This window comes from Bacteroides sp. CAG:189, assembly GCF_000432295.1.
Classification (GTDB): domain Bacteria; phylum Bacteroidota; class Bacteroidia; order Bacteroidales; family Bacteroidaceae; genus Bacteroides; species Bacteroides salyersiae.
This window is the reverse complement of the sequence record NZ_HF991092.1, coordinates 46,492-89,449: the sequence shown is the minus strand read 5'-3', so window position 1 is coordinate 89,449 and position 42,958 is coordinate 46,492. Positions and strand designations below refer to the sequence as shown.

General features: G+C 38.8%; 30 protein-coding genes and 1 tRNA gene. 23 read left to right on the top strand and 8 right to left on the bottom strand.

Features of this window, described 5'->3' with window-relative positions; all coding sequences use genetic code 11:
• The 9 genes from QVP90_RS13300 to QVP90_RS13260 all read left to right on the top strand — a co-directional run.
• Positions 1–806, top strand: an 806-nt coding sequence (locus QVP90_RS13300) for a glycosyltransferase family 4 protein (RefSeq protein ID WP_288204498.1), incomplete at its 5' end; no start/stop codon positions are given.
• Positions 807–810: 4 nt separating this feature from the next.
• On the top strand, positions 811–2,124 hold the full coding sequence (locus QVP90_RS13295) for an O-antigen ligase family protein (protein ID WP_021936699.1): 1,314 nt from the start codon (positions 811–813) through the stop codon (positions 2,122–2,124).
• On the top strand, positions 2,096–3,007 hold the full coding sequence (locus tag QVP90_RS13290) for a glycosyltransferase family 2 protein (protein WP_021936698.1): 912 nt from the start codon (positions 2,096–2,098) through the stop codon (positions 3,005–3,007). Before QVP90_RS13295 ends, QVP90_RS13290 begins: the two co-directional genes overlap by 29 nt.
• 127 nt (positions 3,008–3,134) lie before the next feature.
• Positions 3,135–4,328, top strand: coding sequence for a glycosyltransferase family 4 protein (locus tag QVP90_RS13285; RefSeq protein ID WP_021936697.1), 1,194 nt, complete (start codon positions 3,135–3,137; stop codon positions 4,326–4,328).
• Positions 4,329–4,383: 55 nt separating this feature from the next.
• Positions 4,384–5,553, top strand: a complete 1,170-nt coding sequence (locus QVP90_RS13280) for a glycosyltransferase family 4 protein (RefSeq protein ID WP_021936696.1) — start codon at positions 4,384–4,386, stop codon at positions 5,551–5,553.
• 535 nt (positions 5,554–6,088) lie between these two features.
• The gene (locus QVP90_RS13275; RefSeq protein WP_021936695.1) at positions 6,089–6,652 is read left to right on the top strand and encodes a YdcF family protein; all 564 of its coding nucleotides are present in this window, start codon (positions 6,089–6,091) and stop codon (positions 6,650–6,652) included.
• 217 nt (positions 6,653–6,869) lie between these two features.
• Positions 6,870–7,439 (top strand): YdcF family protein, encoded by a 570-nt coding sequence (locus QVP90_RS13270; RefSeq protein ID WP_229034300.1) that lies wholly within the window; start codon positions 6,870–6,872, stop codon positions 7,437–7,439.
• Positions 7,440–7,455: 16 nt separating this feature from the next.
• Positions 7,456–8,229 (top strand): WecB/TagA/CpsF family glycosyltransferase, encoded by a 774-nt coding sequence (locus QVP90_RS13265; protein ID WP_005929917.1) that lies wholly within the window; start codon positions 7,456–7,458, stop codon positions 8,227–8,229.
• A 729-nt stretch (positions 8,230–8,958) separates the two neighbouring features.
• A complete protein-coding gene (locus tag QVP90_RS13260) occupies positions 8,959–9,675 on the top strand; it encodes a hypothetical protein (RefSeq protein ID WP_005929922.1) in 717 nt (238 codons plus the stop codon).
• 478 nt (positions 9,676–10,153) lie between these two features.
• Here QVP90_RS13260 and QVP90_RS13255 read toward each other — a convergent pair.
• Positions 10,154–10,227, bottom strand: a tRNA-Ala gene (locus QVP90_RS13255).
• 112 nt (positions 10,228–10,339) lie between these two features.
• Between QVP90_RS13255 and QVP90_RS13250 the strand changes: the two genes are divergently transcribed.
• The 4 genes from QVP90_RS13250 to QVP90_RS13235 are packed head-to-tail and all read left to right on the top strand — an operon-like array spanning position 10,340 to position 14,696.
• The gene (locus tag QVP90_RS13250) at positions 10,340–10,642 is read left to right on the top strand and encodes a DUF4286 family protein (protein WP_044094074.1); all 303 of its coding nucleotides are present in this window, start codon (positions 10,340–10,342) and stop codon (positions 10,640–10,642) included.
• Positions 10,639–11,205: a crossover junction endodeoxyribonuclease RuvC gene (gene ruvC / locus QVP90_RS13245; RefSeq protein WP_005930070.1), complete on the top strand. Its 567-nt coding sequence runs from the start codon at positions 10,639–10,641 to the stop codon at positions 11,203–11,205. The genes QVP90_RS13250 and ruvC overlap by 4 nt, the downstream gene beginning before the upstream one ends.
• Positions 11,206–11,239: 34 nt before the next feature.
• The gene (gene pulA, locus QVP90_RS13240; RefSeq protein ID WP_021936692.1) at positions 11,240–13,240 is read left to right on the top strand and encodes a type I pullulanase; all 2,001 of its coding nucleotides are present in this window, start codon (positions 11,240–11,242) and stop codon (positions 13,238–13,240) included.
• A 1-nt stretch (position 13,241) separates the two neighbouring features.
• On the top strand, positions 13,242–14,696 hold the full coding sequence (locus QVP90_RS13235; protein ID WP_005930076.1) for an ATP-binding cassette domain-containing protein: 1,455 nt from the start codon (positions 13,242–13,244) through the stop codon (positions 14,694–14,696).
• On the opposite strand, the gene QVP90_RS13230 is transcribed toward QVP90_RS13235, so the two are convergent.
• Together QVP90_RS13230 and QVP90_RS13225 are read right to left on the bottom strand one after the other, a co-directional pair.
• Positions 14,664–15,476: an alpha/beta hydrolase gene (locus QVP90_RS13230; RefSeq protein WP_021936691.1), complete on the bottom strand. Its 813-nt coding sequence runs from the start codon at positions 15,474–15,476 to the stop codon at positions 14,664–14,666. The two genes, QVP90_RS13235 and QVP90_RS13230, sit on opposite strands and share 33 nt — an antisense overlap.
• Positions 15,477–15,485: 9 nt before the next feature.
• Positions 15,486–17,306, bottom strand: a complete 1,821-nt coding sequence (locus QVP90_RS13225; protein ID WP_264381116.1) for a PAS domain-containing sensor histidine kinase — start codon at positions 17,304–17,306, stop codon at positions 15,486–15,488.
• A 212-nt stretch (positions 17,307–17,518) separates the two neighbouring features.
• On the opposite strand from QVP90_RS13225, the gene gpmA reads away from it, so the two are divergent.
• The 4 genes from gpmA to QVP90_RS13205 all read left to right on the top strand — a co-directional run bounded on the left by gpmA (position 17,519) and on the right by QVP90_RS13205 (position 25,136).
• Positions 17,519–18,274, top strand: coding sequence for a 2,3-diphosphoglycerate-dependent phosphoglycerate mutase (gpmA, locus tag QVP90_RS13220; RefSeq protein ID WP_005930085.1), 756 nt, complete (start codon positions 17,519–17,521; stop codon positions 18,272–18,274).
• A gap of 143 nt (positions 18,275–18,417) precedes the next feature.
• Positions 18,418–19,470, top strand: coding sequence for a class I fructose-bisphosphate aldolase (locus QVP90_RS13215; RefSeq protein ID WP_021936689.1), 1,053 nt, complete (start codon positions 18,418–18,420; stop codon positions 19,468–19,470).
• A gap of 200 nt (positions 19,471–19,670) precedes the next feature.
• Positions 19,671–21,122: an arylsulfatase gene (locus tag QVP90_RS13210; protein ID WP_005930091.1), complete on the top strand. Its 1,452-nt coding sequence runs from the start codon at positions 19,671–19,673 to the stop codon at positions 21,120–21,122.
• 66 nt (positions 21,123–21,188) lie between these two features.
• The gene (locus QVP90_RS13205; protein ID WP_021936688.1) at positions 21,189–25,136 is read left to right on the top strand and encodes a hybrid sensor histidine kinase/response regulator transcription factor; all 3,948 of its coding nucleotides are present in this window, start codon (positions 21,189–21,191) and stop codon (positions 25,134–25,136) included.
• A gap of 216 nt (positions 25,137–25,352) precedes the next feature.
• On the opposite strand, the gene QVP90_RS13200 is transcribed toward QVP90_RS13205, so the two are convergent.
• Positions 25,353–26,519, bottom strand: coding sequence for a mechanosensitive ion channel family protein (locus QVP90_RS13200; protein WP_005930095.1), 1,167 nt, complete (start codon positions 26,517–26,519; stop codon positions 25,353–25,355).
• A gap of 61 nt (positions 26,520–26,580) precedes the next feature.
• Positions 26,581–27,237, bottom strand: a complete 657-nt coding sequence (fsa, locus tag QVP90_RS13195; protein ID WP_005930098.1) for a fructose-6-phosphate aldolase — start codon at positions 27,235–27,237, stop codon at positions 26,581–26,583.
• A gap of 223 nt (positions 27,238–27,460) precedes the next feature.
• Here fsa and QVP90_RS13190 point away from each other — a divergent pair, with 223 nt between their 5' ends.
• Both QVP90_RS13190 and QVP90_RS13185 read left to right on the top strand, forming a co-directional pair.
• Positions 27,461–29,005, top strand: a complete 1,545-nt coding sequence (locus QVP90_RS13190) for a sulfatase family protein (protein WP_005930100.1) — start codon at positions 27,461–27,463, stop codon at positions 29,003–29,005.
• A 774-nt stretch (positions 29,006–29,779) separates the two neighbouring features.
• Entirely contained in the window at positions 29,780–30,922 is a 1,143-nt protein-coding gene (locus QVP90_RS13185) for an OmpA family protein (RefSeq protein WP_005930102.1), read from the top strand.
• A 99-nt stretch (positions 30,923–31,021) separates the two neighbouring features.
• Here the strand turns inward: QVP90_RS13185 and QVP90_RS13180 are convergent, their stop codons facing one another.
• From QVP90_RS13180 to QVP90_RS13170, 3 genes are all read right to left on the bottom strand, one after another.
• On the bottom strand, positions 31,022–31,954 hold the full coding sequence (locus QVP90_RS13180) for a family 43 glycosylhydrolase (protein WP_007481603.1): 933 nt from the start codon (positions 31,952–31,954) through the stop codon (positions 31,022–31,024).
• A gap of 67 nt (positions 31,955–32,021) precedes the next feature.
• Entirely contained in the window at positions 32,022–33,011 is a 990-nt protein-coding gene (locus QVP90_RS13175) for a family 43 glycosylhydrolase (protein WP_021936687.1), read from the bottom strand.
• Between the two features lie 613 nt (positions 33,012–33,624).
• Positions 33,625–35,145: a M48 family metalloprotease gene (locus QVP90_RS13170; RefSeq protein WP_021936686.1), complete on the bottom strand. Its 1,521-nt coding sequence runs from the start codon at positions 35,143–35,145 to the stop codon at positions 33,625–33,627.
• A gap of 315 nt (positions 35,146–35,460) precedes the next feature.
• Here QVP90_RS13170 and QVP90_RS13165 point away from each other — a divergent pair, with 315 nt between their 5' ends.
• From QVP90_RS13165 to QVP90_RS13150, 4 genes are all read left to right on the top strand, one after another.
• Positions 35,461–36,435: a T9SS type A sorting domain-containing protein gene (locus tag QVP90_RS13165; RefSeq protein WP_005930112.1), complete on the top strand. Its 975-nt coding sequence runs from the start codon at positions 35,461–35,463 to the stop codon at positions 36,433–36,435.
• Positions 36,436–36,517: 82 nt separating this feature from the next.
• The gene (locus QVP90_RS13160; RefSeq protein WP_021936685.1) at positions 36,518–39,070 is read left to right on the top strand and encodes a LamG-like jellyroll fold domain-containing protein; all 2,553 of its coding nucleotides are present in this window, start codon (positions 36,518–36,520) and stop codon (positions 39,068–39,070) included.
• A 24-nt stretch (positions 39,071–39,094) separates the two neighbouring features.
• Positions 39,095–42,292, top strand: coding sequence for a SusC/RagA family TonB-linked outer membrane protein (locus QVP90_RS13155; protein ID WP_005930120.1), 3,198 nt, complete (start codon positions 39,095–39,097; stop codon positions 42,290–42,292).
• Positions 42,293–42,301: 9 nt separating this feature from the next.
• Positions 42,302–42,958: RagB/SusD family nutrient uptake outer membrane protein (locus QVP90_RS13150; protein WP_288204482.1), on the top strand; the 657-nt coding region annotated here is incomplete at its 3' end.

The following is a 42,958-nucleotide window of genomic DNA, read 5'->3' as shown; positions in this document are numbered from 1 at the left end:
TGTTACGCATGATAGGAATAAAAAATATTATCGCTACAGCACACACTGCGGCCGATATTTATCCGAACTTGAAGTTGGTACATTTCATCCAAAAACATTGTATACGTGTATTCACCAACATCACTCTAATTGCTGAAAAATCTTTTTTCGGCAATTCATGTATGTACACACAACAGACAAAATTACAAAAAAGAAACCACTTTACGATCTATAATGCATTGCCTCCGTACATACAGATACGCAAAGATACGCGCAACTTTTCCACATCTGTTACTTTGGGGGTAGTAAGCCGATTGGAAAAGATAAAGGGAATGGACCTCATTATTCCAGCTTTTGAACAAATAAAAAAAGGATATCCGAAAATACACCTTTTAATTGTTGGAGACGGTTCTCTGAAAGAACAAATGCAGCAGCAAGCAAAAGATTCAACTACAAATAAAGATATCACATGGGCTGGCAGACAAGAGCAAGAACAACTGCAGACATATTATGATATGATAGACATCTTACTGATACCATCGCGTAGCGAAGGATTCGGCCTGACAGCCATTGAAGGGATGGCAAGAGGATGCGTAGTAGTAGCGTCGAATGCAGGAGGCCTACCGGAAATAGTGAAAGATAAAGAAACAGGATTACTACATGAGAAAGAAAATATCGAAGACATGGTAAAAAAAATACATCATCTTCTGGAAAATCCTCAAATAATGGAAAGATTCTCCATGAAAGCAACAAAATACGCAAAGCAATTTATACATGGACAGTATACTTTGTTATTCAATGATTTATATAGTAAAATAAGACGCTGAAATTATGTATTTTTTCAACTATATATATTTTCTAATTATCACGGTTGCAGGTGTCAAGTTCCTGTTTACAAAACAGGATATCGTGACCCATCCTCTCGATAAAAAGAAAAAAATACTGCTGGATGGACCGGAATTGTTTTGGGTACTGACCTTCTCTACAGGCTTGTTGGCTTTTTCAGCACCCGGAATGTTAGACTTGATGGCTATCCGATTGATGATACTGGAAATATTCCTTTTGGTTGGACTGTTTATAGTAAAACGAAAACCACAATGGAACATAGTAGTAATTCTATATATGATTTATATGATATGGCTAATTATAGGATTGAGTTATACTTTATCTGCAAGCTATGGATTTCGTGTCATATTAAAATACAGTTATCCTCTGCTGATTATGCTTTTTGCCTCAGCAGCAGTAAGGGACAAAGAGATATTTTTAAAAGCCGGGCTGATAGCCAGAATAGTCGCGATCGTATCTATCGGATTTTCGTTTATCCCATTGATCGGCTATTTGGTTCCGGGGGTATTCTGGTATGGAACAGCACGAAGCATACATTACATATCCATATGCATATTTTCTTTAGCGTTATACTATCACGGCGGAAAAGAAAAAAAAGATTTATTATTGTGTATTCTATTTATGATTCCTTGTATTTTATGGGTATTCCGTACCAGTATCATGGGAACGGCATTAGCAGTAATGACTTTTTTCTTCTTTAGGTATAAATTAAAGTCAATGCCTGTTATATTGGGAGTTTTACTATTATTTATCATTGCTATTTTCAATATTCCCAGTGTGAAAGGAAAGATGTTCAAGGATGAGAAAAACGTCAATATAGAACAATTAAAGCATGGGGAAATTTCTAAAGACGATATAAATAGTAATGCGAGATTCGCTATGTGGGAACATCTACAAAAACTTTTTTATAACAATAATAAACTAACGGGATCAGGCACGGGAAGTATACAAAATTATATGTACTCCAACTATGTTTTTGGGGGATTGAAAGTCCCACACAATGACTATGTTCAAATTTCATGTGACAATGGATTGATTGGAATTGTACTATACCTATTGATCATTGTCAGCATTATCACTCATTGCTTTATAGAATATAATAAAAAGAATAGTATAGCTATAAAAATGTGTGCAATTGTAGCTGGAGGCAGTATTGCAGGAGTAGCATTGACTATGTATACAGATAACGTAGTAAATTACTCAATGGCTACACTTTCTTATCCATTCGGATTTTATGGAATGATGTTAGGACTTATAAAAGGAAAAAGATATGATTTCAGTTGTAATACCACTGTATAATAAAGAAAAGCAAATAAAAAGGACATTACAATCAGTCCTTACGCAGACTTTTCAAGACTTCGAAATAGTCATTGTAAATGATGGAAGTACAGACAACAGCGTGATAGAAGTTGAAAAACTGAAAGATCCGCGTATCCGGTTAGTTCATCAGAAAAATGCAGGAGTATCTGCTGCACGGAACAAAGGCATAGAAGAGGCGAAATATGAACTAATAGCTTTTTTAGACGCTGATGACGAATGGCAGTCAGAGTACCTTGCTTCACAATATGAATTATATCAAAAATATCCAGAATGTAGCATCTATGCTTGTAACTACAAATTTAAAGATGATAATGAAAATATATCAGATACGACTATTCGCAAAATACCATTTCGAGAACATGATGGAATCCTAAATAACTATTTTGAAGTAGCCAGTTGTTCACATCCACCTCTATGGACTTCTGCTGTAATGGTAAGAAAAGAAGCGATAAAAATTATCGGTGGGTTTCCACAGGGAATTAAATCAGGCGAAGATTTGCTTACTTGGGCACGGTTATCATTAAAATTTAAGATAGCCTACAATAAAAAAGCATATTGTATTTTCAATAATGATAAAAACAATTACAACACAGATCAGCAAAAACGTCTCCCTGATATACCGGATATTGTAGGCAACCAATTAGAAAATCTGTTAATTAAATATTCCAATATTAAATATTTAAACACATATATTGCTATTTGGTATAAAATGCGGGCAAGGGTTTTTCTACAAAAAGGATTAAATAAAAATGCCCGAAAGGACATCAGATTGTCTATCAACCATAAATTAACTTGGAAAAATTTAATATTCTACATATTGACTTTTTTCCCTAAAAAAATAATTGATCAAATATTTAAATAAAATATCAGACATTATATCGAATTTTGGTATATTGAAAATCAATTATTTTGTTTTCTACTTCCATATCAACACACATATATTATTCAAAAACATAATAAAAATTAGCACTTAATATTAGTTATACCCAATGAAGGTTAGCATTCTACATACAGATTTTCGTATATATTGGCCTGCTCGCATCAAAGTACTACACTCTTACTTAAAATCTAAAGGAATAGAGTTGACAGTCGTAGAAATAGCAGGTAAGGGGAGCCCATATGCTTTTGCAAAACAGCATGAAAATTGTGGATTACATTGGTCCATTCTTTTTCCTTTTGCTAAGATGGAAGCCCTAAAAGGAAGCGATATTGAAAAAGCAATTAACAGCAAACTAAATGAGTTATCTCCCGATATAGTCATAGCTGGTGCTATTGCATTTCCCTCAGGTGCTATAGCTATAGCATGGGCAAAAAATAATAATAAGAAAGTTATCATTTTTGATGATGCAAAAGTAGAAGATGTAAAACGAAATTGTTTTATAAATTTTATAAAGCAAAACATTTATAATGGAGTCGATGCAATGATCTATCCTTCAATAGAATGGGAAGATACTGGTTTGTTTTGGAATTTCAGAAAAGAACAACTATTCTATGGGTTAGATGTGGTTGACAATTCCTTTTGGCAGCAAAATAATAAAAAACAAATAAAAATAGATCATAAATACTTTTTATCAATAGGAAGACAAATCCCTAAAAAAAACTTCATCTTTTTACTCAATTGTTACAAACAATACAAAAATGCATTCAAAGAAAAATCATATAAGTTAGTATTAGTGGGCGAAGGTGATGAACGCAAGAACATCGAAGCATTTATCCATGAAAATCAACTTGAAAAAGACATAATCTTATTTCCCTATTTACAACAAAAAGAATTAATCTCTATATATCAAAATGCCGAAGCATTTATCATAGCAAGCAAACAAGATGAAACTTGGGGATTAGTTATCAATGAAGCCATGGCCTGTGGGCTTCCTATTATTGCAAGTGAAAAGTGTGGAGCCACACACACATTAGTACAAGAAAATATTAATGGATATGTATTCTCCCCTTCCGATAAATCTGATTTGATTAATAAACTATGCTCTTTCCATTTATCTACAGAAGACAATAAAAAAAGAATGAAAGAAGCATCTTTGAAAATAATAAGTAATTGGGATCTGGATAGATTTAGTAAAGCTTGTTATGAAGCAATACAATATACATGTAGAACGAAGAAAAAAAGACAATCTCTTCTTAGTTCCATTTTCATAAAGCTTTGGAAAGGGAGATATAGACCCATATAAACTTGATTATTTAATATAGACAACAATCACACAATGTAAATTATGCAAATAACTGATGAGATTTCTTTTAGTCCACAATAATTACGGAAAATACAGTGGTGAAGAAGCAGTTGTAGACAAAATGGCTGCCATGTTTCAAAGCCACAACCATACTGTTTGTTTTTACCGTTTGACAACTGAAGGGGCGAGAGATACAATATCTGATAAAATAAAGGGATTCACAGCTGGGATATATTCTCACTCAGGGGTCAAAGGGATAAAAAAAATATTGCGTAAAGATAAACCGGATATAATAAATGTGCATAATCTATATCCGTTTATTAGTCCGACTGCTCTTTTCGAATGTAAGAAAGCAGGTATTCCAGTAGTAATGACCGTACATAACTTTCGCCTAATATGCCCTACCGGACTATTTATGCGTAATGGGAAACCTTGTGAACAATGTCTGGATAGAAAAAATGAATGGAGTTGCATCAAATACAATTGTGAACATTCCATTTTCAAATCTATAGGATATACGCTAAGAAATGTGTATGCACGTTGGACTAAAGCATATCTGAAAAATGTGGATATGTTCGCTTGTATCACTGAGTTTCAGAAAAAGAAATTAATAGAAGCCGGATATGATAAAAATAAGATTACAGTAATTCCCAATAGTATTGACGCTCCTTGTTCCTACACTCCTACTACCGGAGGGTATATAGCCTATATTGGAAGGCTAAGCTATGAAAAAGGGTATGATTTGTTAGTAGAAGTCGCCCGAAAACACCCTGAAATAAAATTCTGTTTTGCCGGGGCTCAAAGAGAAAAAAACAATACTGAAATTCCGAAAAATGTAGAATTCAAGGGATATCTTCCAAAAAAAGAATTATCAAAATTCATACAAGAATCCCGATTCATAGTAATACCCAGTAGATGCTATGAAGGATTTCCAATGGCCATATTGGAAGCCGCTTGTCATGGAAAACCGGCAATAGTACCCAATCATGGAGGATTTACTGAGATTATCGGTCAAGGAGAAAATGCAATAGGAAAACTATTCGAACCGGGCAATACAGATGATCTGGATAAGCAAATAGCAGAACTATGGAACAATCAGACACTGATAGAAGAATTGGGAGAAAAGGCTTTCAAGAAATTAAAAGAGCATTATGATTCGGAAGTTGTCTATAAGCAATGGGAAACTCTGTTCAGTAATTTAAAAGCTCCTGACATTGATAGATAACCACTGTGGTATGGTTAAAGGAAAGAATATTAAGAAGGTGAGTAGATTTTGTTGATATTTCAGATATATGTAAATGGAGGAAGGAAGAATAAAAGGATTATTAAATGGTAAAAAAATGCAACATACTGGCTCGCTTTTAAAATGTTGATTATTAGCACTGTATAAACTTCTGTATTTTCTCGTAGAGTTTCGGGGTGTTTCTCGTAGAGGAATCGGGCGAAACTCTACGAGGAACGGGGAGTTGCTCTACGAGAAATTAACTGAATATCCATAAAATGTGACAATAGTGCATAGTAGTAAAGGTAGAAATATTCATTAATTGTAATATTAGTGAATATTCTCATGGGGAGGGGGTATATTAATGATCGTGTTAAAACTACAGTCTAAAATATTTAGACGATGTATTGCCATTTGTCTATTGTTCTCCTATCTCTTAACCAATAACTTATTTTACTCTTACGTCTGCTATTGGAATGACAAGCCTTATATCACCCCTCAATGGGATCCGGACAAAAAATATAAAACAGGAATCATAATGGGAGGATTCGGATACATGGATAAATCAACCGGAAAAATAGGCTATGTGATGTACGACAAAAGTAGAACACAGAATGGAATCAGGCCGGACATGAGAAACAGGCTGTGGCGAGCTGTCAGCTTATGGAAAGAAGGACATCTGGAGAAGATACTGATCACAGGAGACATGGTGGCAAACATACATAAAGATGGAACCTCAGAAAAGAACCTGTTCCTTAGCTATATGAAAAAGTATGCCGGAGTTCCTCCGGAAGCATTCATTTTTGAACAACAATCGGAAAACACATACGAAAATGCACTTTTCACATCAGCAATTCTTAAACAGAAAGGGATAGCAGGGCAGGATTGTCTTTTAATAACCACCGCGTCGCACATCAGACGCAGCCTGAAATGTTTCTCCAAACAAGGGTTCAACATGGACTATTTTTCCGTAGATGCAAGAAGTCCTCTTATGATATCTGCTAATTGGTGGAAGCCGGATATAAAGGTGCTCACGAAATGGAAAGAGCTACTACACGAATGGGGAGGTAGCATCGTTTACAGAACCAAAGGTTATATCTAAAAATGAAATTATGTTTTTTGAACTTAGCAAATTTCTAAACTTCTTTCTTATTTCACCTATCAGTTGGATGTTTTTCTTGTTGATAGGCTTTTGTTTGTTTAAGAGAAGGCGCAGGAAAAAGGCGTGCTTGATCAGTTGTATTGCTTTGTTTCTAATTTTTACTAATAATTTACTGGTAGATTATGTAAAATATCTAACTGTAAAAGAATACAGTGCAATGACAATCTCAGTGGGAAAACAATATAAACTTGCTATCGTGATGGGAGGATTTGCTTCTATGAATAGAAATACCGGGCAAATGCAATATGAACTTGATCGGGCAGACCGAATTTGGGAAGCTGTGAGGCTTTGGAAGAAAGGGGGTGTAGAAAGGATTTTGATTACAGGTGATCCTACTTCCATTATTCAGAAAGATGGGACCTCTACAAAAGAATTGTTTCTTAACTATATGGAAGAGTTGGGAGTACCTCGTTCTGTTTTTCTCCTTGAACAACAGGCTCGAAATACACGTGAAAATGTAATATATGTTCGGAGTATTCTTGAAACAGAGCGAATAACAGAAGAGGAATGTGTACTTATTACTTCCGTTACTCATATGAAACGCAGTTTGAAATGCTTTGCTAAAATTGGGATACACTTGGATATGTATCCGGTAAACACTTACATAAGGCCGGCTAATATAAATCATCGCTCTTTTTATCCGGATTGGGAAGCCGCAATGAAATGGCAGGAACTGTTGAATGAGCAAATAGGGGATATTGTTTATTCATTCGTAGGGTATATTTGACATTTTTATTCATTTTATGGAACGATATTTTAATATCAATTACGAGTTTGATAAAGTTCGTATTTTGGCAGCAGTTGAGGAACAGCTTCAACAAAGCTCTTCTGGTTATGTTTGTGTAGCCGATGGGGTCATATTAAATACAGTTAATAGCGATGCAGAATATATGCATGTGGTTAATAACGGTATGTTTTCTATTTGTGATAGTAGTTATGTACCAATCTATCTTCGTTGGATTTATGGAATAAAGCGTTCTCAATATGCCGGGAGTGATATATTTAGAGATCTTGTTCATCAAAAAAAATATCGGATGTTTTTTATGGGAGCATCACAAACGATATTGAATGGACTACGGTCTAATTTGTCTCAAATAGATAAGCGTATTGATAATATGACATTTTATGAATTGCCATTCTGTGATGTGGAAGATTTTGACTATCAGAATATTGCTCAAATGATAGAGAAAGATAAGGCAGAAATTATTTGGATTGCATTAGGAGCTCCTAAACAAGAAATTTTCATGAATCGACTGCAACCACATTTACGGAAAGGAGTAATGATTGCTGTTGGAGCTGTTTTTAAATTTTATAGTGGGTGTAGCGTACGACGTGCCCCTGGCTGGATCGTCCGATTACACGGAGAGTTTGTCTATCGAATATTTAGTGAACCTAAAAAGCAAATACAGCGATGTGCTTTAATTCTTTATACGCTTCCGTCTTTATTATATAATGAGTGGAAAAGGAAACATAAAAAAGAATCATCAACAAAGATTTCTACTTGGCTTGTTCTTTGATAGGGGAGTAGGATAAAACTCTAATAAAAAAACATAAAAATCAAGGCTTTAATTGGGTTTTGGTGATCTGTCTGGGATTTATAATTTGACTTTGTCTGATTTTTATTGATTTTGTATGGTGTTATGAATCAGTATGTTATAACTTTATTTCTATTTTCTAATAGCACATAAATTTTGTACGATTAAATAAAGAGTGGGGAGTAAATAGACACTTACTCTCCACCTTTTTTCTTTTCATATTTGTTTCAAAATAACAAATAAAGGAATAAAATATATGATGGAAATTAGTTATAATTGTAGAGCATTTTTACATAAGAATGGCTAGGCTATGATTCGCGTCAGATGGAATAAAGAAGCGTGAAGTTGTATTTTCTGTGGGTTACAATGATGATCCTATAAAAATGGTATAATGAGAATCAAAGAACCAGATAAAATACTACTCACAAAAAACTGGAGAGAATACATAAATCACACTCCAAAAGATTACTATGCCATGAGAAAATCATTTATATTTTATGTAAGGATACTTGCTTTAACCAAGTAAATGCATTTGTAGAATGATACGGAGAAAATAGACTTATTTTGAAATTATAATGGAGAATATTAATGAGTAATATCTTAATATTTGTAATGTAAATGCTTAAACAATAGTTAATTTCTTTCATAAATTTGTGAATTTATGAATTGTACAATAATTTTGCAGCCAAATTAATTTTAAGAAGAAATAATATGAGATCGTTTTTATTAGGATTATTAGCTATTGGCCTTGGCTACACGGCAAATGCACAAACCTCTAAGGAGGAGTTACAACAGGCAAAAATAGATTCGCTGACTACTGTTATTCAAGATTTACGAACCAATCAGCAGAACATACAGAAACAGATTGAAACTGTTGACAAAAATGCGACTGTATGGAAGCGTGGAAAGTACCGTAACTTTAGTTTTAGCAAAGAAAAACTTGAAATTGATGGTTTTGATGCTGCTATTAAAAGTGAATGGGGAGCTGCAATTACATTGGGAAAGACATTTTATTTGCATAAGACTCCTATCTTGAATATGATTAAGATTGGTCTTGACTGGACCTATTTCGATATTAGTGCTGCCGGATATGAAATGAATAATGAGGAAGGGGGAAAGGATGACACCTATCATTTTACAGCAGGCATGCATATCGGTCCTTCTGTAACGGTAAATCCGATAGATAATCTGAAAGCCAGTGTTTATTTCCGTTATGCACCGAGTTATGCAGGAATGTATGCAGACGATGAATATTATTCAGGTGGATATGCCAGCTTCTTTGTTTCCGGTCTTTCTGTAGCTTATAAAGTTATTTCAGTTGGAGTGGAGAAGCGTTGGGGGACCGTTAAATATGACCGCTCGGATACAGATGAAAAAACTAAGTTTAAAGTTTCAGGTCCCCGTTTTTATATAGGTTTCCGTTTTTAATCAAATCGTTCGATTATAAGGAATGTTGTTGGATACTATAGTTTTTCATATAATGACAGACATAATATTGTAATACTTATTCCAACAGGAAAAGAAATTAAAGGAAGGTAGCTTTTTACACTATCTTCCTTTTTTATTTATTCCTACTTCAACTTCATCGCTAACGCATCTTTCCTGATATCTAAAACCAAATCTTTTACGGCTAAGTTTGAAGTAGTACTGAGATAAGTTACAGAAAAAAAAGCTGCTAATTTGTTGATTAACAGCTTTTGTGGAGAGTATCGGACTCGAACCGATCACCTCGACACATATCGTGTTTAGAACTACACTGATTATCAGCAGCTTTATGATAGAAAGTGTAACATTTTGGTGTAACAAAATAGTGTAACAAACGCTAAAAAAAGACTTTTGAAGTAGTGTTGAGATAAGTTACAGAAAAAAGAAAAGCTGCTAATTTATTGATTAACAGCTTTTTTTGTGGAGAGTACGAGACTCGAACTCGTCACCTCGACACTGCCAGTGTCGCGCTCTAGCCAGATGAGCTAACCCCCCAAATGTATTATGCCAACGTTTGCAGGCTTTGTTCCATTTTCGTGGTGCAAATATAATGCATTATTCTGAAATAATTGCTATGTTTGCGGTAAATAATAACAAAAAAAGAAATATGCTTATCTATAATACGACATTTCAAGTAGATGACGAGATTCATGATAACTTCCTGATATGGATTAAAGAGTGTTATATTCCTGAAATAAAAAAACATGGAGCGTTAAAATCACCGCGTATATGCCGGGTGTTAAGCCATAGGGAAGATGGTACCTCTTATTCTTTACAGTGGGAGGTGGAGAGTAGCGGGGTATTACATCGGTGGCATTTGGAACAAGGTGCGAAGTTGAATGGAGAATTATCGAAAATATTTAAAGATAAGGTAGTCGGGTTTCCGACATTGATGGAGGTTATGGAGTGATACAGCCGGTAAAAGAGAAGATAATTCTGGGGATCGATCCGGGGACTACCATTATGGGATATGGGGTGCTGCGGGTGACGGGAACAAAGCCTGAAATGATTGCCATGGGAATTATCGATTTGCGTAAATTCGGTGATCATTATTTGAAATTGAGACATATTCATGAACGGGTATTGGGTATAATCGAAAGTTATCTACCGGATGAACTGGCAATTGAGGCACCTTTTTTTGGCAAGAACGTTCAGTCCATGCTGAAATTGGGACGTGCACAGGGGGTAGCAATGGCGGTGGCGTTGAGCAGGGATATTCCGATAACCGAATATGCTCCTTTGAAAATTAAGATGGCGATTACGGGAAATGGGCAAGCATCGAAAGAGCAAGTGGCCGATATGTTGCAACGTATGTTACACTTGGCGAAAGAGGAAATGCCTGTTTTCATGGATGCTACAGATGGATTGGCGGCAGCCTATTGTCATTTTCTTCAAATGGGGCGTCCTACGATAGAGAAAGGATATCATGGTTGGAAAGATTTTATAGCCAAGAATCCGGATAAAGTGAGGTGAATAATAAAGTGAATTTGAAATAAAAAGAAATGCTATGAAGTTAAACTATCTGGCTATAATAGGAGTGACGACAGCAACAGTGATGAGTTGTACACCAGCAAGAAAAGAATATGCATCTTATGAATTATATCCCGTCCGTTCGGGAAGCCTGACAGAGATGGAGTATACGCCTGCGACTACAAAGTTTTCGCTTTGGGCACCTACGGCAGACGAAGTCCGATTAATGTTGTTCGAAACCGGAGAGGGCGGACATGCCTATGAAACGATACCGATGGTGTTGGGAGAGGAAGGTACGTGGGCAATAACGGTTGATAAGGATTTGGTAGGAAAATTCTATACTTTTAATGTAAAAGTAAACGATAAATGGCTTGGTGATACTCCGGGCATCAATGCAAAAGCAGTAGGTGTGAATGGCAAACGGGCAGCCGTTATTGACCTGAAGACTACTGATCCGGAAGGTTGGGAGACAGATGTACGTCCGGAGCTTAAATCTCCTGCTGACATTATTCTTTATGAAATGCATCATCGCGACTTTTCGATAGATTCTGCTTCGGGCATTAAAAACAAAGGAAAATTCTTGGCATTAACGGAGCACGGAACTTTAAATCCGGATAGATTATTGACAGGTATCGATCATTTGGTCGAACTGGGAGTGACACATGTACATTTGCTGCCCTCTTATGACTATGCTTCTGTGGATGAAACTAAGTTGAATGAAAATAAATATAACTGGGGATATGATCCTCAGAATTACAATGTGCCGGACGGATCTTACTCTACCGATCCCTATAATCCTGTGGCGCGTATCAAAGAGTTTAAACAGATGGTGCAAGCGTTACATAAGGCGGGTATACGGGTGGTGCTTGATGTAGTGTATAATCATACATTCAATACCACTGATAGTAATTTTGAGCGTACGGCGCCGGGATATTTCTATCGCCATAAGGAAGACGGAACATTGGCAAACGGCTCTGCTTGTGGTAATGAAACGGCGAGCGATCGTCCGATGATGCGTAAGTATATGATTGAGTCGGTGCTTTATTGGATGAATGAATATCATATTGACGGATTTCGTTTCGACTTGATGGGTATTCATGATATCGAGACAATGAATGAAATCCGTAAGGCGGTGGATAAGGTGGATCCTACTATTTATATCTACGGAGAAGGATGGGCTGCGGAAGCTCCGCAATATCCGGCTGATTCGTTGGCTATGAAAGCCAATACTCATGAGATGCCGGGGATTGCCGCATTTTCTGATGAACTGCGTGATGGTTTAAGAGGGCCTTTCAGCGACAATCATAAAGGAGCGTTTCTGGCAGGATTGCCCGGTAGTGAGGAGAGCCTTAAGTTTGGTATTGTGGGAGCGATTCAGCATCCGCAGGTTAATTACGATTCGGTGAATTATAGTAAAGCTCCTTGGGCATTGCAGCCTACACAGATGATAAGTTATGTGTCTTGTCACGATGATATGTGTCTGGTGGATCGTTTGAAGACAAGTATCCCTACACTTACACCGGAGCAATTGGTGAGATTGGATAAATTGGCTCAAACAGTGGTTTTTACTTCTCAGGGAGTGCCGTTTATTCAGGCAGGTGAAGAGGTGATGCGTGATAAAAAAGGAGTGCACAACAGTTACGAAAGCCCGGATTCTATCAATGCCATCGATTGGAAACGCAAAACCACGAACAATGATGTATTTATTTACTATAAGCGATTAATAGATTTGCGTAAATCGCATCCGGCTTTCCGTATGGGGGACGCGGAGAAAGTGCGTGAACACTTGGAATTCCTACCTGTGGAAGGTAACAACCTAATAGCATTCCGCTTGAAAGATAATGCGAACGGGGACACATGGAAAGATATAATCGTTGTATATAACTCGCGTGATGCTTTAGCTAAACTGGCAGTTCCAGAAGGTAAATACACGGTTGTTTGCAAAGATGGTGTGATCGACAGCCGTGGCTTGGGAACGGTTTATGGGCCGGAAGTTTCTATTCCTGCACAATCGGCATTGATAATGTATAAAAAATAAAATGAGACAAAATATCGTAAGTATAGCGGGGGGCGTAGCACGCAACCCGCTTGTGCGTTTGGCACAGCCTGTAACGGCAACTTTGGAGGCAGGTGAGCATATTGCTATCGTAGGGCCAAACGGTGGTGGAAAGAGTTTGTTTGTGGATACGCTTCTTGGAAAATACCCACTGAAAGAGGGGACGTTGACGTATGACTTTTCACCGTCTTCTACCAATACCGTATATGATAATGTGAAATATATCGCTTTTCGTGATACTTATGGGGCGGCAGATGCGAACTATTATTATCAGCAACGTTGGAATGCACATGATCAGGATGATGCGCCCGAAGTCCGTGAAATGTTGGGTGAGATAAAAGACCCGGCATTAAAAGAGGAACTCTTTGAATTGTTTCGAATAGAACCGATGCTGGATAAAAAGATCATTTTGCTTTCCAGCGGAGAGTTGCGGAAATTTCAATTGACGAAAACATTGCTTACTTCTCCGCGTGTGCTTATAATGGATAATCCTTTTATCGGTTTGGATGCTCCTACGCGTGAATTACTTTTCACATTACTCGAACGTCTTACGAAAATGTCTTCTGTACAAATCGTTTTGATACTTTCGATGATGGACGATGTACCCTCGTTTATAACTCATGTCATTCCAGTCGATCATCTGACGGTTTATGATAAAATACCTCGTGAAGAGTATTTGATAAAATATCGTGAAAATGTTGTAGAAGAATCATTTGCAGAACTGCAGCAGCGTATTGCCGATTTGCCGTATAGTGATACGAATTATAGTTCGGAGGAGGTCGTAAAACTCAATAAAGTCAGTATCCGTTATGGCGATCGTACTATTCTTAAAGAACTTGATTGGACAGTCCGTCGGGGCGAAAAATGGGCATTGAGCGGAGAGAATGGTGCCGGAAAATCCACCCTGCTTAGCTTGGTTTGTGCCGATAATCCTCAATCTTATGCTTGTGATATCAGTTTGTTCGGGCGTAAACGAGGAACGGGTGAAAGTATTTGGGAAATAAAGAAACATATCGGCTATGTCAGTCCGGAAATGCATCGCGCTTATTTGAAGAATCTGCCTGCTATCGAGATTGTTGCCAGTGGTCTGCACGACAGCATTGGACTGTACAAACGTCCGCATCAGGAACAGATGGCGGTATGTGAATGGTGGATGGACGTTTTTGGAATTGCTTCTTTGAAGGATAAACCGTTTCTTCAGTTATCCAGTGGGGAGCAGCGTTTGGCTCTGTTGGCCCGTGCATTTGTGAAAGATCCGGAACTGCTGATTCTTGATGAACCTCTTCATGGATTGGATACATTCAATCGCCGGAGAGTAAAGAAAGTGATTGAAGCCTTTTGCCGGCGGCAAGATAAAACGATGATTATGGTGACACACTACGAGTCGGAATTGCCGGATGTCATTTCAGACCGTCTTTTTTTGCGGAGGAATAGATAAGGAGCAGGCAGTGGATCGGGAATTCAAAAAATCGCAGTATGCTTTGTGGCAGGTTTTTAGGTCCTCTTCTCCATATACGAAATGAGTGGATTCCGGCAACCGGATCAATTGAAGATATTTTGTGGATATCGTACGTTGGAATACTCTTACGCTGGAACTGCTGACCAGTTCGTCTTTATCTGCATGAATCACTAAAGTAGGTACGGCTACGCAGTGTAGCAGCTTTCTTGTCTGCTTCATCAATCGGAATAAATCTATTATTCTCGGTGCCCATGTGAGATAGGTGAAAAGCGAACAGGGAGCTACACTACTTGCGTGAAGCAATGCCTGAGCCGGATCATTTTCCGATATCTTTTTAGAAAATCCTATTTTAAGGTTGTTTTTAATGGCCAGCCACTTTACACTGACATGCAGTGGCGAATCTATGGCTACAATTCCTGTTATTTGCCCGGGATTTTCTGCATAGGCGATAAAAGAAAGTAATGTTCCCATAGAGTGGCCGACGAGGATAATCTTGTCATATTGTTGTTTATATAAATTTATTTGGGTACGTGTATAATCGATCCATTGGTCTCCGCTACTACGGGCAAAATCTTTACCAGTCCCGCCGTGTCCCGGTAATAACAAGGAAACAGCCGAATAGCCGTGCTGTATTGTCAGTTTCATTAGATCCTTGAACTGTGCCGGTCCTTCCACAATACCATGTATAAAGATAACAATCGTGTTGGTGTTCTTGACCGGACAAAATTCCGGCTTTTGGGATTCTGAGTATGGATTCATTCTATTTTACTAACTTAAAGGATGAGTAAACCAGAAATAAGACCCTTTACCGGGTTCTGATTCAAGACCGATCTGTCCGTTCAATTGTGTGACGATATTCTCACAGATGGAAAGTCCCAGTCCTGTGCCCGGGATGAAGCTATTGAGTTTGACAAAACGTTTAAAGACATCTTTTTGCATTTCCGGCTCTATCCCGGTTCCTGTGTCTTTTACATAAAATTTCACTTCTTTTTCCCTTACTTCATATCCGATGGTGATATTTCCTTGAAAAGTGAATTTTATGGCATTGGTTATGAAATTTATCAATACTTGGTTCAGTCTGTTTTTATCACTGACGAGATATAATTCCGGAAGGTCGGGTACAAGAAGTATCTCCACACCCGTTTTTGCTTTTCCTTGAAATGAATTTACCAGATCGGTGCAAAGTTGTCGTGCTTCCATCTCTTTCGGGTTTATGTCGAAAGTTCCGGCTTCTATTTTAGACAGATCCAGAATATCCGAAATCAATTGTAGCAATAATCGGTTGTTTTCTTCTACAATATCGGCATATTGCTTTCTTTCTTCTGGATCGTTTGTCTCCTGCATCATACTTGAAAAACCGACAATGGCATTAAGAGGAGTCCGTATTTCATGACTCATATTAGCAAGAAAAGCTGATTTTAACCGATCGGATTCTTCTGCCCTTTCTTTGGCGTCGATCAGTTTCAATTCGGTATCTTTTAGTTCGGTAATGTCGAAATTAATACAAAGCATTTCTATGATATTGTCTTGCGGACGATAACTTCTGACAAGAACATTGATCCGTGTCCAGGTATAATGCCCGTCTTCCCTGCGGATACGGACGTCCCGGCATAGTTTGGAAGCAGTACCTTTTACCACTTTGTCGAGAAAATCAATCATTACCGCACGGTCTTCCGGATGAAAATGAGAATGAATACCGATGATATCTGTAAGGGGAGTACCTTCTTTTTCTCCTACATTGCGGAACCAGCTTTTTAATGCATAGCCATCCCGGCTGAGACCGTCAAAATGGGCATAACCTACTTTGGCGTAGTCACCAACCAAGTCGAAGAAACTTTTAAATTCCTGTATTTTATTGTATGCAACTGTACTTTCTGTTTTGTCTACATTGATCAATAAATAATTAATCGGTTGTTCATTATTGTCGTATAGAGTGGTTACTTTTATCATTAAATCCATTATGCCTTGAAGCTGTTGCGACTTATAATATCCGTTTAGTTTGGAGAAGTCGTATCGAAGGGCTATGTCAGCATCTTCATGGTTTCTCAACTTTTCTTTTAGTTCATCAGAGAATACCGGGTTATCGAAGATATTGACTCCTAATATCTGATCTTTATTGGTAATATGAAACATATCCATATCTTTCTTGTTAAGGTCGATCAGATATCCGTCCTTATTATATAGTTCGATTCCTACCGGAAGATTCTTATAGATGTTGTGTAAAATACGTTCACTATGTTGAAGTGCCTGATAGGCTGTGGTCGTATTAGGACCATCCTGTGCTTCGGCGATACCGTATACTTTTATATTTCCTTCATTGTCTGTTTCCTGAAAACATATCTTGCTACGTATCCACACTCCGCCTTTGGGGGTGTCGAGTAAATATACTTCTTCAGTTGTTTGTTGTAATTCATTAAAAGAAGAGACAGTGGTATGATGTTGATCTTCTTTCAATATGCGTGCATTGAAATCTTTGAAGCTGATGGTTCCGTCCTCATCGAGCCCCAGTAAATCAGAGATGAATTCGGAACAGATATAGCGCTCGGTTTTTATATCTGCTTCCCACCATCCCATATTCGCTTTGTTCATTAACTTGAAAATAAACTTATCGTCTGATTGTCTGTTAGTATTCAAAGTCGTATTTTTTTGATTAAAGATTGTTTATGGTGTAAAAATAATGATTTAGATTGAAAAAAGAGCAATAAATCAGTATTTTTAGGTATTGATAACTCCCATCTTTCGTATGAACTTTGTTCTCGTCAAAAATGTTCTATATTAAAACGGAAAGGAGATTATAAGAAATGAAAAAGATTGTTTTGCTCCGCCACGGCGAGAGTGCATGGAATAAAGAAAATCGTTTTACGGGATGGACAGATGTTGATTTGACTGAAAAAGGGATTGCTGAAGCTAATAAGGCGGGTGAATTGTTGAAAGAAAATGGCTTTAATTTTGATAAAGCGTACACTTCTTATTTGAAACGAGCGGTGAAGACTTTGAATTGTGCTTTGGATAAATTGGATCAGGATTGGATTCCGGTTGAGAAAACTTGGCGTTTGAATGAAAAACATTATGGTGCGTTGCAGGGATTGAACAAAACTGAAACTGCTGCCCAATATGGAGATGAACGGGTGTTAGTGTGGCGTCGTAGTTATGATGTAGCGCCTCATGCATTGTCAGAAGATGATTCGCGCAATCCACGCTTTGAAGTTCGTTATAAAGAGGTGCCTGATGCAGAATTACCTCGTACAGAATCCCTGAAGGAGACAATCGACCGGATTATGCCTTATTGGAAATGTATTATTTTTCCGAATTTAAAGACTGCAGACCAATTACTTGTCGTAGCCCATGGAAATAGTTTACGGGGAATTATTAAACATTTAAAACATATTTCTGACGAGGATATCGTCAACCTTAATTTGCCTACGGCCGTTCCTTATGTCTTTGAATTCGATGACGATCTCAATCTGGTGAACGATTACTTTTTGGGAGACCCGGAAGAAATAAAGAAACTGATGGAAGCTGTGGCTAATCAGGGGAAGAGAGAAGTTGGGAGTTAGAAGTTAGGAGTTAGAAGCTATGCAGCATGTTGGCGTTATTGATCAACAAACTTTTGACTACTTATTGTCAGCTCTTAACTTCCAGCTTCCAGCTTCCAACTCCTAACTTCCAACTATTATTAATTATTAAAAACAATAACATTATGAGTAAAATAACAGATTTATTAGGTGATAAGGCAGCTTATTATCTTGACCATACTTGCAAAACCATTGATAAGTCACTTATTCACGTGCCTTCTTCGGATACGATAGACCGTATTTGGATTGATTCCGACCGTAACATACAGACTTTACGTAGTTTGCAGACGATTCTGGGACACGGTCGTTTGGCAAATACCGGTTATGTTTCCATTCTTCCTGTCGATCAGGATATCGAGCATACTGCCGGTGCTTCTTTTGCTCCGAATCCAATTTATTTCGATCCGGAAAACATTGTAAAATTGGCTATTGAAGGAGGGTGTAATGCTGTTGCATCTACTTTTGGTATTCTCGGTTCTGTGGCACGTAAATATGCTCACAAGATTCCTTTTGTGGTGAAACTGAATCACAATGAATTATTAAGCTATCCCAATTCGTATGATCAGGTGATGTTTGGTACGGTGAAAGAAGCATGGGAGATGGGAGCGGTTGCCGTAGGTGCTACCATTTATTTCGGTTCCGAGCAGAGCCGTAGGCAGTTGGTAGAGACAGCCGAGGCTTTTGATTATGCTCATGAGCTCGGTATGGCGACTATTTTATGGTGTTATCTACGTAATAACGATTTCAAGAAAGACGGTGTGGATTATCATGCAGCTGCCGACCTTACCGGGCAGGCAGACCGACTTGGGGTAACTATCAAGGCAGATATCGTAAAACAGAAACTTCCTACGAATAATGGTGGCTTCAAGGCTATCGGTTTCGGTAAAACAGATGAGCGTATGTACACACAACTGACTTCGGAACATCCGATTGACCTTTGCCGTTATCAAGTGGCTAATGGCTATATGGGTCGTGTCGGATTGATAAATTCCGGCGGTGAGTCTCACGGTGCTTCCGATTTGAGGGATGCTGTGGTTACGGCTGTTGTCAATAAGCGTGCCGGTGGCATGGGATTGATCAGTGGGCGTAAAGCTTTCCAGAAGCCTATGAATAAAGGTGTGGAATTGTTGAATGCTATTCAGGATGTTTATTTGGATCCGGCCGTTACGATTGCCTAATTCCATTTGACATCGTGTGATGCAAAGGTCACAGAGCGTATTATTTAATAGGGCTCTGTGACCTTCCTGTTTTTTTTTGCAATGGATATGATGAAATAGATAGTAATAAAAATAGATTCCTTTACATTCTTTGTACTAATATAAAATAATATTCTTATTTGAAAACCTTATCTTTGTACCGTAATCTTATATAAAATGTTATGAAGAAGAGAATCTTGTATAGTGGTGCTTTGTTTATCGGTCTTGTCAGTGTTCAATCCGGTTTTGCCCAAAAGAAGAAATCAAAAACTCCTCAACGGCCTAATATTGTTTTTATTCTGGCCGATGACTTGGGCTACGGTGATTTGAGCTGTTACGGGCAAGAGAAGTTCGATACTCCCAACATCGATCAGTTGGCACAAAACGGAATGCGTTTTACGCAATGCTATTCGGGGACTACGGTTAGTGCCCCTTCACGTTCTTGCCTTCTGACCGGTACCCATAGTGGGCACACAGCTATTCGTGGAAATAAGGAGCTTGATCCCGAAGGACAATTTCCTCTGCCGGCCGATGCACGTACCATTTTCCACCTGTTTAAAGATGCCGGATATAAAACTGCTGCTTTTGGTAAATGGGGATTAGGTTTTATCGGCTCTACGGGTGATCCTAATAAGCAGGGAATCGATTATTTCTATGGTTATAATTGTCAATTGTTAGCGCATAGTTATTATCCCGATCATTTATGGGAAAATGATCAACGTATCGAGCTGAAAGATAATGTATTGGAGGTGGAGTATGGCAAGGGAACCTATTCTCAGGATTTGATTCATTCTAAAGCACTTTCTTTCTTGGATGCCAGGAAGCAGGAAGAACCGTTTTTCTTATTTTATCCGACCATTATTCCGCATGCTGAACTGATTGTTCCCGAAGATAGCATTATTAAAAAATTTCGCGGTAAATTTCCGGAGGTTCCATACAAAGGGTTTGAACCTGGAAGTCCTGCTTTCCGTAAAGGAGGATATTGCACTCAGTTGAATCCACGTGCTACATTCGCTGCGATGATTTATCGACTCGATGTATATGTAGGACAATTGGTCCAGAAATTGAAAGAAAAAGGAATGTACGAGAATACTCTTATTATTTTTGCAAGTGACAATGGTCCTCATCAGGAAGGAGGAGCCGATCCCGATTTTTTCAACAGCAACGGTATCTGGCGTGGCTATAAGCGCGATCTGTATGAGGGAGGAATCCGGGTTCCCATGATTGTGTCCTGGCCGGGACATGTACAATCCGGTACGGAAACCGATTTTATGTGTTCTTTCTGGGATCTGATGCCTACTTTTGAAGAAATGTTACGTCCTAAAGCCGACCTTCGAGAGATGGATGGTGTAAGTATGCTTCCTTTGCTTGAGAACCGGAAAGGTCAAAAAGAACATGAATACCTGTATTTCGAATTTCAGGAATTAAATGGTCGCCAAGCTGTTCGCAAGGGTTCATGGAAACTTGTTCATATGAATATACGCGGTGATAAACCTTATTATGAACTTTACAATCTGGCTGCTGATCCTTCGGAAAAGCACAATGTTTTAAGTCAGTATCCCGAAAAGGTGGAAGAGTTAAAAAATATCATGAAAGAAGCACATGTAGACGATCCGAACTGGCCTCTCTTTTAAGATTCTTTTTTTGGTAATAGAAAAAGAAAAAACTATTTTTGCTCCCGGTCACATACGAATCTTATTATGAAAATAGTCAATTGCCTCCGTCTTTTTTGTTGGATAGTAGGTCTGCTTTTATGTTGTAATCACTTAAAAGCCAGCCATTATTATTTTAAACAAATCTCCTTGAAAGAAGGGTTGCCTTCTACGGTTAGGTGTATTTATGCCGAAAAGAAAGGATTTGTGTGGATCGGGACGAGAAGCGGGTTAGGACGTTTCGACGGACATGAGCTGAAACGATATACGTATCAGTCTGATAATCCGAATTCACTGCCTCACAATCATATTCATCAGATTGTGGAAGACAGTTTGCATAATATCTGGATTATGACCGATAAAGGTATTGCCCGCTATCGGCGCAGAAGTGATGATTTTGATGTCATTAAAAACAATAACAATCAAAATATAATTGTAAATGCTTCCTGTCGCACCAGTCAGGGAATCTTGTTCGGTGCACGTAATAAAATTTATTTTTACAGTTATAAGGATGATTCTTTTGTCCTTGTCCGGGATTTTGCCTCTGACGCACAATTCTCCATATCTTTTATTGGCATGTGGAATGCAGAAACAGTACTTTGTGCCAGCCGTTGGCAAGGGGTATTGTTACTTAATCTTCGTACCGGAGAAGTGTCGCCTCCTCCTTTTGATTGTGGAAAAGAAATCATGGAGATCATGATAGATTCCCGACAACGTGTGTGGGTTGCTCCATACAATAACGGCATCCGGTGTTTTGCAAAAGACGGTGCCTTGCTGGCTTCTTATACCACTCGGAATTCTCGGTTGAATAATGATGTCGTTTTATGTATGGCCGAAAGGGACGGGCATATATGGATCGGTACTGACGGTGGCGGGATTAATGTATTGGATCCCGAGACCCAAGAAATATCCGTTTTGGAGCATATCCCCGGAAACAATTATTCTTTGCCTGTAAATTCTATTTTATGCTTGCACAATGACGTTAATAATAATATGTGGGCAGGCAGCATCCGTGGCGGACTCATTAATATCCGTGAAATATCGATGAAGACTTATACGGATGCAGTACCGGGAAACGATGCCGGATTGAGTGATAATACAGTCCTGAGTTTATATCAAGATTCTGTATCCGGAGATATCTGGATTGGTACCGATGGAGGCGGCTTGAACAGATTAAATCCAGGGACGGAAAAATTCCGGCATTATCAGGCTACATGGAAAACCAAAGTAGCATCGATTACCGGTTTTACTTCTAATGAATTGTTATTATCGCTTTTTTCCAAAGGTCTGTTTATCTTTAATAAATCAACGGAAAATCTTACTCCGTTGGTTGTTGATAATGAAGAGATAAACAATCTCATCCGATATAGCGGGCGAACTGTGAATGTTTATCAGATGGTGCCTGGTTCTGTCTTATTGCTTGGTTCTCATATTTATAGGTATGATATTGCTTCCGGTAAAGTCGACGTGATAAAGGAAGAAGAGGGAGAGGATTTTGTCGGTACGATTCTTCCGGTTTCTTTGGGCTCGCGGACGAGTTATTTTTGCGATCTTCATCGGATTTATGCATTGGATCACTCTACGAATAAGTTGCATGCCGTATTTACTTGTGGCAGGGATACGCTTATCAATTCGGTTTCGCGTGATGAGCGTGGTGTTTTTTGGATTGGCAGCAATCGGGGGCTGAGTAGTTACAATCCTGTGAATCATGAATATCAGCATTTGCCTACGACGCTTTTTGATGAAATAATCTCTATTGTATGCGACCGGAAAGGAAAAGTGTGGATCGGAACGGATCAGATGCTGTTTGCATGGCTCATCAATGAAAAAAGATTTGTTCTTTTCGGAGAGTCGGACGGGGTTTTGATAAATGAATATCTATCTAAGCCTAAGTTGGTTTCTACTAAGGGTGATATCTATATGGGAGGTATTAAGGGGTTATTGCGTATTGATAGAAATTTGCCGATAGAAAGTTCGGAATACCCGCAGATGCAATTGACGGATGTACTTATCAATGGTGAATCGGTGAATGACGCTTTAAGTGCGGAACCTATCGGTATCTCTGTGCCTTGGAGTAGTAAGTCGATTGCTATTCGTGTCATGTCTTGTGAGAAAGACATTTTCCGCCAAAAAATTTATCGTTACCAGATTGCCGGTTTGAATGAGCAATATATTGATTCTTATAGCCCGGAACTGATTGTCCGTTCGTTACCTCCCGGAAATTACCGGATCATGGCTTCATGTAGTACGAAAGATGGTAACTGGACTCCCTTACAGCAGGTTTTGAGTCTTACTATTTTGCCGCCGTGGTATAAAACGTGGTGGTTTATAATGTGTTGTGTCTTGATTGTATCCGGAGCCATCATACAGACTTTTCTGGTCACTTTGCGTCGTAAAGAAAATAAACTGAAGTGGGCAATGAAAGAGCATGAGAAACAGATGTATGAAGAGAAAGTGCGTTTTTTGATTAACATCAGTCATGAACTTCGTACTCCGTTGACTTTGATACATGCGCCCCTCAATCGTATCTTGAAAACTTTATCTCCTACGGACTCCAATTTCGTACCTCTTAAAAGTATTTACAGACAATCACAGCGTATGAGAGATTTGCTCAATATGGTACTCGATCTACGTAAGATGGAAGTCGGAGTGAGTAAATTGCAGATTTATCCGCAGCGATTAAATGATTGGGTACTGGAGGTTTCGGCAGACTTTGTCGGTGAGGCTGAAGCGAAGAATGTGGAGATTAATTATCAGTTGGACGAACAGATCGAAGAGGTTAGTTTTGACAGGGATAAGTGTGAAATTATTCTGACTAACTTGTTGATTAATGCACTAAAGCACAGTCCGGAAGGAACAGGAATAACCATTATTACCAAACTATTGTCAGAAGAGCAACGCGTTCGCATATCGGTTTCCGATCAGGGTTGTGGATTGCAACAGGTAGATGTAAATAAACTCTTTACCCGTTTTTATCAGGGAAACGGTGAGCAGCGTAACGGCTCGGGTATCGGATTGTCTTATTCCAAGATTTTGGCCGAATTACATGGGGGAAATATTGGTGCCAGAGATAACGAAACGGTGGGTGCCACTTTCTTTTTTGAGCTTCCTTTACAAGCCATATCGGAAGAGGTACTTTGTGAGCCCAAAGCTTATCTGAATGAACTGATCACTGATAGTGGTGGAGAAAACATTCCGGATACAAATGCTTTTGTCATGAGTAACTATTCTCTATTGGTTGTTGATGATAATCAGGATTTGGTTGATTTTCTGCGGGATATGTTGAAAGATAAATTTAAGCAAATATATGCTGCCGCAGATGGGGTAGAGGCTTTGGAGCTTCTTCGGAAATATCAACCGGATATTATTGTCAGTGATGTAATGATGCCGCGTATGAACGGTTATGAACTTTGTAAGCAGATAAAAGAGGATATTGCCGTCAGTCATATTCCGGTTATCCTGCTTACTGCGCGTGACGATGAGCAAAGCCAGTTGCAGGGATATAAAATCGGTGCGGACGGGTATTTGACCAAACCGTTCGAAGAGGAAATGCTACTCGAACTTATTCGTAGCCGTTTGCGTAATCGCGAACAGACAAAGGCACGCTATCTGAATGCCGGATTGTTGCCGGCACCCGAAGACAGTACATTCAGTCAGGCAGACGAGACTTTTCTTCTGAAGCTGAACAAAATCATTACCGATCATCTGTCCGATTCCGAGTTGGATGTTGCTTTCCTTTGTAGAGAGATCGGTATGAGTCGTGCTACGCTTTATAATAAGTTAAAAGCACTGACGGATGTGGGAGTCAATGATTATATCAATAAACTTAGAATAGAAAAGGCAATACTGCTTATTACCACTACCAATTTGAATTTTACCGAAATAGCAGAACGCTGTGGATTCACTACATCGCGTTACTTCAGCACTTTATTTAAGCAGTATACGGGAGAAACGCCGACGAAGTATAGGGAGAAGAGTAGTCAAGTGGCTAAGTAGTAAGTAATTGAGTAGTTAAGTAGTAAGTAGTTCAGTAGTCAAGTAGGATAGACTTATTTCTGATTTTTTCATGTTACTTGCTATTTAGTCATTTATTATTAATGGACTACTTGTTATTTGATAGCTTGTTATTAGGCTATTTACTACCTGCTACTTACTACCTGCTACTTACTACTTGACTACTTACTACTTGACTACTTAACTACTAATTTCATTTCAGTCTGAATACTGATATACTTTCAAATCAAATTTGGGTACCATGGCAAATAGATGGTCGAAGATATCGGACTGAATACGTTCGTATTCCTTCCATATTTTGTTTCGGGAGAAGAAATAAACTTGGATAGGTACGCCATATTCGGTAGCTTCTTTTTGGCTGATTATCAAGTCAAGATCTTGGTTTACTACAGGCAGACTGCATAAGTAACGTTCTATGTAGACACGATACACTTGCGAGTTGGTCGGTATCACTCCTTCTTCCGGTTGGTAATCGGCCAGTAAAGGGATTTCTTTCCGAAAAGTATCCAGCATTTCGGGGGTACAGAATTTTAGTGTGGTAAGGTCGAGAGTGATATTCTTCATGACTCTCCGTCCACCCGATTCCACCATTCCGCGCCAATTCTGGAAAGAGTTGTTTACGAGACTGTAAGGAGGAATAGTAGAAATCGTGTTATCGAAGTTTTGAATTTTGACCGTATTCAATGTAATTTCCTGTACTATACCATTAGCATTGCTCGAAGGGATTGTAACCCAGTCTCCTAACCGTACCATGTCATTGGCTGATAATTGTATACCTGCCACAAATCCTAAAATGGAATCTTTGAATACTAACATCAGAACGGCTGCCGAAGCCCCCAAACCGGCAAACAGACTTGCCGGCGATTTGTTCACGAGAATGGCAATCATGATGATGCCTCCTACAAAGAAAAGAAGAACTTGCAGAACCTGTATAAATCCTTTCATCGGATGGTTCTTTGCCTTGGCTTTTTCCGAATATACGTCCAATATCATCAGCAGTACTCCGTTGATGGCAAGCAGCAAGGACAGGATGATGTAAACGGCACATATCTTCTGAGAAATAAGCAACAGTTCTTTTCCGCGTACAAAAGCGATTGGTAATAGTATATATACCAATATGCCGGGAATCGTATGTATCAGATTATGGAATACGCGTCGTTTCATTAATAATGTATTCCATACGTGGGGGGAGTGTTTGGTATATTTTCTCATTCCACCTACCAGAATGGCCTGGCAAAGGTAATCGAGCCCTACCGCGATGCAGATCATTAAGATAGCAATAATGGCCTCATCAAACGTGTTGGCTATTTTCGGGTCTATTCCCCATCCGATGAGGATCTTGTTCATCCAATTTCCTAAGTCCATAATTATATCTTGTTTTTTATAAGTATAACGGCAGACTTAGGAAATTGTTTCATCCGGATTTTCATCCGTTTACTTTTTTGTAGTCTTCCAGGAATTTTTTCAATCCGGATTCTGTAAGCGGGTGGTTTAGTAGTCCCTTAATGGCGCTTAACGGACAAGTAGCTACATCGGCTCCGGCTTCTACGCATTCCATGATGTGCTTGGTGTTGCGGATAGAGGCTGCCAATACTTGTGTCTTGTAATTATAATAACGGTACATGCGTACGATATCGGCAACGAGCCCTACACCGTCTTCACAAATATCATCCAGACGACCTACGAAAGGAGACACATAGGTAGCTCCCGCTTTAGCAGCCAGTAAAGCCTGCCCGGCAGAAAATACCAGGGTACAGTTGGTACGGATACCTTTTTCCGTGAAATATTTAATAGCTTTGATGCCATCGGCAATGCATGGTACCTTTACTACGATATGCGGATTTAATGCGGCAAGTTCTTCACCTTCCCGAATCATGCCTTCATAATCGGTAGCTATCACCTCGGCACTTACGTCACCTCCCACGATATTACATATTTCTACATAATGTTTACGTTGGTTTTCGGTTCCTTTGATGCCTTCTTTGGCCATAAGTGAAGGATTGGTAGTAACTCCGTCGAGCACACCGAGTGCATATGCCTCGCGTATCTGCTCCAAATTAGCTGTGTCGATAAAAAATTTCATAACTTCTAAATTTTAGTGGTTAACTATCTAACGTCCGAAGGTAAGTATTTGTTTATCCATTTGCAAGATTATCAGATATTCTCCATTTTTTGTTTCCAATATTGTCTACCGGATGTTCGTAAATGTCTATTTTTTGCTTGTGCGGTAAAAATATTGACTGATGCAGGGTGTGTATGTTCTCATAAATGACGATATTTGTTCCGGAATCTAATATTAACTTATCATGAAAAAAAATTATTTTGTACTTCCCTTAGTTATTACTCCCTGTCTCGTTCAAAATGCCGTTGCGCAAGAGAAAGGAGAACAGCGTCCGAACGTGGTTTTTATCTATGCCGATGACATCGGTTTCGGTGATTTCAGTTGCAATGGTGCGAATACGATTCATACTCCCAATGTAGACCGTGCGGCGGCACAAGGCGTGCGATTTACTAATGCACACAGTGCGGCTGCAACAAGTACTCCTTCCCGTTATGCCATGCTTACGGGAGAATACGCTTGGCGTAAAGCCGGTACGGGTATTGCCGACGGTGATGCCGGTTCTATTATTCGTCCGGATCGCTATACTATGCCGGATATGTTCAAGCAAGCCGGTTATACTACTGCTGTAGTAGGTAAATGGCACTTAGGGTTGGGAGATAAAGGTGGTGAACAAGATTGGAATAAACCGTTGAAACCGGGTACCAACGATATTGGTTTTGACTATTCTTTTATTATGGCTGCCACCGGCGACCGTGTTCCTTGTGTATTTGTAGAAAATGACCAAGTGATCAACCTTGATCCGGCCGATCCTATTCAGGTCAGCTATAAAAAGAATTTTCCCGGGGAGCCTACCGGAAAGGACAATCCCGAATTGTTGGTTATGCATCCTTCTCACGGACATGATATGAGTATTGTCAATGGAATTTCCCGTATCGGTTTTATGAAAGGCGGTAAGTCGGCACTTTGGAAAGATGATAAGATAGCCGAAACCTTGACCGATAAGGCTGTATCTTTTATCGAAACACATAAAGATCGCCCGTTCTTCCTTTATTTTGCTACGCAAGATGCGCATGTTCCCCGTGTTCCCGGAGCACAGTTTGTTGGTAAGAGTGGTATGGGGCCTCGTGGTGATTGTTTGTTGGAGTTTGACTGGAGCGTAGGAGAGGTGTTGAATGCGCTTGAACGACTGGGATTAGACAAAAATACGTTGGTCATTATCTCCAGCGACAATGGTCCGGTTGTAGATGATGGTTATAAAGATCAGGCAGTCGAACTGTTGGGTGATCATAAACCCGGTGGTAAGTATCGCGGTGGTAAATATAGTATCTATGAAGCCGGCACTCGTGTTCCTTGCATTTGGAGATGGCCGGGACAAATTAAGCCCGGAGTGTCCGATGCATTACTTTGTCAGATTGACTGGTTTGCTACTTTTGCACAAATGTTGAATCAGTCTCTTCCCGAGGGTGCGGCACCGGATAGTCGCCCGATGAAAATGGCTTGGATGGGGAAAGAGAAGAAAGGGCGTGATTATCTGGTTCTGCAAAATGCACAAAATAATCTTTCCATTACAGATGGTCGTTGGAAGTATGTTCGTCCCGGTCGGGGGCCGGCTTATAATAAGCAGGTGAATATTGAGTTGGGAAACAGTATGGAACCACAATTGTATGATTTGAAAAAAGATGCCGGTGAAAAGAATAATTTGGCGAAAGAACAGCCCAAACGTGTGCAACAGTTGAGTGCCGAATTGGAAAAGGTAGTTGACGGACGGTACGGATTGCCGTTGTATTGATATTACCTTTGTTGCTGATAATACGTGTTTATAAAACGGATTTTTGTTAACCTTGTTTCTAAAATGTAAGAGTGTATATTCTTATTATATAAGAGTATATACTCTTACATATCAAATGTCTATACTCTTATAAGTGTTGATTATCAGTTTGTTATATTCTATTAGACTTTCTGATATGGAATATAAATATTGGATGAGAATATTACTAAAGTTGATTATAGACAATTATGGGTAGAATGTTGTTTCTATCAATAAAATTCTGTTTCACAAAAAAAGAACCTATTTTTTATATTAAACTATTGCAATCCAGTTGACTGACTATACTATTTATCCGATTCAAAATTTTGAAAAGCGTAGATTATTATTATATCATACTTCTTGTTGTTATTTCTCTAATGATGCTGTGGCAGGTGTATGGGGTGGATTTTATATTTCCTAAAACTAAATAGTTGTTAATTTCACTTTCAAACTCTGAACTAAAATTTGATATATTATGTTGTTTAAAATGAAAGCGAGTTCTACTTCGGTTTTAAAAATCGAATAAAACGGAGAGTAAGATTTATAAAATGAAATAAATTATTCGTTTTCTAAAGTTTTGAATGCTAAATTTATTAATTCATGTAGCTTTATGAAAATATAGAATTAAAATCTATTAATAGATTCAGTCATTGAATATATGCTGTGTAAGCATTTGACCTTTACTCTCAAAATAAAAATCCCATTTAGGGAATGTATGATATATTTATTGTATAACCAACTTAACACATTTTAATTATGAAAAAATTTATTATTGTATCTGCTTTTGTATTGGGAGCATTTACTGCAAGTGCCCAAAACGACCAGACTGCTCTTCAAGGAACTAAATTTGGTGATAACTGGTCTATAGGAATCAATGCCGGTGCAACGACTCCTTTGACTCATAGCGCATTCTTTAAGAACGCCCGTCCGGCTTTTGGATTTGGAGTAGCGAAACAATTAACTCCTGTTTTCGGTTTCGGCCTTCAGGGTATGGGATATGTGAATACTACTCAGAGTAAAACGGCTTTTGACGCTTCTGATGTCAGTCTGTTAGGTAAAGTCAACTTGATGAACTTGTTTGCAGGCTATCAGGGAACTCCCCGGCTGTTTGAGATTGAAGCGGTTGCCGGTATCGGTTGGCTTCATTACTATATGAATGGTCCTGGAGATGAAAATTCGTGGTCTACTCGTCTCGGATTGAATTTGAATTTCAACCTTGGCGAATCTAAAGCATGGACTTTGGGAGTGAAACCTGCTATAGTATATGATATGCAAGGCGATTTTAATACGGCAAAAAGCCGCTTTAATGCCAATAATGCCGCTTTTGAACTGACAGCCGGATTGGCATACCATTTTAAAACCAGTAACGGAACCCATCATTTTACTACAGTCAAACCTTATAATGCTGCGGAAATAGCCGAATTGAACTCTTCTATCAATAATCTTCGCTCACAGGTAGGTAGTAAGGATAGTCAATTGGCAACTACCACGCGTCAGGTGAACGAACTGCAAAGCGAGCTGGATGCTTGCCGCAATAAGGTTGTTCCTGTTGAAACAGTAATTAAGACGGATCGGATTCCGGAGTCTGTGATCACATTCAGGCAGGGAAAATCGGTTGTTGATGCTTCTCAATTGCCTAATGTGGAACGAATTGCTTCTTATCTGAAGAAACATCCGGATGCTAATGTGATCATTAAAGGATATGCTTCACCGGAAGGAAATCTTGAATTCAATAAGAAACTGGCAAAAGCACGTGCTGAAGCTGTCGAATCTATTTTGGTGAAAAAGTACAAGATTGATTCTACACGGGTTAGTGCCGAAGGACAAGGTATCGGAGACATGTTTACAGATCCGGATTGGAACCGTGTGAGCATCTGTACGATTGACGAATCCAAGTAAGCGTTTTACTCCTTTTCATATATGATTTCCCCCTCTTGCTCTACTTCTATTGAAGCAGAATAAGAGGGGGAAATTTATTGTATTATCTTCTTGAAATTTTTATTTGCGTTGTTCTACCATGCGGATGGTACCGTCTTCGTTATAATACAGTTTATCGACACATATTGAGCGCAACCAATCGTGATGCGACAAAGCACTGTTGTGATAAAAAGCATACCATTGCCCTTTATATTCTACGATAGAACCGTGATTGGTAGCACTGTCTGTAGGATCCATATAAACACCCATATGCTTCCAAGGACCTAAAGGGCTGTCACTAATGGCGTAATGCATGCGGTTGTCTCCTTCTACGCCATCGTTCCAGTCGTCGTTATGGTTGTCAGAATAGGAAAGGTAGTATTTTCCTTTATATTTATGTATCCATGTGGCTTCATGAAAGTCTACCAGACCTTCCATGACTTTCATTTCTCCATCCAGTTCCATCATATTATCTTTCAGTTTGCCTCCCTTACAAATACCGCCACCGCCATTGTAGATATATGCCTGGCCGTCATCATCCATAAAGACACAAGGATCTATCAGCGAATCCATTCCTTTGATATATCCTTGTACGGTGAAGTTTGCGGCAGGTTCTTTGCTGGTGGCTACTCCGATTTTCCAACTTCCGTTCCAGTCCGTATCGCTGGGGTGGGGGAAATAAAAGTAATACGTGCCGTCTTTGTAGGCACAATCCGGTGCCCACATGAATCCGCCTTCTTTACGTCCCCAAGGTACTTGAGAAGAATTCAGAATTTCACCATGATCCGTCCAGTGCACCATGTCGTCGGTAGAAAACACATGATATCTGTCCATTAGGTCACAACCCCGTGGCGGAGCTATATCATGCGAAGCGTAGACATACAGACGACCGTCGTTCCAAACGTGGGCAGAAGGGTCGGCTGTGTACATGTGTGTGATAAAGGGATTTTGAGGAGTAGAACCCATGCATCCCGCTAATAATAGAGCACATGCGGCATAAAGATACTTTTTCATAAATATAGATGTAATAGTTTTGTTTTGGCAGATATAAAAATATGTATTTGCCGGATTATCATTAATTTCATTTACGTTGTTTTACCATCCGGATAGTACCGTCTTCGTTGTGATACAATCTGTCTACACAAATAGAACGCAATGCCGGATTTTTAGATAAGGAGATTGTATGATAAAAAGCGAACCATTCTCCCTTATATTCCACGATAGAGCCTTGATTGGTAAAACAGTCGGAAGGTTCCATGTAAATGCCCATGTATTTCCACGGTCCTAAAGGGTGGTCGCTGATAGCATAACGCATACAGTTGTAGCCATCCATGCCGTCATTTCTGTTCGGATCATGATTATCGGCATAAGAAAGATAATATTTTCCTTTATACTTATGTATCCATGTACCCTCGTGGAAATCGTCCAAACCTTCCATTGTTTTCATTTCGCCGTCCAGTTCCATCATATTGTCTTTCAGCTTTCCCCCTTTGCAGATACCTCCTCCGCCATTGTAGATATAAGGTTGTCCGTCGTCGTCGATGAAGACAAAAGGGTCTATCATCGGATCCATTCCTTTGATATATCCTTGAACCGTAAAGTTGGCAGCAGGTTCTTTACTGGTAGCTACCCCGATTTTCCAGCTGTTATTGGTATACGTATCACTGGGATGCGGAAAGTAGAAGTAATACGTTCCGTCTTTATATGCACAGTCCGGTGCCCACATAAATCCGCCCTCTTTGCGTCCCCACGGCACTTGTGAAGAGTTTAATATTTCACCATGATCTTTCCAGTGTACCATGTCATCGGTAGAAAATACGTGATACCTGTCCATCAGGTCACATCCTTGCGGCGGGTCTATGTCATGCGATGCATAGACATACAGACGGCCGTCATCCCATACACGGGCAGAAGGGTCGGCCGTGTACATGTGTCTGATAAAAGGATTGGGGGCCAAGCTGTCGATAGTAGTCTTTTCTTTTTTTCTGTTTTTATTTTCAGATGACTGGTGAGAGACTTTGCACCCAACTGATAATAAAGTGCATAGAGCATAAAAGCATATCTTTTTCATAATATAAATTGTTGTTGTACTCTTTTGAATGTACAAATTCGTCTTCTTTGGATTGAAATAAAAAGGAACATACAGATTACTTTATCGGCCAAAAATAGCCAATTTGTATGCTCCAATATTGCAAAAAACAAGCAAAAAGTAGAAAATCCGTCCTATGATAGGGACGTTAGTCGAAGTATAGAACGTCTACGTTATTTTGTGAGACAGGTATGTTGATTATTGTAGACAATGTGAGTTGCTTGTGGAAAGATTTGGAATAATCAGTTCGGGAATACTCGTATAAGAAAAGCTATATTCTTTTTATTGAAGATTCATGTTGAAATTTATGAGTGTATTTCTATCTTGTTTCTCTATTAGGATAAAATTCTGTGTTATGGAAAAATAAATACAAAATGAAGGGTTGGTAATTGTCTGATAATCTGTTGATTATACATATTTGCTTTTTCTCTATGAGAAACAGGTTGAAAGTCGTAGAGAAACGTCTCGTTCCTCTACGACCAACGGGACGTTCCTCTACGACCAATGAAATGAAAATTTATAATACTTTACGCGGTACGTGGCTTTTTAGAAAGACTATTTATGTATCTCTGTTCGTAATTTTGACTGTATGATTTTAGAGCGTGATTCTGTGTATAAGTTTCTCTGCCCAAATTTGTTCTGTTACCAACCATCGGGTTTCTTCAGTTTCATGAGATTGTTGAATGACGTTTTCTAATAAATCTTGATATTCTTGCAAAAGTTTTATAGTTACGGTCTGTTTGTTTTCTCTGAGCGACAGTAGAATTTTCAGCTTATGGATATTCAGATTGGGGGTATTGGATAATTCTTCGGCTTTGTTTAAATAAGCTATACATTTTTTGTTGTTTTCCGGAGTATTCAAAAGTTTCATAATACTGTTCGTTATCACGATATAGTCATTCGGACAAGCCATTTTATTATCTATGTTTTTCATGGCAAGACGGGCGGACGCGATATATTTACGATTATAATCCATCATTCCGGATTCAAAACTGACTACGGTGGAGGTCATTTTCAGATAATTTCTGTCTTCTGATAGTGGAGTGAATGCGCCCATTTTTTCGAGTCTTTTTTCTAAAGTACCATAAATATCTCCTTTAGATAGCGCTTTCGCATTATGCTCGTCTTTATAATATGAATAGATTTTAGTGAGAGCGGAAATTAGAGCTTCTTTGTTTTTTCCGGTGAATTCCATGAACTTCATGGCATATTCATCGGCTTCAACTTCCTGTTTTTCTGAATAGTCCAACCCCATGCGATTGATTATTTTTTCATTGACTAATGTTTGTATGAGATCATTAGTCGCAAAAACTAATCCCGGTTCATAGTTGTAGTAACGTTGATAGAGATATTCTTCTGTAGCAGCCACTACTCCGTTAGCCACATCGCCCCAAAATTCGGCACGTTTGGCATGGGCTATATTTTTATTGGTAGTGATAATGGCATGATCCAGAACGTTGTGAGCGACTTCGCGAGCCAGAATAGCGCACAATTCCTCTTCCGTATCCAAGGTCGTAAGTAATCCTGTCGATATAAGCAGACATTGGTTACTTAACATAAGTGCGTCCGGCGAAGGAGATTTTAAAATTCGTATTTGAGGAACGAGGTCTTTATGTGTATTGATGAATTGATTAGGTGCAATGGATAACAACAAACATTGTAGATAATCTTCAGTTGCAGCATCTTCATAAAGCAGTTGCGATTGAGCCAATTCCTTTAAATATTCATCGGCTTCTTCTGCCTGTTCTTGCCGGAGTATTTCCTGATATCCTTTTTTATCATAATAGGATATTAATCCGTTGGATAATTGTGCAATCTGCCAGAAAGCATTGTTACTATCCGGATGCAGATCGATAATGTCGAGCCGGCTTATGGGAATACCTAACTGTACTCCGTTGGCTACTATCACTGCTTGTGTTTCGTAATTACCATTGTAAGGAGTAGCTTTTAATTTAGCGATTCTTTGCAATACTACAGGGGTTCCTTTTGTTGCATTTTGGTAGTCTTTTTTGAGAACGCCTTCGATGTTTAGCGTAGGATTAAAAAAAATATCCTGAGCAAATATTGTTCCATGGCTTAACAGAACGATTATTAGTGTAAGAAGTATACGTTTCATAAGTGCGATGATTTTGTTATTGTTATAAATGTAGAGAGAAAAAAACATATCTGAAAAAGAAAAGTACTATTTGCCGATAGGGATTTCCCTCTATGTTTATTGGCCTTTCCATAATTTCTTGTCCTCCTTCCAGAAACATCTAAAACTCATTGCTAATGGTAGATTTAGACGTTTTTGGAAGCTTAAAAGTGATTTTTGAACATCGATTTATACATGATGTGCTATGTTTGCAATGAAAAAAGTCGTTTAACTAATTTGAAAAAGAGTTGATTAAACGTCAGGTAATTTAATTATTAACTTTATTAATTTATTATTATGAAAAGAAATGTACTTCTCTCAGCAGTTACATTGATGATGACTGCTAATGTTTTTGCACAAGCAGAAGATGTAACTCCCGCCGCGTTTAAATTTCAAGAACGCTCGGTAGGTCCGGTTGAAATGTTTTGGGGTACTGGTGCCAATCCTAGTATAGCAGAGTTAAATGTCAGTGGTTCTATTGTGACTGCAGTGGCACCGGCAAATCAAACAGAGGAAGAAGCTTTATCTTCCGGACTTTCCATTGTGAATAGTGAATTTGGAAATCTTTTGTTGCTGAAAGGTAAAAATGCGCCTGCATCAGCAGAAGGACCTGCATCGACAGGTGATTTAGGCAAAGGTTGGTTCTCTTTAAATTTTATAGGACCGGCAAGTGCTGAAGGTGGGAATGATTATCGGGTTACATATCAAATGAAAATGGTTTCGGATCTTGAAATCGGTGCTAAGAAATTAGGTTTGTCTTGTGTCTCTGGAGGTGGAAATAATACTTCATTAGGTTCTAAGAGTGAAGTACTTTTTACCGGAGACTCTGGTTGGTGGCAATTCCAAATAAATGCGAAAACCGGAACAAAAGATCCTTTCCGTGCCCGTATTGAATTTGATGGCCAAATGATGGATAAAACTGCTTTATATGTTTATGAAGTAAGTTTTGTGAGGAATCCGGAAGGAGAGTTGGTAAATACGGAAGGTACAGAAAATGCAGACGGTTCTTATACAGGTATGAGTAAACCGAATGGAGCTGTTAGTGTTGGTGTTGCATCTACTATGTCGGATTTGAATGCTCCGTTTGTGACTTGGGATCATCAGTATATTTATGTGAACAATGCCAATAATCGTGAGATGGTTTATATTTATAATATGATCGGACAATTGGTTCATAGTGCAGAAGCCACAGCAGGATTTATGGAAATTCCGATGAATCCGGGAGCTTATATTGTAAAAGTGGGTGCAAAATCAACGAAAGTGATATTATAATTGGATATATTCAATCAGATAAAAGGAGTACCGGTTCTGTACCGGTCTCTTTTTAATTTTTTACTCTTTAAATTTGATAACTATGAAGCAAATAGGAAAGATTTTTTCTTTGTTTGTAGTCTGCTGTTTCTGTTTCTCTTCTTTGCAGGCACAAGTCGTTAATTATGCTTTAAAACTTTCGGGGGATAATTCTGTTATTTGCGGACAAGTACCTGAAATTAATGGGAAAAGTGAATATGCTGTTCAATTTTTAATGGCTCCACAAGAATGGACTGCCGGTGCTTATATTTTTAAACGTGGCTCTGATATAGAGGAGTTTTCAGCGAGACTATCTTCCGTAGCAGGGAATGTCGTTTTTAAGATTGGAACCGAGGAAATCGTTTTGACAGGGGTTTCGGTAACAGGTTGGACACAGATATCATTAGGGGTATTTAAAAATGGAGCCGATACATGGATTAATGGTGTGAAAACCTGGAATGCCAACAGTAATTTGCAGATGCCGTCTTCTAATGAGGATTTGGTTTTAGGTAAAGGGTTTAAAGGACGTTTGGATGAATTCCGTGTATGGAATACCAGCCTACCGAGCGCTGCTGAAGAAGAACTGATGTTCCAGAATACGGTAAATAAATTTCATCCGAAATGGGAATCTCTCGTTTTATACTATAAATTTGATCAAGAGCAATGTGCAGATCATATTGTTGACTATAAATTCGCTCATCACGGTACGTCAAATACTGTAATCCAGAGGGAAGAAGTGACTGATAATAATTTTTTCCGATACCGTGTCGTAACAGGATATTCTTCTTTTAATCGCCATTGTGATCGTCTGCAAATAGATAAAGATATGCATTTACTGACGAACGATTTGATTTTTCTGAATGCTTCAGTAAACGGACGTACAGGTGAGGTTACCATGACGGCTTTGGATGACGCTTCGGCAACGGGAGGGGTTACTTACATGGCTACAGATGGAGAGCGCTCCGGTATTGCGGTTCTGGATGGTACAGGTACATTAAACTTAGGTAAAGCTATTCAGGAGGGAGAACCGTCAAGTTTGTCGGCGACTGTTGAAGGTTGGTTTTATGTAGAAAAATGGGTTGAGGGTGCTGTTCTTTTTGAACAGAAAGAGAATGATTCCAACTTATTTGGTATCTATTTAGGAAATTTGGAAAAGAAACAACTGATTGTTAAAGCAGATGGTTGGCAGATGGAGTGTGATAATGTTCTCAGTCCGGAGCAATGGCAGCATTTAGCTGTAACAATGGATCCCACTTCTTCACGTAATCCCATGCGTATTTATGTTAATAATCAGAATCTGAAAGGAACAATAGACAAACCTGCTGACGGAGTGATGTATACCCTTAAAGATATTGATGCCGATGCGGTGGTGGGTACTGGTTTCATAGGTAAGATGGATGAATTGATGGTTTGGAGAAATGCCCGTACTACTTTTACTTCAGATATGGACGGTACATTGACTTCTGCAGTGTTTCCAGGTGGAGGATATGATGCTATCTTCTTCGATGGTTATTGGAAGTTTGACAGGGAAGATAATATCGGATATAATTCAAAAGGCTGGAAAGCAATGATTGAACAAACCAGAGAGTTGTATAAAGGATATAGAGGATATAAAATAAGAATAGGCCTGATCAGTTCGGATAGTGATGACAGCGGAAATAAGTTGTGGCCTAATTATATTGGAAATGAATCTTGGCGTGCGAATATTGCTAAAGGAGTTGAGGCGTTGATTCCTTATTGTGACGGTGTAGATATCGATTTGGAATGGCTGGATAATAATCCTAGTAATCCTAAATGGGCTTCTTATGGAGAAATGGTAAAAGCAATACGTGCAGTAGTGCCGAACGATAAAATATTTAGTGTAAGTTTACATCCGGTTTCTTATACGATGCCTTTGGATGCGATTGATGCTGTTGATTATGTAACTTTTCAAAATTACGGGCCACGGAAAAGTAGCTTAGTATGGAGTGCTTACTCTTCTTTTTATACTACGGCTGTAAATTATGGCTATCCTGCGGAGAAGATTCGTCTTTCTATGGCGACAACCGCAGTTATGAGTGATAATTCCGGGAAGAATGTGAAAGGATATAAGGATCTGGATTTTTCAACTGTGACTGCCGAATCGAATACAGGTACTATTGGAGGTGTTGACTATACCTTTAATGGAGTAAAAGAGGTACAAAAGAAAATGCAATTGCTTGTTGATAACAACACCGGTGGATGTATGTATTTTGATATGGGGAATGACGTAAGTGTACAAGATGAGTTAAGTTTGATCAGAGCTTTGAGTATGACCATTCATTCTAATGTGGATACATTGGTGACAAAAGTAAGTACAGACCCTGTAGGAATAGAGGAGAAAAAACTTTATCCGGAATTAAATTCGGCTAAGGTTAGTGTTTATCCTAATCCTTCCGATGGTAATTTTCAGGTAGACTTACCTTTTAGCGGAGAAGCTGTATGCGATTTGTTTTCCATGACCGGTAATAAAGTATACAGCACAATAGGAGAAAAACAAATTCGTTTTTCATTAAGTGGTATTCTTTCGACAGGATTATATATATTGAAAATAGATTCTTCTGAGGGACAGGCTACCACAAAAGTGCAGATAAAATAAATGTGAAACTTAATATAATATGGTATGAGAAACAAATGGCAATTTAGTTTATTAGCTTTCGCCTTGCTGATGATTTGTCCTTTCTTGTCATTGCATGCTGAGATTGAATCCGTGCAGCAGTCTAAGGTGATTAAAGGACGGATTACAGATGAGACGAATGAGGGAGTTGTAGGAGCGAATGTTCTTGTGAAGGGGACGACTAATGGAGTTATAACAGATATAGATGGTAACTATTCTATTTCTGTGTCTGGGAATAATGCGATTTTAGTAATTTCATTTATCGGATATAAAACACAGGAAATAAAGGTTGGTAATCAAACGACGGTCAATGTCAAGCTGTCGGAAGATTCCGAGATGTTGGATGAGGTTGTGGTTGTTGGATATGGGACAGTACGTAAAGGAGATGTGACAGGAGCTATTTCTTCGTTAAAACCCGATCAGAATGAAGCGGCAAAGGTTGTATCTATAGATAATCTGTTGCAAGGTAAAATCGCAGGTGTGAATGTTGGAGCAACGGTGGCTACTCCAGGAGCTGCTTCTTCTGTAACCATTCGTGGTGCCAACTCATTGCGTGGTGATAATCAACCTTTATATGTCATTGATAATATCCCGCAAGCTTCTACCGGTGAGTTTGCAGCCAGTGCTTTTGGCGACAGTGATTTTCAAACCGCTCAAAATCCGTTGACGAGTTTGAATCCGCAAGATATTGAGGATATTCAGATCTTGAAGGATGCATCAGCCACAGCTATTTATGGTTCACGCGGTGCTAATGGAGTTATTCTTATTACAACTAAAAAGGGTAAAAGCGGAAAACCTAAAGTCAGCTTAAGTGCGAATTTTACAATTGCAAATGCAACGAAGTTAAAAGATATGTTGAATTTGGAGGAGTATGCGCGCTTTCGTAATGAACAGTTGGGTGAAAAGTCTGCACAGTTCTTTTTTGCCGGTGATGAAGTGCGTTATATTTATTCCGGTGGTGAATATGATCCGGAAAACCCTGAGTCTTATCATGTATTGACCTATCATAACTGGCAAAAAGAGATTTATCAAAGTGCTTTTTCTCAAAATTATTCGGCTACTATCAATGGCGGTAACGACAAAACAACTTATTTTGTTTCAGCTTCCTTTAAAGATATCAATGGTATTGTTTACAATACGGGATTGAAACAGGGGGATTTACGTGCAAATTTATCAATGGATTTATCTAAAAAAGTAAAACTGGATATGACATTGAATGGTTCTATCAAGCAGAATGATATGATGTCCGGAGGTGATACGAAGGGAGGTGCGACTGGCTCTGTAACCCGTACTGCTCTTGATTCGGCACCTTACGTGACACCGTCCGGTGAACAAAATTTGTCGGCAGAGGAAAAAACAACCGTATGGAGTTGGATCAATGATTATGATGATATTACTAATGAGAAAACGTTCAGAGCTTCTGCTGATCTGACTTGGAATATTGGTGCGGGATTTTCTTATAATGCCCGTGTGGGTGGAGATATTTTTATGCAATCTCGTGGGCGTTGGTTCGGACTCCAATTGTTTAAGGGGGAGAATGATAATGGTTCTCTTGGATTGACGAATTTGGAGAAAAACCATTATACAGTTGAAAACATTGTAAATTACAATACTAAAATTAAGGATATTGTTGATATTGCAGCTACTGTGGGTATTACTTATGATGATTATGGGTATTTAAATAAGGTTACTTCTGCCCGTAATTTTGAAAACCACTCTTTCCGTACTAAAGGATTGCATATGGCAGGAACTATCAATGAAGAACAACCGATTCAGAAAGATTATCAATTACTTTCATATTTGGGACGTCTGAATTTGGCTTTTATTGAAGGACGTTATTTATTGACTGCAACATTTCGTGCTGATGGTACAAGTAAATTTGTAAAGTCTAACCGTTGGGCATATTTCCCATCCGTAGCTTTGGCATGGCGCATGGAACAAGAGAATTTTATTAAGGAAAATGCTTCATGGATTGATCAGTTAAAGCTTCGTTTAGGATATGGTCAGACAGGAAATCAGTCTATAGATCCCTATAATAGTTTTTATAATTATAAAAAGACAATTGACTATGCGGATGCCAGTGGAAATAAAGAACTGGGTTTGGCTGTTAGTAATTTGCAAAATCCGGAACTTAAGTGGGAGACAACTACTTCTTATAATATAGGTCTTGATTTTGGCATATTCAATAGCCGTTTATCCGGTACATTGGATTGGTATTACAAACGTACGAATGATTTGTTGATTGATCGTGCTGTTTCCTATACAACAGGGTTTGCAAATGTTCTGATGAACCAAGGAGCATTGTCAAACAAGGGGGTTGAAATCTCTTTGGATGCAGACATTATTCGTACCAAAGACTTTACTTGGAATGTGTCCGGTAATATAGGCTTTAACAGTTCGAAAATTGAAAAATTGGGCTTGCCGCTTTCTTATTATGGAAATAACCAGTATTCAGCTTATTTAGGTAATTCAATCGGTGATCATTTTGGTGTAGCCAATATTTTCATAGAAGGAAAGGCTCCCGGATTGTTTTGGGGATATAAAACAGATGGTATTATTCAGGAGGGGGATGATGTGCCTCAGAAAAGTGACAATAAGAATACCGTTGCAGGAAGTACGGATCCGGGTAATATCAAATTTGTGGATAGCAACGGTGATGGCATGATCACTGAAGATGATAAAGTCATTTTAGGAGATCCTAACCCGGATTTTACTTACGGTTTCCAGACCCGATTGGCTTACAAGGACATTTCTTTGTCTGTATCTTTTAATGGAGTTTATGGAAATGATTTGTTGAATAGTAATTTGCGCTATGAAGCGATGCCGTCTAAGAATTCGTCTAATATTCGTAAAGATGCTTTTGCGAATGCATGGCGGGCGGATAATCCGACAAACCGTTATCCGAGTGTAAATAGTACCAACCCCTCTACCGCCGTACTCGACCGCTATATTGAGGATGGTAGCTTTTTAAGATGTTCGGATATTACTTTGGGATATACTATACCGAAGAGTCTCGTGGGTAAAATTGGTTTTCAAGCAATAAATGTGTTTGCTTCTGTAAAAAATGCATTCGTCATTACCGACTATTCAGGATATGATCCGGAAGTGAATACATTTGCATTTGATGGGTTAAGAAGAGGTATTGATATGAACTCGTTTCCTCAATCACGTTCTTATATCTTTGGTTTAAGTGTAACATTTTAATTGGGTATCATGAAAAAACTAAAATTAATATATTTCTTATTAGCTATTTGTGCATTTTCTTCTTGTTTGGACGAAGATCCTCAATATGCTTTAAATAGTGAATCTGTTTTTTTGGATAAAAATACAGCACAGTTGGCATTACTTTCCTGTTATGGACAATTGACAACATATGATGGTTTTGGCCAGGCTGCTCAGGAGTTGTTGGTAGGTGCTTCCGGATTGGGATGGGCACAAACGAACGCCGGTGATCAGGATCGCTATGTTTCTTTAAATGCGTCTTCCGGTTGCACGATAACGAAGATGTATTGGAGAAGTTTATATAAAACAGTGTCGGAAACAACCTTTTTTGTAGAGAATATGAAAGCGAGCCCGTTGGATGAGGATTTTAAAACGGGCTTGGTAGCACAAGCTAAATTCTTGAGAGGATTTGCATATTATCATTTGTTGACAACTTTTGGAGGAGTTCCTTTGCGCAATACAATTCCATCTTTAGAAACGCTTTCTATTCCAAGGGCGTCAGAAGAAGAAATAGTGGCGCAGATCGAGGAAGACTGGAAAGCGGCTATTAGTGGATTGCCGGAAACTTCCGATGCCGGTAAAGCTTCTGGTTTGGCAGCACACGCTTATTTGGCTAAATTATACTGGTATTTGGGCTGTCAGGGGATA

Bases quoted from the DNA above. Each gene is read 5' to 3' on its own strand.
- QVP90_RS13175 (WP_021936687.1), bottom strand. From the start codon at position 33,011: ATGAAAAAGATATGCTTTTATGCTCTATGCACTTTATTATCAGTTGGG.
- QVP90_RS13225 (WP_264381116.1), bottom strand. From the start codon at position 17,306: ATGAACAAAGCGAATATGGGATGGTGGGAAGCAGATATAAAAACCGAG.
- QVP90_RS13200 (WP_005930095.1), bottom strand. From the start codon at position 26,519: ATGGACTTAGGAAATTGGATGAACAAGATCCTCATCGGATGGGGAATA.
- QVP90_RS13280 (WP_021936696.1), top strand. From the start codon at position 4,384: ATGAGATTTCTTTTAGTCCACAATAATTACGGAAAATACAGTGGTGAA.
- QVP90_RS13260 (WP_005929922.1), top strand. From the start codon at position 8,959: ATGAGATCGTTTTTATTAGGATTATTAGCTATTGGCCTTGGCTACACG.
- QVP90_RS13285 (WP_021936697.1), top strand. From the start codon at position 3,135: ATGAAGGTTAGCATTCTACATACAGATTTTCGTATATATTGGCCTGCT.
- gpmA (WP_005930085.1), top strand. From the start codon at position 17,519: ATGAAAAAGATTGTTTTGCTCCGCCACGGCGAGAGTGCATGGAATAAA.
- QVP90_RS13185 (WP_005930102.1), top strand. From the start codon at position 29,780: ATGAAAAAATTTATTATTGTATCTGCTTTTGTATTGGGAGCATTTACT.
- QVP90_RS13210 (WP_005930091.1), top strand. From the start codon at position 19,671: ATGAAGAAGAGAATCTTGTATAGTGGTGCTTTGTTTATCGGTCTTGTC.
- pulA (WP_021936692.1), top strand. From the start codon at position 11,240: ATGAAGTTAAACTATCTGGCTATAATAGGAGTGACGACAGCAACAGTG.
- fsa (WP_005930098.1), bottom strand. From the start codon at position 27,237: ATGAAATTTTTTATCGACACAGCTAATTTGGAGCAGATACGCGAGGCA.
- QVP90_RS13155 (WP_005930120.1), top strand. From the start codon at position 39,095: ATGAGAAACAAATGGCAATTTAGTTTATTAGCTTTCGCCTTGCTGATG.
- QVP90_RS13265 (WP_005929917.1), top strand. From the start codon at position 7,456: ATGGAACGATATTTTAATATCAATTACGAGTTTGATAAAGTTCGTATT.
- QVP90_RS13230 (WP_021936691.1), bottom strand. From the start codon at position 15,476: ATGAATCCATACTCAGAATCCCAAAAGCCGGAATTTTGTCCGGTCAAG.
- QVP90_RS13165 (WP_005930112.1), top strand. From the start codon at position 35,461: ATGAAAAGAAATGTACTTCTCTCAGCAGTTACATTGATGATGACTGCT.
- QVP90_RS13180 (WP_007481603.1), bottom strand. From the start codon at position 31,954: ATGAAAAAGTATCTTTATGCCGCATGTGCTCTATTATTAGCGGGATGC.
- QVP90_RS13190 (WP_005930100.1), top strand. From the start codon at position 27,461: ATGAAAAAAAATTATTTTGTACTTCCCTTAGTTATTACTCCCTGTCTC.
- QVP90_RS13205 (WP_021936688.1), top strand. From the start codon at position 21,189: ATGAAAATAGTCAATTGCCTCCGTCTTTTTTGTTGGATAGTAGGTCTG.
- QVP90_RS13290 (WP_021936698.1), top strand. From the start codon at position 2,096: ATGATTTCAGTTGTAATACCACTGTATAATAAAGAAAAGCAAATAAAA.
- QVP90_RS13250 (WP_044094074.1), top strand. From the start codon at position 10,340: ATGCTTATCTATAATACGACATTTCAAGTAGATGACGAGATTCATGAT.
- QVP90_RS13235 (WP_005930076.1), top strand. From the start codon at position 13,242: ATGAGACAAAATATCGTAAGTATAGCGGGGGGCGTAGCACGCAACCCG.
- QVP90_RS13270 (WP_229034300.1), top strand. From the start codon at position 6,870: ATGACAATCTCAGTGGGAAAACAATATAAACTTGCTATCGTGATGGGA.
- QVP90_RS13275 (WP_021936695.1), top strand. From the start codon at position 6,089: ATGGGAGGATTCGGATACATGGATAAATCAACCGGAAAAATAGGCTAT.
- QVP90_RS13160 (WP_021936685.1), top strand. From the start codon at position 36,518: ATGAAGCAAATAGGAAAGATTTTTTCTTTGTTTGTAGTCTGCTGTTTC.
- QVP90_RS13170 (WP_021936686.1), bottom strand. From the start codon at position 35,145: ATGAAACGTATACTTCTTACACTAATAATCGTTCTGTTAAGCCATGGA.
- QVP90_RS13295 (WP_021936699.1), top strand. From the start codon at position 811: ATGTATTTTTTCAACTATATATATTTTCTAATTATCACGGTTGCAGGT.
- QVP90_RS13215 (WP_021936689.1), top strand. From the start codon at position 18,418: ATGAGTAAAATAACAGATTTATTAGGTGATAAGGCAGCTTATTATCTT.